Here is a 57,671-nt window from a genome sequence, read left to right on the forward strand (position 1 = left end):
AATCGTGCGAACCTGCTGCATATTCCTGACCTTCATAGGTATAGGTGTCACCTGAACAGACCTGAACGGTATCGCTGTCATCTGGTGTAACTGGGTATGATAAAACATCAATATTATAATTTCCTTCACCAAAACATGTTCCTGATGCTTCTACCTTTACATCATAATTTCCAGATTGTAATCCAGTAATTATAACTGGGTTATCAGATGTTACCAATGGTGTTCCATTGTTTACAGTAATTGTATAAGGTGCAGGAACACCATTACTAATATTTATTGTAATGGTACCATTAGAATCTCCATCGCAAATTGTAGAACCTTGAACATTTGCTGCTATTGGACAAAGGCTATTAGCTAAACTAGCAAAACACTCTGCTAATGTATTAAATCCTTGGTCAATGTACATATCTGCAGTGGCAATAGTTTGTCCAGATGGACTCCCATAAATATCATCATCTGAAATATCTTCCATTAAGCCAGCATTTACACCACCTACTCCCAAAATGAACATGTGTGTTCCTTCACTCTTTATTTGATTTGCTACTTGAACGGCATTGTAAATTTCCGCTTCTTCAGTATCTGAACCATCACCACAAAAATCATAACTGGAACTAATATTATTGGTGTCTGGTGTCCAAGCAGTTGGTACACCATCTGTAAAAACTAGCAATAAGTCTGGAGCAGCTAAAGCGTCTGCCAGCATTAAACCAGCTTGCCAATTAGTTCCTCCTAAATCGCCTTGATCTGGATTATAAGTTTGCCCATTATAGGCTATTCCATCAAAATAGTTATTCATACCGGTTATTACATTTGCAACTGGTGTATAGGAGTTGACAACATAATTAGCCACAGAACCAAACTCAATGACCGCAACATTAACTGGTGTACACTCTAATTCCTGCAGAAAGGCGTTAACACCATTTTCAACATCTTGTTCAGCATTAGCATTACCAATAGAATTGGATTCATCAATTACTAATATAACGTTAATACTACCTTGGCAACTAACCGATAAATCTGGATTAGCCGTTACAGAGTAATTAGGGCAATCATTACAATTGTCTCCCACATCATCGGGACAAAAGGTTTGTGATTGCATTTGTGTTGAGAAAAACAATAAAGCTAAAAACAATAGCATTTTTTTCTCTGAAAGATTTTTGAGGAGTGAAATGGTAAAACGCTTCATAATGGTTGATTTTTGTTAATAAAAACCAAACATAAATGAGTCACAGAATATGCAAAAATGAGGCTGACATATGCTATTAATCAACCTTTTTGCTATTAATTAAGAAAAAATCAATTTTTGAGAATTGATTTCTGTATGCTTAAAGAGAATAACCAAAAATATAATTTTTATTTAAACCACCAAACTTTTGATGTTATATATAGTTGTATTACAGATATTTACAGACGAACGGTAAATACTATTCAATAAATACATTAATTTTATAACATAATAACAATTAAAGGCTTTATTAAATATGCTTTCTGTATTAATAGAAAACCCATTTGTAAAATTATCGGTATTAGACCTAACCAATTATTCTGTGTTAAATAAGATTTCTAAAGAAGAAAACCTTATTTATTATTCTCCTTCAGATATTTCAACTCCAGAAAACCTTAAAGAGTATGTTCAAACAGCTGTTGATGGTTATTATCTTAAAACTACTATACCGTATTTAATATTTGATAAGCAAAAACAAGCATATGCGGGAACAACACGATTTGGATTAATCAATTGGAAAAACAAAACCTTACATATTGGTTGGACGTGGATTGGTAAAGCATTTCAAGGAACAGGTTTAAACAAACATGTTAAATTCTTGATGCTTCAGTATGCCTTTGAGGAATTACAATTTGAAAAAGTAGAATTCAGAATTGATGAACGCAATATTCGTTCTAGAAAAGCCGTAGAAAAACTGGGTGCTACATTAGAGGGTGTTTTACGCAAAGACACCTTAATGCTCGATGGTTTTAGGCGTAGTACCTGTTGCTATGGTATTTTAAAGGATGAGTGGCCAGGTATAAAAGAGTTGAGATTTCAGGGTTTTGATTCATATCACTAATTTATTTACTATATCCTTTACAGGCAAAATGGCATTAGTATGCTCTATACTTGGTCCTGCAACCCAAACCGTTTTGTAGGTTGCTTTCAGCGCGGCTTTTTCTGTAGCCTTCATTCCGATATAAAAGCGTAACATTTTGACCCATTTCTTAAGCTTTCGATTTTTATTTAAGGTTCTTTCTAGCCAAGGTGATTTCGTTCCTATTTTTTTTACATAAGGCGTATTAATCACCGTACATGGCGTACCCGATATTCGCTCGGTTACAACAATATCTTTTGAACCATAATCTACACAAGCCTGTTTATATTCTTGTGTCACTCCTGCTTCTTCTGAAGCTATAAACGGGCTGCCAACCGAAACACCTTCGGCTCCATAACCCAATATCTCTTCAATATCGGCTTTACAGCCAACACCACCTGCTGAAATTATTGGGATTGACACATTTTCTTTTAATAATGAAATAATTTCTTTTGGTGATAAGTTTCCTCGATGTCCACCTGCTTCATTGTTTACAGCAATAACTGCATCTGCTCCTAGCCTTTCTACTTTTTTTGCAAAATGCAAATCGGTTACATCACAAAAGACCTTTATGCCTACTGCATGAGCTTCCCGTATGGTTTCTTCAGGACTACCAAGTGATGTTATTATAAAATCACAACCTTCCTCACACAATACTCGTAATTGCTCTTTATATTTAACATTAGATTTATTTACTATCAAATTAAATCCAAAAGAGCCACCCTCAACCTTTGCTTTTTTAAGCTCTTTAATCGCATCACGCAATTCTGATAAAGTTCTGTAGTTTAATGCAGGAATGCATCCCGCTATTCCAGATTTCATGGCTTCAGTAACCATACTGGTATTTGAAACCAAAAACATAGGCGCTTGAATAATGGGATGATTTATATTAAGCAGTTGAGTAAGTTTTGTTTGCATATTGGATTATGTTTCCTACAAATATAGCTAATTTATTATGCGCGCATAGTATATTGCGTAAATAAATTATAACCTTATAGCAGGTATCATTCTAATAACAAAACATATTCACTTGACAATAAATTTTACACTAAAAAGCCCAGCTAATTAGCTGGGCTTTAACTTTTGATTAATATTAATAAAGTTTATTTTCTAGGCTTAAAAGAAACTATTTTCTTAATCATTACGCCTTTTTTAGTAGTTAATCGTACTAAAAACAGCTGATTATCAGTATTCGTCATGTCTATTGTAGTAACTGCTTCAGTTCCTTTAATATAACTAACATTTTCCACCTTTCTAATCAATGCCCCTTTAATATCAAATATTTCTAAAGTTACATCGGTTTCATAAGGTATATTGTAAGCAATATTCACTTCCTTATCAAAAGGTACTGGATAAGCTTTGAAACTGTTAACAATTCCAGATATTGTTTCGTTTCCTTCCTCACATTCAAAAGCATCCATAAATTCAGTTTCTCCACTATCATCAGAATATATGTCCTCTTTTTCTGGACTGCACATGCAAACTATTTCACAGGTTACTGCATGAGCTATAACATATATACCTTCTGAATTATCTGCCATTTCGTTGTCTATAACAACCGTATAGCTATACACGTTTCCTGAAAATGATGGATTGAATGGATATTGTCCTGGTGCTACTGTTGGTCTTCCGCGATTTTCTGGATACGGATCGCAACCCACATATACATGTGCTTCATTCATTGTGAAGCCCTCAAAAATCTCATAAGTAATTTCTACTTGTGATTCAGTATATGTTACATGAACAACACCTACTAATTCACCTCTATTGGTATCACAATGTGCTGCTCCAGCCCATAAATCCATTTTATACACACCATAATTTGGTAAATAATTAGTCCAACCCCAACGTCTAAAATCAGGAATGAAGCATTGGTCTCCAGAATCTGCTTTTGCAAAAGCAGTTTCACAATTATCAACCAGATCAAACTCTCTGATTATAGTACAGGTTTCTGTACCTAAATTACCACAATCATCATACACCTCAAAGTCATAATAGCCAATTTGCGAACATCCATCTTCAGATAATACAATTCGTGTTGGACCATCAAGCGTTAATGTGCCACCTGCTGAACAGTTGTCAGTCCATTTTGCTGATAATGATGGGAATTCATCATTACACAATGTTGGTAAATCTTCTGGACACGTAATAACTGGATCGATCATATCGTACTCTCGTGATACTCGCGTGGTCTCGGTATCATCATTGCCACAATCATCCGTAATGGTGAACGTATAAAGTCTGTACTGGATACAGCCATCTTCACTCTCGCCATCATCTACACCGCCATCTGACTGGATGCCCTGACCTCCTGCCGAACAGTTGTCTGTCCAATCCGTCGTCAAGAACGCTGGCCAATCATCGTTACAGTTTGCCAATTGGTAATCGGGTACGTCTACGATCTCTGGATCGGTCATATCGTACTCTCTGGCTACCCGCGTGGTCTCGGTATCATCATTGCCACAATCATCCGTAATGGTGAACGTATAAAGTCTGTACTGGATACAGCCATCTTCACTCTCGCCATCATCTACACCGCCATCTGACTGGATGCCCTGACCTCCTGCCGAACAGTTGTCTGTCCAATCCGTCGTCAAGAACGCTGGCCAATCATCGTTACAGTTTGCCAATTGGTAATCGGGTACGTCTACGATCTCTGGATCAACATCATCAGCAGCTACTGTAAATGTGGTTTCACAAAATTCTTCTTGTTCACAATCATCGCTTACAGCATATCTTATTTTTGCTACGCCTCCACCACAAACACTAGGAGCCGTAAAGTTTTCTAATGTTACTTCTTCATCATCTATATAATACGTAAAGGCTTCAATAACAGTACCTCCACCGCCTTCATAAGTAAAGCCAGTTGGGTTTTTCCAATCATTAAACCTAGTATCTATATCATCGGTACAACTAACAGCATCCGTATCTGGACAATCAGGAATTAATGTTTCCGCTGTGTTAATACTATTAACAGTAAACTCTTCACTTTCGGCAGTACAACCTGGGAAACCTGCTAGCATAACTGTTGCAAACACTTTATAAACACCAGGTTCTGTTGCTGCATATGTATTGGAGTTAGGGTCTGTTCCCGGAATCAAGACGCCATCTTTATACCATTCATAGGTATAAGTCCCGGGTGGTTGAGCTGTTGCCGTTAAAATGACTTCAGTCATAAAACAATCTAAATCTCCACCAGCAAGTGTAACCGTATATTCTGGCGTATCACCCAAATCAAATGGTCCTGCCATATCTTTAAGTTCAGCCGTAAAGGAATCTGATGAACGTGTTTTAACAATTACGCTTCCTAATGGTGCTTGACATTCACCGCCTGTACTTCTGGTATCTAAACCTAAAAGTGTTGCGTTAATACCAAACTCTGCCAAAGTTGGAGAAATATATTCATTGGTAAAGCTTCCGCCAGGATCAATAGTTCCCCAAGAAGGTGCTGCTACGTTTGCAGATGTATTTACTTGTGCAAAAATAGCTGCTTCTCCTGTAATATCAGACCTTAAAGAAATTCTTGCATACCCATAAGGGATATTATTATCATTATTACAATTGTAAAATTCAAAATTACCATTTTCGTCTCCAAAGTTAAATGGTCTAAATGCCAATGAATTAAATGCTGTAAATGATGCATTTCCACCAGGAAAATCATCACTATCTATCCAAGCATATAATCTGACGTCTGCTACCGATCCGCCATTGGTATAATTAGCCGATAATATCACATCACCGTGAGTAATCACTGCTCCACTTGCTAAGTCAAATTCATAGGATGTATGACCGCAATCGGTACCGCCTGTAACTATTGTACCATTATTGTTGTTATCAGCCGGAACTTCGTCTTCATCTGGTATATACGTTACCTTTTCTCTAAAATACTCAAAGTCAATGTAACTTGTTCCATTATCACTTCTAGTAGAAGCAGCAGCAAATGCCCATTCATCATCATTATTTGGAAAAACGGCATCTGAATCACGTCTCAAATGAGCATAAATGTCAATAATATCATTCTTTTGAGGTACGTCTCCCTCTTTAATGGTCCACGTTGATGGATCATCAAAATTCTTGTCATCACCGGCACCAAATACATTAGAGTCCATATTACCACCATTGGTATTTTGGTCTCGAATGTACACAGCATCAATCCATGTATCACCATTTACAACAGTGTAAACAGGAACTGACATTCTAAATTCTTTTGAAACATTGGCACCAGAAGCTAATTCAGCTATGTCAGCTGCATTAGTTTCATCGATAACTCCCAGACCAGTTGCGCCTTGAACCCAATCGTCTGTTCCCATTCCAGAATCTGGACTAAATGAAAACAGCCCAGAATAAACATCGGCATCTACACCAAAATTTACGTGTATAGATGACCCTAACGGAACTGATTGCGCTTGAACACTATTGTTTGAATTGAGCATAAAGCCTAAAAACAAACAACAGAACAATAGCATTTTTAAAGGACTTTGCTTTACTCGCCAATCCTTAAATGAAGTAATTTTGTAATTCATCATAACTTACATATTTAATTAATACCCTCGTTGCATAAACAAGTAAGCTATGTGTAAAAAAGAAAAAATGGAGCAATATAGCCTGAATACACTAGCGCGTATTCAATTTAAGTTTGCTACAACCAATATATTGCTATTAAATATTCTATTGAGGAGTCATAAATATAAGCTATTTATTTTTAATTAACAAAAAAAACACACGCAATACACTAAAAAACAATTAATTACACCAACATTAAACATCAAAAAGAAAATTGCTGAAAATAAAAAAAGACCCAAAATATTTTGGGTCTTTTTTTTAAGTGCTTTCAAAAAAGTTTATTACTAAAACCTATTATTTCTTTATAAATTTATAGGCTTTTGACGTGTTATTAATTTCTAATTTAATTAAGTAACTACTAGGTTTTAAATTTGAAACATCAATTTGGTTATTAATAATACTCTTTCCGTCTACCTTTAAAACCCGTTCTCCAAGCACATTATATACTTCAATATTTGAAATTGGTTGATTGGTTTTAAACGAAAGTTCGTTGATAACTGGGTTTGGAAAGATTGAAAAACCACTAAATTCATTATCTACTGTAGATAAAGTGTTCGTGTATTGCACTCTAAAATCATCTAACAAAAGATAATCTTGATTGCTACAATTAAAGTGTCTAAAAATTAATTTAACAGATTTATTGGCATAAGTATTAGGAATATCTATTTCAATATCTGTTGCTGATGCAGCACCACCTTGTGTTAATGTTTGCTGAAACAGCACATTGTCATATGGGCTACCTACTCCAACTTCCTGAATATATACTGTATACGATTCAAGGTAATTAGTAGCACTTGAAGAAGCTACACGTATTGTAAGCTTAATGTCATTAGCTTCATCAGGAATAAAAAAAGCTGGTGTAAAAAGGGCATTATCAGGTGTCAGTGAGCTAGAAGGTGACCCATAAAATCTACCTGATTCAAAACCAAAGGTTTCTCCCCCTGAATAATAAAACCAGTTTGAACCATCTCCGTCTAAATCTTCACCTGACCATCCTGTTAAATCTTCACAATCTGAAGACCAAATAGTTGTTTGGGCTGTAATTGTCCCCATAATTACCATAAACACAGTAAGGTGTAAAAGTAAATTTCGTTTCATAACTTTTGCTATTAATATTGATGGAATAAATGTATTTAAATCAGTTATTTTGTCTTTAAAGTGTATGATTTTTTCGATAAAACGCAAATTATTTGTAAGAATTATAGATTTTTTGTAATCCAAATCCTATATTAATAAAACAAAAACGCAACCATTTTTGATTGCGTTTTTTTCTAAATATTATATAAAAATATTCTTGAGATTCCTCGACTATGTTCGGAATGACAATTTATTTTACTTCTTCGAAGTCTACCTTTCGACTCCGCTCAAGACAGGCTACTTGACTTCTTCGAAGTCTACGTCTTCTACATCACTTCCTTCGTTTGATGCTCCTGCATCACCTTCTGGTTGTGCCTCTGCTCCACCTTGTTGAGCTTCAGCTTGTGCCTTGTACATCTCTTCGCTAGCTACTTTCCATGCTTCATTAATTTTCTCTAAAGCAGGATCAATAACAGCTAAATCTTTTGTTTCGTAAGCTTTCTTTAACTCTTCAAGCGCTTCTTCAATTGGTTTCTTTTTATCATCAGATAATTTATCACCAAATTCTTTTAATTGACTTTCTGTTTGGAAAATCATAGCATCGGCTTGATTCAACTTATCAGCTGTTTCTTTTGCTTTAGCATCAGCTTCTGCATTGGCTTCTGCATCAGCTTTCATTTTTTGTATTTCCTCTTCGGTTAATCCTGAAGATGCTTCAATTCTGATATCTTGTTTTTTACCAGTCGCTTTATCTTCAGCAGACACTTTAATAATACCATTGGCATCAATATCAAATGTTACTTCAATTTGAGGTGTACCTCTTCTTGCCGGTGGAATACCATCTAAATGAAAACGTCCAATAGTTTTATTATCTGCTGCCATTGGCCTTTCACCTTGTAAAACGTGAATCTCTACCGATGGTTGATTATCTGCTGCTGTTGAGAATACCTGACTCTTTTTTGTAGGTATGGTTGTATTGGCTTCAATTAACTTGGTCATTACGTTACCCATTGTCTCAATTCCTAATGACAATGGTGTTACATCTAATAACAATACATCTTTTACATCACCTGTTAATACACCACCCTGAATTCCAGCTCCCAAAGAAACTACCTCATCTGGATTTACACCTTTACTTGGTTTTTTACCGAAGAATTTTTCTACAGCTTCTTGTACTGCAGGAATACGTGTAGAACCACCAACAAGAATAATCTCGTCAATATCACTTTTTGATAAACCTGCTGCTTTTAATGCAGACTCACAAGGCTCAATAGTACGCTTAACCAAATCGTCAATTAATTGTTCAAATTTAGAACGTGTTAAAGTACGCACCAAGTGCTTTGGTCCGCTAGCGGTAGCCGTAACGTAAGGTAAATTGATTTCGGTTTGAGCAGAAGATGACAATTCAATTTTTGCTTTTTCTGCAGCTTCCTTTAAACGCTGTAAAGCCATTGGGTCTTTACGCAAATCCATATCTTCTTCAGCCTTAAACTCATCTGCTAACCAATTGATGATCTTTTCATCTACGTCATCACCTCCTAAATGTGTATCTCCATCTGTTGATAATACCTCAAATACACCATCACCTAATTCTAAAATAGAAACGTCGTGCGTACCACCACCAAAATCAAATACAACAATTTTTTGGTCTGTTCCTTTTTTATCTAAACCATAAGCTAATGCGGCTGCAGTTGGTTCGTTAATAATTCTTCTAACTTTTAATCCTGCAATTTCTCCAGCTTCTTTAGTAGCTTGACGCTGACTATCATTAAAATAAGCAGGAACTGTAATAACTGCTTCGCTTACATCTTGGCCTAAATAATCTTCAGCTGTTTTCTTCATTTTTTGAAGAATCATAGCTGATAATTCTTGAGGTGTATATAAACGACCGTCTATATCAACTCTAGGTGTATCGTTATCACCTTTTACTACTTTATATGGTACACGTTCTGCTTCTTTTTGAGATTCAGAATACTTGTTCCCCATAAAACGCTTAATTGAATAAACAGTTTTTGTTGGATTAGTTACAGCCTGACGCTTCGCTGGATCGCCAACTTTTATTTCACCACCTTCTACGAAAGCGATTACTGAAGGTGTTGTGCGCTTACCTTCTGCATTAGGAATAACAACGGGTTCGTTACCTTCCATTACAGATACGCATGAATTTGTTGTTCCTAAATCGATTCCAATAATTTTACTCATAATACTATGTTACTTTTTATAGATTTTCGTTCTAAACGAAAAAGTTGTGTTCATTTTTAATTCGGTTTGTATAAGTCAATGATTGTGCCATGTCAAAAAATATGACAGCTTGTCACATTTTAATATTAATACGTTAAAACATAAGACATCTCTTCAATTATTCTTATTTTAGATTCAGAAACAAATCGTATTTATCATGAAAAAAATTGCAATCTTATTTATTACTATTTTCAGTCTAGTTATTACATCTTGTGAAGGCCCATCTGGACCTCCTGGTCCGCAAGGTCAAGATGGTGGTCTTATAGTTGCCCCAGCTTTTGAAATTGAAATAGATTTTACTCCAGGAAACAACTACGAATATTTTGAACCCTATGGTTTTGAAATTTATCCTTTTGATATGACCCTAGTTTACATACTGTGGGAAACTGTAAATGGTCAAGATATTTGGCGCTTATTACCGCAAACTGTTGAGTTTAGTGATGGTACGTTAGTATATAACTACGATTTTACTCGAGATGATGTGCGCTTCTTTTTAGATGGCACAACTGATTTTAACACATTAGATCCTTCATGGACGCAAAACCAAGTTTTTAGAGTAGTTGTTGTTCCTGCTGATAATGTTGGCAGACAAAACTATTCTGACATTAATGTGGTTATGGATGCCTACAATATCAAAAGTTTTGAAAAACGCTAATCGGTTTTAAACTTTTCATTTTTTTGTTCTGTCATTAAGAACTAAATGTATATTTGTGGCCAATTTTAACTGATGTTTTATGGAATGTATTTCAGTTTTTGACATGCTCAAAATTGGTGTTGGCCCTTCAAGTTCGCATACATTAGGGCCATGGCGTGCTGCTGAACGATGGATTGAAGAATTGAAAGCTAATAATACCTTTAATAAAGTTGAAAAAATATCGGTTGATTTATATGGTTCTTTATCATTAACAGGAAAAGGCCATGCTACAGATCTTGCCGTAATGCTTGGTTTAAGCGGTGCTGACCCTGAATTGGTTCCTGTTGAATCTATTGATGTTATTATTAAGTCTATTGAGAATTCTAAAACTATTCTTTTTAATAATGAACTCCCATTGGATTTCGACCCTGATAAGGATATTACCTTTAACAAAAACTTTCTGCCCTTTCATTCCAATGGTTTAAAATTTTCTGCGACCGTCAATGGCAGAAAGCGTAGTTCTACATTTTATTCTATTGGTGGTGGATTTGTAGTTAAAGAAGAACGCAAAAATTCCAAGAAGAATAAAACCATTTTTCAAAATACATTTCCCTATCCCATAGCCAAAGGGACAGAGCTGCTACAATTTTGTTCAAATTTAAACATGTCTATTTCTGAAGTTGTGTTGGAAAACGAAAAATCGATTAGACCAATTGAAACTATTGATTTTGAGTTGCAACGTATTTGGAATACCATGCTCGAGTGCATGTATGTTGGTTGCCATTCTGAAGGTGTTTTACCTGGTGGTTTAAATGTAAAACGCCGTGCTTTTGACATGCACCAAAGATTAATCGGAGATATACCGTATAATGACCCTGTAGAATGGATTGCTGCCATACGAAATACCGAAGTTAAGTTTCGTCAAATTATTAAATGGGTGAGCTGTTTTGCTTTGTCTGTAAATGAAGTTAACGCATCACTAGGACGTGTGGTAACAGCTCCAACTAACGGTAGTGCTGGCGTTATTCCTGCAGTTTTAATGTACTACTTGGTAATTGAAAATCACGATGGCAATTTTGAGGATATAAAACGTTTTCTTTTAGTTGCCAGTGAAATAGGAAGTATATTTAAAAAAGGCGCCACTATAAGTGCCGCAATGGGTGGTTGTCAAGCCGAAATTGGTGTGTCATCTGCCATGGCTGCTGGAGCTTTGTGTGAACTTCAAGGCGGTACACCCGAACAGGTTTTAGTAGCTGCCGAAATTGCTATGGAACATCATTTAGGTATGACTTGCGACCCAATAGGTGGATTGGTGCAAATTCCTTGTATAGAACGCAATGCCATGGGTGCCATAAAAGCCATAAACGCCTCAGAATTAGCTTTAGATAGTGATCCACATCACATGAAAGTACCTTTAGACAAGGTTGTCAATACCATGTGGGAGACAGCCAAAGACATGAACTCCAAATATAAAGAAACCTCTGAAGGTGGTTTAGCGGTTGGTGTTAACCTAACAGATTGTTAACTATTTAACCTTTATTGGCTTCGCAATCACTGCGTCTTCTGGAATCTATTAAGTATACTATTTTCCACTGACCGTTATCATGAAATAATTGGAATGAATTTACACCACAATGGCTAAAATTCCCATTGAACCAAAACTCATAAGGTGTCCAAGCACTGGCCATATTTCCATCTACTTTAATAACATAATCCAATAAGCGTTCGTCCCATTTCTGATCTGCAGTACGTTTGGCAATGGCTTGAAGTAAATCATTGGAATCACCAGTTTGTATAATATCTTTACCTTCTTTATTTCTATACGTTGATTGGGTTGGAAATTTCCCCATCATAACCGTTTTCATCAAGACAGTATCGCCTTTATGAAACCCTTCAAAAAATGTATCAATTGCTGCTTGTACATTTTTGGTTTCATCGGTTTGACCAATAGCTGTAGAAGAAATAATAATAGCTACTAAAAGTAATATTCGTGTCATAATTTTAATTTTGTTTCTAATTTAATCTATCGACTTTGAAGTGAATGCCCATTAAAGAAAATTTTAACACTAATCACTTAATTTAGTACTTTTACAGCCACCTTAAAATTATAAGTATGTCAGTTGCAAAAAACGATTACAAAAGAATTACTGTAAAAACATTGGTTGATATGAAGGCTAATGGAGAAAAAATTTCAATGCTCACGGCTTACGACTATACCATGGCAAAAATTGTTGATGGTGCCGGTGTTGATGTTATTCTTGTTGGAGATTCTGCCAGTAATGTAATGGCTGGACATGAAACTACACTACCCATAACCTTAGATCAAATGATTTATCATGCTTCGTCTGTAGTTAGAGCCATAGATCGTGCATTGGTAGTAGTTGATTTACCATTTGGAACGTACCAGAGTGATCCTAAAGAAGCTTTAAGATCAGCCATTCGCATCATGAAAGAATCTGGCGGACATGCTGTTAAACTAGAAGGAGGTAAAGAAATTAAGGACTCTATAAAACGTATTTTAAACGCAGGAATTCCAGTAATGGGTCATTTAGGTTTAACACCGCAATCTATATATAAATTTGGAACCTATACGGTTAGAGCCAAAGAAGAACAAGAAGCCAAACAATTAAAAGAAGATGCCTTAATGTTGGAAAAAGCGGGCTGCTTCGCTATTGTACTAGAAAAAATCCCTGCAAAATTGGCTAAAGAAGTTGCCGAAAGTATTTCTATTCCTGTTATTGGCATAGGAGCTGGAAATGGTGTTGATGGTCAAGTTTTAGTGCTTCATGATATGATTGGAATGACTCATGAATTTAATCCACGTTTTCTTCGTCGATACATGAGTTTATATGAAGACATGACCAATTCAATATCGCAATATGTAGATGATGTAAAATCTATGGATTTCCCAAATGATAACGAGCAGTATTAGTGAATAAAGTACTTTCAAACAAAGATAATCTCCAAGTTCTTTATGAGGACAACCATATTATCATTGTAAACAAGCGTGCAGGCGATATTGTTCAAGGTGACAAAACTGGTGATAAGCCTTTAAGTGAAGTTGTAAAAAATTACTTAAAGGAAAAGTACAACAAACCTGGTAATGTGTATTTAGGAGTCGTACACCGTTTAGACAGGCCTACAACAGGTATTGTTCTATTCTCTAAAACCAGTAAGGCTCTACCTAGATTAAATAAATTATTTTCAGAAAAAAAAGCAAAAAAAACATATTGGGCTTTGGTTAAAAACAAACCGCCGAAAATAAAAGACACACTTGTTCACTGGTTGAAAAAGAATCCCAAAAACAATAAATCTACTGCATATATTAAAGAAACTACGGACAGTAAAAAGGCAATACTTCATTACAATACATTAAAAAAGCTAGATAACTTTTATCTATTAGAAATTGCTTTAGAAACTGGAAGACATCATCAAATACGCTCACAACTATCTAGTATTGGTTGCCCTATAAAAGGTGATTTAAAATATGGTTTTAACAGAAGTAATAAAGATGCTAGCATTAGCCTTCATGCACGACAACTTGAATTTACCCATCCAGTTTCAAAAGAAAACATATTCGTAACCGCTCCTTTACCTGACGATCCGGTTTGGAACGCATGTCTATAGTTTTAATGTTTCAGCTACTCTATAAGGATAGTCAATTATCATAGAGGTTCCTTTTCCAGGAGTCGATTCCAACTTGAAGCTTGCTTTAACCAATTTAGCCCTATTATCCATGTTCAATAAACCGGCCCCATTTTCTATAGTATTAACATCAAAGCCCTTGCCATTATCTTCAGCTTGTATAACAAGTTTGTCTTCTAAATATTGAAGAGCAACTATAAAACTTTCAGCTGAAGCATATTTAACTGTGTTAGATAAAAACTCCTGAAAAATTCTAAACAGTATGATACTATCTTTATTGTTTCGAAGCATAGTGTTATCGCCTTCAACTTTTAATTCTGCTCTAATAAGTTGTAATCTATTCAGCCTTTCAACTTCATTTTTAATAGATTCCAAAAAACCACGATTAGCAATTACGTCGCTATTCAAAGATTTGGACAATGCTCTTACTTCCCGTAAACTATCCTTTACAACATCTTTGGTTTCTGTAAACTGGTTTTTGATGGTATCATCAACCGAAGTCGCCATAATACTTAACTGCATATTAGCAACAGAAAGCAATTGCCCAATATTATCATGTAACTCTTGCCCAATGTTCTTTAAAGTTTCTTCTTGAATTTCTATTTGTGTATTAGAAAGTTCTTCTTCAAAAGCCTGCTGCTGCTGTATTTTATCTCGGATGAGTTTGTTTTTTCTTTTTTGAAAAACTACAAAAAACACTATAATTAAAGCACACAATACTAACAAAACACCAACCATATAAATCAACAAATTACGTTCTGCTGAAGTAGAAACTGGCTTTTGCAGTTCAAAAAAAACTAATAATTGATTAATCATAATCGGGATGTGAAACTATTAGACCAACTGTATAGGTTATATACATAAATGAAATCGCTATTAAATTTATACGGTTTCGTAAATTAACATAATCGGCATCCTCTAAATTAAAATAATGCTCAAAGAATACCAGCGGAGTTTGAATTAACCATAAAATCAATATAGCACAACTGATATAAAACCCTAACGCTTTGTAAAAATTCAGGATTCTATCGCTTTGCAAAACCTCCAAAAAATAGAAAAAAACACATTTCAAAATTATCATTAAGCTGGCTATCTTATTAAATGGTAATGAAGTATTAAAAAACTTTGGGAATGTAAAAACAATTTCTAAAACGGAAATAATTAAAAACATAACTAGTGATATTTTTAATATTCGTTTAGATATTTTACTATTTAAAATTTTCTGAAAGTACCAGGCAAAAAAAACTGTACCACCAATACTCCAGAAAATGGTAAACCACCAATAATTTTTTTCAAGTAAAGTGCCTTCCAAAAAATTCAAAAAACCGTCATCCCTAACATAAGAAGCATATTTTCCCAAAAAGACAATAATCACTATATAAACTAAAAAATATATAAAATATTTAGCATTAGTTCGTCTGTACTTTTTAAAAAGGATTAACCCAGTTATCGCAGCTAAAAGCTCTAGCACAAAATAAACAAATGTGCTGTGTTTAGTTAAGAAGTCAAACAATAGTCCTTAAATTATTGTGGATAATTAGCTGAAGGTGGGTAACCACCTTGTCCATCATTCATGCCATCACCACCGGGAATATCGCCACCAACACGTTTAAAATTCAATAAAGTACTGCTTCCTTCAGATAATGACTCACTACCTGTTGGCACCATAAATACAGTCGTGTAACCAGCTCCTAATTTAGGATCATCAGGATAGGCTGCCATATAAATACGAATACCATCCATATTATAACCTAATGCAGTAGATTGACTATCGGCATACTTTAAATAATTTTCAACATCAACCTTTGAAAACCAAACCGAACGATTATCTCCACCGCTACGAGTTACAATTGAATCGCTAATTAAATTATATCTTGAATTATAAGCTTCATCTAATACTTTGGCTTGTTTTGGAGTAATTAATCCTGATGGTTTTGTTATTGCCATATCGTCTACATGAGGAGACCCTTCGCAATTTGGACAAAAGTAATATGTTGCTAATGCTCCAATAATAAGACCTAAAATAAGTGGTGTAAGTTTTTTCATAATTAGTATGTTTGGTTAATATTTAGTTTTAAAGTTAACAAAAAAATTAGCCTAGCCAACCTTCCCTGTCTAAACTTCTATATTGAATAGCTTCACTTATATGTGAGCCATTTATACAATCAGAGTGTTCCAAGTCAGCAATAGTTCTTGCTACTTTTAAAATACGATCGTATGCACGAGCGGATAAATTCAATCGTTCCATTGCTGTTTTTAATAATTGCATAGAGTCATCATCCAACTTACAGTGCTTTCTTATCTGCTTGGTGTTCATTTGGGCATTATAATGCACTTTATTAGATTCTTTAAAACGCTTGGTTTGAATTTCTCTAGCAGCAGTAACACGTTTTCTTATATCTACTGATGACTCTGCTTTTCTATCATCTGACAGTTTTTCAAAAGGCACAGGAGTAACTTCAATATGAATGTCTATCCTATCTAACAATGGTCCTGAAATCTTACTCAAATAACGTTGCATTTCGGCAGGTGACGAGGTAACAGGTGCATCTGGGTCATTAAAATAACCACCTGGACTCGGATTCATACTAGCAACTAACATAAATGATGACGGATAAGTCACCGTAAATTTGGCTCGAGAGATTGTTACTTCTCTATCTTCTAAAGGTTGACGCATGACTTCTAAAACCTCTCTTTTAAATTCTGGTAATTCGTCAAGAAACAAAACACCATTATGGGATAGGGAAATTTCACCTGGTTGTGGGTAACTACCACCACCTACTAATGCGACATTAGAAATAGTATGATGTGGACTTCTAAAAGGACGTTGCGACATTAATCCTGTATTTTCTTTAACACGCCCAACAACTGAATGTATTTTAGTGGTTTCTAAGGCTTCACTTAATGTCATTGGTGGTAAAATACTTGGCAAACGCTTTGCAAGCATGGTTTTACCAGCACCTGGCGGACCAATTAAAATAATATTATGTCCACCAGCAGCAGCTATTTCCATACAACGCTTAATACCTTCTTGACCTTTTACATCAGAAAAATCAAATTCTGGGAAATTAAGTTGCTTTTCGAATTCTGCTCGTGTATCAATTATGGTTTGTTCTAACTTCTCGCCTTTATCAAAGAAGTTTATGACTTGCTCAATGTTTTCCACACCAAAAACTTCAAGGTCATTTACTATAGCTGCCTCTTTTGCATTTTGAATTGGGAGAATAAACCCCTTAAATCCTTCCTCTCGTGCCTTTATGGCAATAGGTAAAGCACCTTTTATAGGTTGCAAAGAACCATCCAATGACAGCTCTCCCATAATAAGATAATCTTCTAAATGTTCTGCCTGTATTTGATTGGATGCCGCTAAAATTCCAATAGCCAAAGTTAAATCGTATGCACTTCCCTCCTTCCTTAAATCAGCTGGGGACATATTAATGATAATCTTCTTTCCCGGAATTTTATAACCATTGTTTTGCAGTGCTGCAGCTATACGATAGTTACTTTCTTTTATGGCATTATCTGGTAACCCAACAAGGTGATATCCTATGCCCTTATCTACATTTACTTCAACTACTACTGTTGAGGCTTCCACACCAAACACGGCACTAGCAAAAACTTTTTTAAGCATTTGAGAATCTTTCCAATAAATGTAAGAAAAGTATTTGAATTACTAATTATTGACTATTCTTATAACGTAATTTTCCTGTTTCAATTTTAATGGCTGTTTTGGCAAGAACTGTAAAAACCATAGCGCCTAATGCCCAGATACCTAACGTAACACCAATCTCGATTCCAGTTGGTGTATATTCAGCTATTTTACCATAAGGCCCAGGAATAAATCCAGGAACAATTAATCCGAATCCTTTCTCAATCCAAATGGCAACGAATAAGATAAAACAACAGAAATAGAGCACCTTTAGATTGTTTCTTAATTTATGGAATGTTAGTAGTACCGTTGCTAAAATATTTAGTGGAATTGCAGTCCAAATCCAAGGTAAAAGAGCGCCTTTACCATGTAATCCAAAAAACAAATAATAGGCACTTTCACTATGATGGGTTGGAGCATAGAATTCTTTAAACAACTCAGAAAACAACATAATTAAATTAATTTGAGCTGCCACAGTAACCACTAATGCGATTTTCTTTATCGTCTTGTCTTTAATATTAAATTCGGTAAACGTTCTGATAATGGCCAAAACTAATATAATTAATGCAGGTCCAGCAGCAAACGCTGATGCCAAAAAACGCGGTCCTAATAATGCATTATTCCAAAATGGACGTGCTTGTAAACCTTGATACAAGAATGCCGTGACTAAATGTATCGCAACAGCCCAAAAAACAGACAATATAGCTCCGGGAACATAAACTTTAGGATTGGAATCCTTTCCTTGATAATGTCTGAAGAGTATGTAAAACGGAATCGTAATATTTAAAAATAAATAGCCATTTAAAACCAAAACATCCCAAGTTAACATGGAGTTTGGAAAATTAAACACTCCTATTCCAGGAATCATATGCCAAAGTACTGAAGGACCTCCCATATCGGCAACAACAAAGGCTAAACACATAATTAAAGCGGCAACTGCCAATCCTTCACCAATTAAAACAGCTTGTTTAAAATCTATATCTTTTAATACGTATGTTGGCATAACTAACATTACTGCTGCTGCTGCCACACCCACTAAAAAGGTAAAATTGGATATATACAATCCCCAACTTACACGATCTGTCATTCCGGTAACTTGTAAACCTTCATCTAATTGAATAGAATAACAATACATACCCACAAGCATGATAAAGGTTAAAAATGCCATCCAAATATGGTACTTTTTTGAACCGTGAGTAATGGTATCTAAACTGTCCTTAACTAAACTTGAAAAAACTTTAAGTTGTCTCATAAAATCGGTTTTGCCATTCTAAATATTAATCCATGTAGTACCAGAATTTAGGTTCTGTTCCCAAATCTTCTTTTAGCCTAAATACTTTTTTATTCTCTAATACCCAACGAATAGTACTATTAGGGTCTAATAAATTCCCAAATACTCGTGCTCCTGTTGGACAAGCTTCAACACATGCAGGGTTTTTACCAGACCTAGAACGTTGTACACAAAATGTACATTTTTCCATAACCCCCTTTTTCCGCATGCGGTTTCCTAAATAATGTTGGTTATGGTTTACTTCGTTTTCAGGAACTTCCGGCTTACTCCAATTAAATCGACGGCCGTCATAAGGGCAAGCTGCCATACAGTATCTACAACCAACACACCAATCGTAATCAACGACAACCAAACCATCATCTTCACGCCATGTCGCTTGTACAGGACAAACTTCAACACAAGGAGGATTATCACAATGAAAACATTGCGTACCCAAATAAAAGTGTCCTTCCGCTGGAACTTCATGGTAGTAGTTATCATCAGCTTCATCAAACGATAAACCTTTACCATCTTTCATTTCATGAATGCGAATATATTGCATTTGTGAACTCCTATCTTGATTATTTTCCTTAACACAGGCACTTACACAATCCATATAGCCTTGACATTTTGAAATATTAAATGCATAACCAAACAGCACATCGGCTTCTGCGTTTTTTGAAGACATGCTTATGGTTTTTCCAGTACGTAATTGATACGAACGCACCAATCTATCCACCGTTGCTTTCTTCTCATCGTCAGACATCAATTTATAATTACCTTTAAATTGCTCTTCCCAATCTATCTGTGCCTTTTCCTTGGTTTCGTCATCTGTAATCACGCTACATGATGTAGAAACAGCTCCAGCTCCTATTAATAAACTTGCTGTTAACTTTTTAAATGCCGAACGTCTATCCATTTTCACATCGAAAACTTGGTCAAAACCATCTCTGGTTCTTTCTTCTCCAATTGAGGCATTTACTGCTGCATCGAAAAACTCTTTCTCACTCAACTCTTGTTTAGGAGCATTTGAATGGCATCCACCAGACGCGTTTCCACAACCACAAGTATTGGATTCTTTTTTTCTACTGTTTAGGTTTAGAGAAAACCATTTTTTGTTGTTATTGCTCATACCTAATTATTTTCTTTCTTTTATTTTTTGTGTATTAAATCGAGCTGGCCATTTTGTTCCAAACGCAGGATTGTGAGGATTATGGCAATTTACACAGGTTAGTGAAGCCCTTGGTGGTGCCCAACCGCCTATTTCTTTACCATGCGCACCTCCTTTCCAATCTTCAAACTGTTTGGTGTGACATTGGCTGCACAATTGATAACTTGCATTAAAATCGATATGGTTACTAGTCAAACTTTTTAAGTTATCCATGTTTTCTGGATTGTGACAAGTTGTACAATTCATAGTGTTTTCGTTCGCGTGTACAATCTCAATATCCCAGTGTGCCTTTTTCAAATCTGTGTTTTCCATATCTTGCAATGGTTTTGAATGGCATTCTGTACAAGCATAAGACTGAATTTGATTTTTCCTATCTGGTATTAAAAAAGATGTGCCATCTTCTGAAATCTCTATCAGTTCAATATTATCAAAATAAGATTCTGATGAAACCGTTACTCCTTTATATTCTTTACTTTTAGCTTCAATTTTTTCAATTACATTATGATATTCATCTTCTTTATGTTTACATGAGTATATGCTTAACGCTAATACCGTAATTACAATAAATTGGATAGCGACTGTATGTTTATTCATAACTATGTTGCCTTGAAAAATTACCGATATCTCTAATTTCTTTATTATTCAGAACATGACATTGCCTGCAATTAATACGTTCTGGATGCGTAACCCGTATCTCTTTAGGAGCACTCGGGCCAGCATGACAAGACAAGCAATTTTCTCGCATTTGAATTTGATGGGGAATCACAGGTGGACTACCTATCAACGCATTGTTTACACCAACTGCTGGCGCTTCTAGCTCTGGAAAATTAGTGCCTTTGAATAAACTTTGTGTTTTTAATGGCACATGACATTGTCTACAATTCACCATTTCTGGATGTGGTGTCACAGGTGCGTAAGCATTAAACTTCTCTGTGAAACCTCCATTTTCATGACATTGTAAACACGTTTTTCCTCCCATACTTCGTTCCTCTTTTACTGGATGAGGAATACTTGGTGGTGCACCATGATAGGCCCTATTATCATAATACCCATCTAAGCTTCGTTGATGGTTTTCATCAATAGGCATATTGGCATATTCTAAACCTAAATCAGAACGTTCAAAAACACCTGTTTCTGATGGAATCATTGGAGTTGGATTATTGTTTTCAATAGGAATATAGGCTTCTTCTAACCCTTCATAATAACTATAATTCCATACTGCAATAAATGCTGCAAATAGAATTACAAATAATGATATAATACCTAAACGTTTTTTCATAACTAGGCCTTTTCTACCTTAACTGCACACTTCTTATAATCCGGCTCTTTGGAAATCGGACAAAATGAATCTAAAGTAATATCATTAATTAACATATTCTCATCAAAAAAAGGTACAAACACTTGATTTGGTGTTGGCACACCTCTTTCGTTTACAGAGGCTGGAAGTGTAATTTTACCGCGTCTTGTTGTGAGTAATACATTGTCTCCTGTTTTTATTTGTAAGCGTTCTGCATCGCCTGGATTTAATTCCACATAAGCATGAGGCATAGCTTTATGTAACACAGGAATACGTCTAGTCATAGAACCTGTATGCCAATGTTCTACAACACGTCCCGTATTTAACCAGAATGGATACTCATCGTCAGGCTCTTCGGCAGCAGGTTCGTAAGGACGTTGCCAAATAACTGCTTTACCATCTGGTTTTCCGTAAAAATGAAAGTCTTCACCATTACTGCATGCTGGATCGTATTTTGCATTAAATCGCCATTTGGTAGATTTTCCATCTACATAAGGCCATAGCACGCCAGATTCTTCTTTTAAGACTTCCAATGGTGCCATGTTATGCTTTTTATTATCATGGTGTCGACGATACTCATTATAAATCTCTTCAATATGTGTTTCTTCATTATAATAGAACTGTTTTTCAAAACCGAGACGCTTTGCCACTTCTACTAATTGCCATGTATCACTCATAGCTTCACCAGGTGGTTCTACCATTTGCTCAAAATACTGTGTGCGTCGTTCTGAATTGCCATACATACCTTCGCGTTCTATCCACATGGCCGAAGGTAGAATAACATCTGCTATGTCGGTAGTTGGTGTTGGGTATATATCAGATACAACTATAAAACGTCCTTCCTTTTTTGTCGCATCTCGATAGCGTTTTAATTTTGGCATGGTTACCATAGGATTTGTAACTTGTATCCACATAAATCGGATGTCGCCACGATCTAATGCCCGAAACATTTCAACTGTATGGTAAGTTGGTTTTGATGGAATATTTTCTACTGGGACATCCCAAATTTCTGCTGCAAACTTTCGGTGCTCTTCATTCATAACCACTCCATGTGGTAATTTATGGGTAAGCGTTCCTACTTCTCGTACAGTTCCACAAGCCGAAGGTTGTCCTGTTAATGAAAATGGGCTATTACCAGGTGTTGAAATTTTTCCCGTTAACAAATGGATGTTATATACTAAATTATTAATCCAAGTACCACGTGAGTGTTGGTTCATTCCCATACACCAAACGGACATAACTTTTTTATTTGGATCACCATAGAAAGAAGCCATATATTTTATGTCCTTGGCAGACACACCTGATATTTTTTCCACCTTTTCAGGTGTGTAATCTTCCAAGAAATTTTTATAATCTTCAAAACTTATTTTTTCTGGTTTATCGGTAAACGAATAGTTATCCTCTAATCCATATCCCATGTTGGTTAATCCCTTATTAAAATTACAATGCTTTTCAACAAAAGATTGGTTTACCCAACCATTATTAATAATCTCATAACAAATAGCGTTTGCCACAGCTAAATCTGTTTGAGGACGAAATAAAATGGATTTATCTGCAGCCATACTTGTCCGAGTAGTTCGTGTTGCAAAATCAATAATCTTTACTCCTCGTTTTAATCGTTGGTCTAATATTCGTGAAAATAAAACAGGGTGCATTTCTGCCATATTATTTCCCCAAAGGAAAAAGACATCCGCGTGATCAATATCATCATAACATCCCATTGGTTCATCTATCCCAAAGGAAGTCATAAATCCTGTCACTGCACTTGCCATACACAATCTGGCATTAGCTTCAACATTATTAGTACCTATACAACCCTTAAACAATTTAGAAGCCACATATCCATCTGGAATAGTCCATTGTCCAGAACCATAAATAGAGACAGCATCCTTCCCATGGGCATCTATGGTCTCTTTCATTTTAGAGGCAATTAAATCCAAGGCTTCTTTCATGGAGGTCTCAACATAAGTACCGTTCTTTTTCACCAATGGTTTGGTTAAACGATCTGTGCCGTACATAGCCATAACAGAATGGTAACCTTTAACGCAACAAAGCCCTTTATTGACCGATGATTTTGGATCTCCTTTTACGGCAACAGCTTTGCCATCTTCTATCCCAACAAGCACACCGCAACCAACACCACAAAATCTACATGGAGCTTTTTTCCAATCTAGATTTCCATTAGTCGGCAGTCCTCTTTCCTGTTCGTCTGCAAATAAAATTCCTGGAAACATGGTTGCTGCTGCTGTTATGGCAGAAAGCGTTGCCATCTTCTTTATAAAACTTCTTCTGCTAGTAATTGAAGTATACATAGTTTAATGTTTTTGTGGGGTATTAAATCCTGAAACCATTGCCAAAAGCTTTAAACTGGAAATGGCTTCTAGCTGCTCTTTTAATAGGTCTTCTTCTTCTCGACTGTATGTTTCTGTAACTACGACTAGAACATCTCTATTTTCAGCTGGAATGACTTCGCATTGTTTTATGACTGAAATGGCCTTAACTAATTCTGCTTTTTTACCTTCAAACGGATGAGCCAAATAGCTTTTTATAGGCATATCTTTAGTGGATTTTAATGAGGCTTTAATTTAAGAATAAAAAAAATGCAATGCACTATAAATGTTTATTTACAAATATTCTAAATAGTAAACTAACATTCTCTGTTTCTTTTAATTAATAAAATCGCTATATTTGACAACACATAACGAAGATTATGATTTCAGTTAAAAAAGCATTAGTGTCCATCAAAAAATCATGTGAAATCACCATTCATTCAGAGACCATTAACATCAATAATGCAATTAATTGTGTTATATCTTCTGATATTTTATCTCCAATTAATATGCCTCCATTTCGGCAATCTGCAATGGATGGTTATGCTCTAAATATTCATAGTAATTTAAACTATGAGTTAAAAGGCGAAATAAAAGCAGGTGACAACATTAATCCCTTGTTAAAACCTGGAGAAGCGGTTCGCATATTCACTGGTGCACCAGTTCCTGACTCTGCCAATGCTGTTATGATGCAAGAGAAAACGACTATTAAAAATGAAGTATTGTATTTAACTGAATCGGTTAAACCAGACACTAACATTAGACCTCTTGGAGAACAAGTTCTTAAAGGCGATGTAGCACTTAAAAAAGGTGCCAAACTAAATTCAGCTGCAATAGCATATTTAACCTCATTGGGTATTACCGAAGTCAAAGTTTATAAAAAACCAAAAATTGCTATCGTCGTTACAGGTAACGAATTAGCTCAAGCTGGCGAACCATTACAATACGGACAAATCTTTGAGAGTAATGCTGCTATGTTAGAGTCTGCTTTAAAAAAATCTGGTTATGATAATGTTACTATTCATCAAGTTGCAGATAACTATGAAAAAACGCTAAAAACTTTAAAAGAAGTCTTACACTTAAATGATGTTCTTCTTGTTTCTGGTGGGATTTCTGTAGGTGATTATGATTTTGTTGGAAGCGCCTTAAAAGAGCTTGGTGTTACTGAACATTTCTATAAAGTAAAACAGAAACCAGGTAAACCGTTGTTTTTTGGTCAAAAAGATGAAAAATACGTTTTTGCCTTACCCGGAAATCCGGCTGCAGCATTGACTTGTTTTTACATATACGTTTTAACTGCTCTAGAAAGATTAAATGGAAATTCAGATTTTTCATTACACAAAATTAATGCTGTATCGCAGTCTAATTTCATCAAAAAGGGTAATCGTGCACAATTTTTAAAGGCTGTATATAGTAATGACTCTGTTGAAATTTTAGAAGGCCAAAATTCATCCATGCTACACACCTTTGCAATTGCAAATGCTTTGGTGTTTTTAGATGAAGATATAACACAAATTATCAAGGGTGATAAAGTTGAAACTATTCTTTTACCAATACATTAAACATTATGGACTATAAAATAAAAAGTCGAATTTGGATTGAAGCTGATGGAGAAATTTTACTGGGTGAAGGCCGTGTAAGCTTACTAAAAGCAATAGATGAAACGGGTTCGCTTTCTAAAGCTGCGAAATCTATTGGTATGTCTTATAAAAAAGCCTGGTCGTTGATAGATGCTGTAAATAAACGTGCCGAAAAACCAGTTACATCATCCAGTATTGGTGGCAAAGGTGGTGGTGGCGCCGAGCTCACTGAATACGGAAAATCTTTAGTTGAAACTTTTGAAACCATTAATGAAAACTGTTGGAAATTTTTAGACCATCAAATAAAACAGTCAAAACTTAAATGATTTTGGATATAGATTATATCTGGCCTTTTTTATTATTGCTTCCAATAGTTGCCTTTTTATACGCAAGTGTTGGTCATGGTGGAGCAAGTGGGTATTTAGCTTTAATGGCTATGTTTTCCTTTACCCCTGAAACTATGAAACCAACAGCGCTTTTACTTAACTTGTTTGTAGCAGGTATTGCTTTCTTACATTATAATAAAGCTGGTTTTTTTAATAAAAGATTATTTTGGTCATTTGCCATAAGCTCGATTCCATTAGCTTTTGTAGGTGGTATGATTGATATTGAAGCAACCATTTACAAAAGAATTTTAGCAGTGTTGTTGATTTTCACCATTTTAAAAATGTTAAATGTATTTGGAAAAGAAAGTGAAAAAATAAATCACGTAAAACTTTGGCAAGGTTTAATTGTAGGTGCTATAATTGGTTTCTTTTCAGGCCTAATTGGTATTGGTGGCGGCATTATATTAACACCTATAATTTTATTGTTGCATTGGGGAAATATGAAAGAAGCGGCTGCTGTTTCGGCTTTATTTATTTGGGTAAATTCAGCTGCAGGATTAATTGGTCAGTTCTCGAGTGGTGTTGAAATTTCATCGCAGTCTTTTATTCTGGTAGGAATAGTGTTAATCGGTGGGTTTTTAGGCAGTTATTATGGTAGTAAAAAGTTTAACAATAAAATTTTAAGACAGCTTTTAGCTTTTGTTTTGATTATAGCTTCGATAAAATTAATTTTTGTCTAGATGCAGAAAAAAGAAAATATAACCGGAATTATTTTAGCTGGAGGCAAAAGCTCTAGAATGGGTTCAGATAAAAGTTTGCTAACTTATAATAAGGTATCATTTATTCAGCATGTTTTAAATGCTATGAAGCCTTTAGTTGAAGATATTATAATTGTTAGCAACAGTAATACTCATGATAAATTTGGCTATAAACGTGTGGAAGATATTATAAAAGATTCAGGGCCTTTAGCTGGTATTCATTCTGGATTAAGTCAATCACCAACCGATTATAATCTAGTTTTAAGCTGTGATATTCCACTTATTAAGACGGAAATTTTAGAGGTTTTAGTACATTCAGACTACACGAATTACGATGTCGTTCAAATACAAAGTGGAGAGAAAACCATGCCATTAATAGCATTATATCATAAACGCTGTTCTGTTAAATGCAAAGCACTTCTCGACGAAGGAGAACGAAGACTTCGCGTGGCTGTTAAACAATTAAATACTAAATCAATAATTATTAATTCTCAATGGGAAGATTTTGTAAAGAATATAAATACAATAGACGATTTAAAAGAGATAGAATATGCAGTTAAACATTAAATATTTTGGACTAATTGCAGAACTTACCTCATGTGGTGAAGAACAATTAGAATTCCAAGGAACAAAAATCGAGGAAGTGTTAGAAAAGTTGTTTGAAAAATATCCTGATTTAAAAACAAAAGATTTTCAAGTGGCTCAAAATCGTGAAATCGTTTCAAATGATTCTAAAATTACAGGTGGCGATATTGCATTGTTACCACCTTTCTCTGGAGGATGATTTATGAGTAGATATAGCAGACATATCATTTTATCAGAAGTTGGTCAAAAAGGCCAAGACAAACTGAATTCGGCTAAAGTACTCGTTATTGGAGCTGGTGGTTTAGGTTGTCCTGTTCTACAATATATTGTAGCCTCAGGTGTTGGTCAAGTCGGCATTGTAGATTTTGATAAAGTGGATATTAGCAACCTGCAAAGACAAGTGTTGTTTGGAACATCATCAGTAGGAATGAACAAAGCCATTGCAGCCAAAAAACGATTAGAAGATTTAAATGAAACCATAAATATTTATGCCATCCCTGAACAGTTAACAATAAAAAATGTGCTTCAAATATTTAAGGACTATGATATTATTGTAGATGGTACCGATAATTTTAGCACACGCTATTTAATAAACGATGTCGCTTTACAATTAAATAAACCTGTAGTTTATGGCGCTATTTATAAATTTGAAGGGCAAGTTTCTGTTTTTAATTACAACCATGGCCCAAGCTATCGTTGCCTATTCCCTATTCCACCAAAAGAAGGCTCTATTGCTAATTGTTCCGAAGTTGGTGTTTTAGGTGTGTTACCAGGTATTATTGGTACTATGATGGCTAATGAAGTGATTAAAATCGTTTTAAATTTTGATGGTGTATTATCTGGTAAATTATTGTGTTACAATTCTAAAACTTCAGAAGTATCAACATTAAAAATTAAACGTAATCCAGTTGAAATTGATAAAATAAAAAGTCAACCAGATTTATCCTATTTATCAATAGAAGACAATTGTACTGCTGTAAAAGAGATTACCAATGATAAGCTCAACTTCAAAAAAAATATTCAGTTTGTTGATGTAAGGGAGTTTCATGAAGAACCTAAAATTGAATTATCAAACTGCCTTCAAATTCCATTAAGAGAACTTGAAGAAAATATAAACCAAATCGATACATCTCAAACAATTGTAGCTTTTTGTCAGTCTGGAATTAGAAGCAAAAAAGCAGTTGAAATATTATTAAATCAAGGTGTTACCAATTGCTACAGCCTTAAAGGTGGCGTTATGAGTTTATTTGAAAAACAATCGATATGAAAGATAAAAAAATAAAAAACGTATTTAAAGAAGGTGCTATTTCTTCAGAATTTATTGGAGAATCTATCGCGAAACACCAAACAAAGACAAGTATTGGTGCACATAACATTTTTTTAGGTCAAGTTCGTGCAGATGAAATTGATGGCAAAACAGTTTCAGCTATTGAATACACGGCATATGAAGATATGGCAAATGAAAAATTCCATGAAATCAGAGAAGCTACTTTCGAGAAATTCAACTTAACCTGTATGCATATTTATCACAGTTTGGGTAAGGTAAAAGCAGGTGAAATTTGCTTGTTTGTGTTTGTGTCTTCACCTAGACGAAAAGAAGTATTCAAAGCTTTGGAATATGTAGTAGAAGAAATTAAGGCAAAAGCTCCTGTATTTGGAAAAGAAATATTTGAAGATGAAACACATCAATGGAAAGTAAACTCATAAATCGATTCAGAAATCAGAAATTAAATATAAATGGTAGACATCACCCATAAAATAAACACATTAAGAATAGCTACAGCTCAAGCTGTGGTAAAAGTCAGTAAACCTGAAACCATTCAGGCTATCGAAAATGATACAGTTCCAAAGGGTAATGTATTTGCTATGAGTAAAGCTGCTGGTTTACTTGGTGTAAAAAAAACGCCTGACATTTTACCAGATTGTCATCCTTTACCTATTGAATTTACTGGAATTGAATATGAAATTAATGGTTTAGAAATTACCATTTCTTGTACTATTAAAACCATTTATAAAACAGGTGTTGAAGTTGAAGCTATGCATGGTGCATCAGTTGTTGCTTTAAATATGTATGATATGCTGAAGCCTATAGATAAAGGTGTTGAAATCCATCATATAAAACTACTTAACAAAAAAGGTGGCAAATCCGATTTTAAAGATCGATTTAGGAATGAACTTACTGCTGCAGTAGTTGTATGTTCAGATACGATTTCAGCTGGTCAAAAAGAAGATAAAGCCGGAAAAGCTATCATTTATAAGTTAGAAAATTGTAACGTTAACATATCAGATTATACTATTATACCAGATGAAAAAGATGCCATTCAAGAAAAGGTTAAGCAGTACGAAAGCCAAGGCATTAATCTCATTATATTTACAGGAGGTACTGGTTTATCTTCACGAGATGTAACACCAGAAGCTTTAGAAGGATTAATAGAACGTAAAATTCCAGGAATTGAAGAAGCTATTCGCAGTTATGGGCAAAATAGAACACCGTATTCCATGCTATCGCGAAGTGTTGCAGGAACAATAAACAACACTTTAGTATTAGCGCTACCAGGTTCAACAAATGGAGCCAAAGAATCTATGGATGCCATATTTCCAGCTGTATTGCATGTGTTTGGAATTTTAAAAGGTGCTAGACATAATTAATGGATACAAACAAAAACATATTACAAGATACATTTGGTAGAAACCATACCTATTTAAGGATTTCACTCACAGAACTCTGCAATTTACGATGCACCTATTGTATGCCTGCTGAAGGTATTCAATTGTCACCAAAGAGTCATATTATGAGTTATGACGAAGTCTATGAAATTGCCAAAACGTTTGTAGATAATGGTGTGACAAAAATTCGACTAACAGGTGGTGAACCTTTAGTAAGAAGAGATATTGACGTTATACTTAAAAAATTAGCATCACTTCCTGTTGAATTATCAATGACTTCCAATGCTGTAATTATAGACCGTTTTATTGAGATACTAAAGTCATGTAACATTAAAAACATCAATGTAAGTTTAGATTCTTTAAATGCTGAAAAGTTTAAAACCATTACAAGACGAAACGATTTTGATAAGGTCTATGGTAATATTATGCTTTTAATTAAAGAAGGCTTTAATGTGAAGCTTAATGCAGTTTTAATTAAAGGATTCAATGATAATGAAATTATTGATTTCATTGGACTCACTAAAGAACTGCCCATTTCAGTTCGTTTTATAGAGTTTATGCCTTTTGATGGTAACAAATGGGATAAAGCCAAAATGGTATCGTACGCAAAAATTATGGAGATAGTCCATTCAAATTTCAACGAAAAACAAGTTATAAGAATACAAGATGCGCCAAACGATACGTCTAAAAATTATACTATTAAAGATTATAAAGGATCTTTTGCCATTATTAGTTCAGTAACTAATCCGTTTTGCGATAGTTGTAATCGTATTCGTTTAACAGCCAACGGACGCTTGAAAAACTGTCTGTTCTCTTCTTCAGAATCCGATTTATTAACGCCTTTACGCGAAGGAAAATCTATAGAACCCCTAATTCAAAAAGCCATTCAGACAAAATTTAAAGTTCGTGGTGGTATGGATACTTTAGAAAAGTTAGAAAAACCCGATTTACATAATCAAAACCGAAGTATGATTACTATTGGTGGTTAGCAGCATATAATTTTTGATAATCTTCTGTTGTATCGAGGTCAGATAAAAACTCTTTTGCGTTAATGGTGTCAACATGTATTCTGTTTTTTAGAATAATAGATTTAGCACCTTTATCAGTTTGTAATGTCATTAAATCATTAAAATAATTGGCTCCGAAAAGTGCTGGAACTCCTAGTTTATCATGACCATAGTCAGATGCTATAATTTGTTCAGGTGTACCTTTAAAAGCACTTATCATTTCTGTAAAATAATTCTCTGGAATTAAAGGTTGATCAACAAGTGAAGTCAATATAGCCTCTGGTTTATTATCCTTTAAAGCAGCAGAAACACCTTTAGCTATTGAAGCTCCCAGACCTTTGTCCCATTCTTCATTTATAACGATGTCAATTGCTTTATTTCCTAATTTTGTTTTAATCTGATCATAATTCGAACCTAGTACTAAAATTACACGATTGTTAGTGGTTTTCATTACCTTATCAATTACATAATCCAAAAGAAATGTTCCTTTCCACGGAAGCAGTTGTTTAAGTTTTCCCATTCTGGACGAACTACCAGCAGCCAAAATAATATGTGTAATATTTGGCATCCTAAACGAAACTAAATTGTTTTAGAGTGAATTCCTGAACGTTTTTCTTTCAAAGACATAGGCTTTTGGCCTCGCACAACGCTTAATATTTCTGATATAATAGAAATTGCAATTTCTTGAGGTGTTTCAGCTCCAATATTTAACCCAGCAGGTCCATGAATATTATCAATAAATGAACCATCTAAATCAGGACTGTATTCTAAAAATTCAGACAATAATTTCTCACGACGTTTTGAAGGCCCCAACAATCCAATGTAAGCTGGTTTGGTGTCTTTCAATTCTAACAAATACTTGAGGTCATTAGCGTAATTATGAGACATTATAACGATGGCTGTTTCATTATCTATGGAATCCAATTCCAAGGCATCTGGAGAAACTGAAAAAAATGATGTAGTACCAGGAAAATCGGTAATTGTTTTAGACTCTAATGGTCCAGAAATTACAGTGACTTCCCAGCCGTTAAAACTAGCCAATTGACAAAGTGTTACAGCATCATGTTCCGCGCCAAAAATCATGAGTTTAAAACATGGTGGTAATTCTTCGGAAAACATGGGAAGGTCTTTATTGACTTCTGAAAAATTAGACAATTTAAAGGAAGAATCTTCAAATTGAATAAAACTACCTAAACCAGTAATTACACCTTCCTCCTTTTTGTAATTTGAATGAATACTGAAAGGAATTCTCCCTTTTAAAAAATTATTTAAAGTATCAATACATTCTAAACTCGGATGAAAAAGTTCAATTAATATGTAGAGGATACCTTCGCAGCCTAAACGATAACGACCATCATAAGTCATCATTTTTGCTTGACCTGTTTTAAAAACAGATTGTGCCTCGCGTTTAATATCCTTTTCAACACAGCCACCACTCACAGCACCAATCATTTTACCGTTTTCAAGGATAAGCATACGTACGCCTGGTTTTCTATATGATGAACCATCTAATGCTACTACTGTAGCTAAAACGGATTTTAACCCAGATTTATTTGCACGCTTATAAGCTTCAACTATTTGTTTAAATTCAAAAGTCATAATGAAAATGCTATTAAGCTTTTAAGGCTTCTGGCTTAAAATATTTCATAAATGGTTGCTTATAAAGTCTTTGACCTGTAGCAGCATATATCGCATTAGCAACTGCAGCACCAACAGGAGGCAATGTAGGTTCACCTAATCCTGTAGGAGCAATATCACTCTTAATAAAATGCACATCAACATGTGGTGTTTGATTAATTCGAATAAGCTGATAGGAATTAAAATTATTGGATTGCGGTACGCCATCTTTAAAAGTTAATTCGCCATACATCATGTGACCTAAACCATCAATAACACCTCCAACCACCTGATTTTGCGCCCCAAGTGGATTAACCACTACGCCACAATCTACAGCAACCGTGACCTTTTTAACAACAGGATATCCATTTTCCATTTTAATATCTGCAACTTCAGCCACATGTGTGTTATGGCAATAATAAACCGCAAAACCTTGATAAATATCTTCTGGAGTTTTTCCCCAGTTCGATTTGTCAACTACAAGCTCAATTACACCTTCAAGTCGTTCTGGGCTGTATTGAATGCGTTCATCTGTTGTTCCTTTTACATTTTTCAATAAGTCTTTATGTAATTGTATACGGTCAATTTTAAGTTCCTCAGCTAATTCATCAAAAAAACTTTGTTCAGCACTAGCTAAAAAATTAGTGATTGGTGCGCGCCAAGCACCAGCTGTTATATTACTTGTAACTTGTGCTATATCATATTTATAATTCTCAATAGCTCCAGCCGGAAAGAAATTTGACATGGAAGGCCAACTATTTCCATTAATACAAGCTTCCTTTAAATGATAACCTGTTACTCTACTATCTTTTATTGATGCTAAAAACTTATACTTTGTAGGGGGACGATAAATACCAGTTGTCATATCATCTTCACGAGAAGAAATGACTTTCACTGGTTTTCTTATAGCATCAGAAATTTCAGCCGCTTCATATACAAAATCGCCATATAAACGCCTTCCAAAACCACCTCCCATTCGTGTCATATCTACATGAACATCATCTAAATCACGCTCTAATATAGAAGACACAACGTATGCTGCTGCTTCTGGTGTTTGGATTGGACCAACCAAATGTACTTTCTCATCTGTTACATTGGCAAAGAAATTCATTGGTTCTAAACAATTATGAGGCAAAAATGTTGACTCATAAGTGCGCTCTAAAATATTGTCTGCTCTTGAAAACGCTTGTTTTATATTACCATCTTCACGTAATGTATTGAATTCCTCTCCTTCAATCACTTTTGTTAATTCTTGACTATGATATTCTGAACTCTCAAGCTGACTGGTATCTTCCCATGAAGCCTTAAGGGCTCTTTTACCTTTTAATGCCGCCCAAGTAGAATTAGCAATTACCACAACTTTATCACTATCACTTAATTTTACAGTCCAATGGTATGCAGGATTAAATTCTGTTTGGCTTAAATATTTTCTTGCTTTGTCACCTATTGTTATTACATCTATAACTCCATTAACTTGTTTAGTTGCAGAATCATCAAACGATTTTAAAGTTTGACCAAAAGCTGGTGGTCTTAATACACAGGCATACACCATGCCTTCTTCTTTATAGTCTAAACCAAACAACGGTTTTCCAGTAATAATCTCATCAATATCGACGTTGCTTTTACCTTGACCAATAATATTAAAATCTTTAGGGTCTTTTAATGTTACTTTTTCGGGAACTTCCAATAAAGCTGCCTCATTAACAACTTGTCCATAATGCAAAGTCTCTCCATTTGGATTGGAGATTACACCATTTTTTACCGAACATTCAGAAACGTCAATTCCCCATTTAGCTGCGGCTGCATTAACTAACATCTGTTTTGCTGTAGCTCCAGTTTCTCGTAATGGTTTCCAGCCTTGTCTTAAAGACTGACTACCTCCTGCTAGTTGACGTGTAAAGTTTTTAGTGTCTAAAGATGCTTGAACCACATGTACATCTTCCCATGCTACTTCTAATTCTTCTGCAATAAGCATTGGCATAGATGTTTTTACGCCTTGACCAATTTCAGGATTTGGTGCGTAAATGGTTACTTTGCCTTCATCTGAAATTCTTATAAAAGCATTAAAATCATTGTAATTAAGTTGGCTCAAATCTATTAAGTCTTTAGGAGGTGCCACATCATCTTTACAAGCTGTAAATAAATTGAATCCAATAAGCATACCACCACTGGCTAGCGCTGAAGTTCTAATAAACGCTCTTCTACTAAATTGTATTTGGTTTGATTTTTTCATGTGGATGTAATTTATTTAATTTTATTAGCCGCTACTTCAATGGCCTTTTCTATACTGTTGTAAGAGGCACATCTACATAAATTACCTTGCATGGCGCTTCTAATTTCAGATTTATTTGGGTTTGGATTACTTTCTAGAAATGCTGAAGCTGTCATAATTTGTCCAGCTTGACAATAACCACATTGCGGTACATCAATTTCTTTCCAAGCTTCTTGCACAGGATGATCACCATTTTCTGAAAGACCTTCGATAGTCACTATTTCTGAATTTTGTAAGCGTGAAACTGTCGTTACGCAGCTTCTTGTGGCAACACCATCAATATGAACAGTACAAGCACCACATTGTGCAATTCCGCATCCAAATTTGGTCCCAACAAGGTTTATATGGTCTCGTAAAACCCATAGTAGTGGTGTATCAGATTCTACTTCAACGGTATGAAGTTTACCGTTAACTTTAAGATTATATGTTGGCATAAAATATGAGTTTAATTCGTAAGAAATTCAACGTTTGATTTGGAATCTCTTCAAGATACGAAAATTATAAACCCAATATTTTTTTTAACGAATAATTATAATTAGTGAGTTCTATATTAGTTCCTTTTTATATTTGCCTTTACTCTTTCTAATACGAACAGCGACCACTTTATATTCTGGACACATAGCCTCGCTATCATGGACATCTCCCGTAATATTATTAATCATAATATCTGGGAAATGGAACGTTGTACTTAAAATGCCTGGTTTTACCTCATCTGTGATTCGAGCCTTAACATCCACCTTACCACGAGGTGATTCTAAACAGACATAGTCTCCTTCATTAATTAAATGGGTATTGGCATCGTTAGGATGTATCATCAAATAATCGTCTTGAAGGATTTGTTCATTGGCTGTACGTCTGGTCATGGCACCACAATTATAATGCTCTAGTTCTCTATTTGTGGTTAGGATGTATGGATAATCTTTAGCGTGTTCTTTTAATTCAACCGTTTCTTCCCAAGGATTGAATTCAAATTTACCTAAACCTCTCTTGAATTCTGTTTGGTGCAAAATTTGTGTATCTGTTCCATCTGGAGCAACAGGCCATTGCAATCCATTCTTTCCTAATCGCTCCCATTTAATACCTGCAAAGAAAGGCACTATTTGAGATATTTCTTCTAGCATACCATCTGGAGTATAATTTGGTTGTGCATAACCCATTCTATTCATAATATCAACAATTATTTGCCCATCTGGTTTTGAACCTTCAATAGGCTCAACTACTTGACGAACAGCTTGCACACGACGCTCACCATTGGTGAAGGTTCCTGATTTTTCTAGGAATGATGCTCCTGGCAAAATAACATCGGCATATTTGGCCGTTTCTGTCATGAATAATTCTTGTACTATTACTAAATCTGTTGATTGCAATGCCTTAATTACTTTTTGTGTATTAGGATCGGTTTGTACAACATCTTCACCTATTATCCATATAGCTTTTAGTTTACCGTCAAGGGCCGCATCGAACATTTCAGGAATTTTATAACCAATGTGTTTTGGCACATCAACACCGTAAAATTGATTGTACTTTTTGTTAACTTCATCATTAGTGACGTCTAGATATCCAGCTCCTTGATGTGGTTGTACACCCATATCTGCAGAACCTTGAACATTGTTTTGACCACGTAAAGGATTTACTCCTACTCCACGTCTACCAATATTTCCTGTCATTAAGGCCAAGTCAGCTATTTGCATAACTGTAAATGTACCTTGCGAATGTTCGGTAACTCCTAATCCATGAAACGACATAGCATTTGGTGCCGAAGCATAAGCTATTGCAGCCGCTCTAACCTCCTCTCTAGTCACTCCTGAAACTTCTTCAATTTTATCTAAATCTATAGCTAATAATTCCTTCTTAAAATCTTCAAAACCTTCAGTTCTATTTTCAATAAAACTAGTATCAACAAGGTTTTCTGTTATAATGTAGTACATCATCATATTCAAGACAGCAACGTTAGTTCCTGGTCTTAATGCGATGTAATGGTCTGCATATCTGGCTAATTCTGTTCGTCTTGGATCTAAAACAATAGTTACATTATCCGATTTCATGGCGAACTGCTTTAATTTAGCTCCAGTAACAGGATGCGCGTCTGTTGGATTGGCTCCAATAACCATAATACAATTGGTATCTTTTAAATCGTCAATGGAATTAGTTGCAGCCCCTGTGCCAAACGTACGTTGCATACCCAAAGCTGTTGGTGAGTGACATACTCGTGCACAACCATCAATATTATTCGTATTAATAACAGCGCGGAAAAACTTCTGCATTAAATAATTTTCTTCGTTTGTGCAACGTGAAGACGAAATTCCAGCCATGGAATCTGGTCCAAACTCTTCTTTGAAACCAGTTAATTTTTCAGCTATGTAATCGTAAACTTCATCCCACGACACCTTTTCAAATTCACCATTTCGTTTAATCATAGGAGAATTAAGGCGTTCTGGATGATCGTAAAATTTAAATGCATAACGTCCTTTTAAACAGGTATGACCTTGATTGACTTCAGCGTCATAAGGTGCTTGAATACTCAAAATTTCTCCATTATGAGTTGAAACTTCCAAATTACAACCCACACCACAATACGTGCAAATAGTACGAGTCGTGTCAGTAGCCCAAATAGCTTTCGACTGAAATACATCTGAAATTGCAGATGTTGGACATGCTTGTGAACATGCGCCACAACTCACGCAGTCTGAATCCATAAACGAATCATCAAATCCCTTAATAATTTTGGAATCGAAACCACGTCCTGACATGCTTAAAACAAACTCACCTTGAACTTCATCACAAGCGCGAACACAACGGTAACAATTAATACATTTGGATAAATCTGAAGTCATGTAAGGATGACTTAAATCTTTTTCTCTAGATAAATGATTATCACCTTCAGGGTAACGTACTTTTCTAATACCAACTTGTGCTGCAACTGTTTGTAATTCGCAATTACCATTAACTTCACAGGTTAAACAGTCTAAGGGATGATCGGTTAAAACCAATTCAATAATATTTTTGCGAAGTGCTTTTACCGCTTCTGTGCTGGTATAAATATATTGACCTTCAACAACAGGTGAATGACAGGAAGCCATGGTTTTTACTGGTCCATTTTCTTCCAAAGCCACTTCTACACTACAAACACGACAAGACCCAAAAGGATCTAAATTAGGTGCATCACAAAGTGTTGGAACTACATGTTTTTCTTTATAACGACGTATGAAGGACAGCATGGTCTCACCTTCTACGATTTCAAATTCCTGATTATCTATATAGGCTATTTTATTCATAATCGTCTAATTAAAATACGGTTTTAATTCATCTTCAAAATATTGCAAAGCATTTCTAACTGGCAAAGGAATACCACCACCATGAGCACACAACGATCCTTCCTCTAGAGTCGTTAACAAATCTGCAAACAGTTTTTTATCAATTTTATAATCTGTTTTCAAGGCTTTTTCGGCTAGTTCATGACCTCGTTTTGTACCTAATCGACAAGGGAAACACTTACCACAACTTTCATAAGCTGCAAAATCAAATAAATGCTCAATGAATTTCATTATTGGGTAGTCAGTTGGAACAGAAACAACAGAAGCATGACCGAGCAAAAATCCTTCTTTTGAAAAGGATTCAAAATCGAGAGTTAAATCCTTAATTTTTGAAATAGGAACTAATCCACCTAAAGGACCACCAATTTGTAACGCTTTAATATCCGTTTTAAATCCTCCTCCTAGGTCATTAACAACTGTAGATAGAGGTGTACCCATTTCAACTTCGTACATTCCAGGATTATTAAAAAAGCTATCAAGCGATACCAATTTTGTTCCAGATGAACGCTCGGTACCAATGTCTTTCCATGCTTGACCACCGTTTGAAATAATATAATGCAAAGCAGCCAAAGTCTCAACATTATTTACTGTTGTTGGCTTGTTGAACAGTCCTTTTTGTGCTGGAAATGGTGGTCTTACTCGCACTTCAGGACGTTGACCTTCAATGGAATTGATTAATGCAGTTTCCTCTCCACAAATGTATGAGCCTTGAGCTTGAATAATTTTAAACTGAAAATTAAAGCCACTACCTTGAATATTTTCACCTATAAGTCCAGCTTCTTGAATTGCATCGATAGCCTTTTGAACAATTTCTACCGATTCTGGATATTCTGCTCTGATGTATAGAATACCGTAATTAGCGTGTGTAACATAGCCAGAAATTAGCATTCCAAATAACACCGAGTGTGGTTGGTGTTCCAATAAATAACGATCGGAATATGCTCCTGGATCACCTTCGTCTGCATTACAAATTATAAATTTAGTATCGTTTTCTACATTACGGCAAAACTGTAATTTCATTCCCATTGGAAATCCTGCTCCGCCACGACCACGAACATTTGAGGTTTTGATTTCTTCTAAAACATCAGCAGAATCTTGCCTAAGTGCTTCTAAAAATGGCTGATAATAATCATTAACATTGGTAAACGGCTTGGTTAATATTTGTTTCCCACTTGCCTTGACGATATAATTATCTTGATTTAAGTTTGAATCAGAATCTAAAATTTTATCCAGCTTATTTAAAGCATCGCCAGAATAATTTTTTCCATTATAATGAAACGCTGAATTCTCATGACAACGTCCTAAGCAAGTCATGTGGCCTATTTCATCAGCTTCAAAATGATTTTTAAGCGAATCAATAACTTGCTCTTGAGTGCCAGCGCAAACACAAGCCGTACCGTTACAGACATAAGCTTTTTTGTCTTTGTTTTCTGGTTTCAAGAAATCGTAAAAACTTGCCGTTCCAAAAGCATTAGCTTTACCTATAAGAAAGTCATCAGCCAATTTGGCCATAGCTTCTTCACTTGGCGCACCTTCGGGTTTGGCTAAATTGCCCAACTTATCAAACAGGCTTTCATTTACACCTTTTCTTCCTAATAATTCACTTAAATTATCTGACATATATTTTTAACTCACTTTAGTTTTTGTTGTATAATTCTTGGTACGTTCAGGATGCGAATAACATGTGGCACGTTCATCCCTACAAAATGCAAATAAGGTTATACCCAACTCTTTAGCATAATCTACAGCTAACGAAGAAGGCGCAGATACTGCGGCTAAAAAAGGTATTCTAGCTTTAAAACATTTAATAATAATCTCATATGAAATTCGACCACTAACTGTCATGATTTTAGCTTCTTTTAATTGATTGGAATTTATTAGTTTTCCAACTATTTTGTCAACAGCATTATGCCTGCCAATGTCTTCCATAGAGCATAATAATTCACCTTCAATAGTAAAAGCTGCTGCTGCGTGCGTACCTCCAGACTTGTTGAAAGCATGCTGTTTAACTTTCATTTTATCAAAAAGTTGATGGATTATGGAGATATCTATCTTTTTATTGTCGTCTATGGTTTTACCTATAAATGCCAAATCGTTTAATTCGGTTTTTCCACAAATTCCACATGAAGATACCGACAACAAACTTCTGCTATTAGCATAGCCATCCCCTAATTTGTCTTTAGGTATATCTAAATTAACAATGGTAACAACACCGTTATCGTTTTCTTTTTTCAAAATTAATTCAGGACTATAAGCTACATCTGTAATTAAATCTTCAGAATGCAGTAGACCACGTACTAAACTGGCATCATCACCTGGCGTGCGCATAGATACCGTAAAAGGTTCATTATTAATATTAATTTGTAAAGCTTCTTCAACAGTAAGACTATCTATAGTTTTGTCTACAGATACTTTATCAAACTTTTTACCTTCGTATTTGCGTGTAGCCATGCTTATAAACCTATAGTTCGTAAATTATATAAAGTTAACGAAAAAGACATCATGATTGTGTTAAAGCCTTTTTTGAAATTGAGGATTTAGAATAATCCTGAAATATTACCGTCGTTATCTATACTAATTTTCTCTGATGCTGGGTGAGCAGGAAGTCCAGGCATACGCATCATATCTCCAGTAATAGGTATTAAAAATCCAGCACCTCTTGCAATCTCAATTTCTCTAACTGTTATGGTAAAACCTTTTGGTCGTCCTAAAAGCTTGGGGTCATCAGAAAGTGATTTCTGGGTTTTTGCCATACAAATTGGCAATTTTTCAAGACCTAAATTGGCTATAGTTCTTAAGTTTCTCTTGGCTAATGCTGCATACTCAACATCATCAGCTCCATAAATTTTTGTAGCAATGGTATTAATTTTATCTTCTACAGACATATCCCAATTGTATAATGGTTTAAATTGAGAAGAACCTTCTTCAACAATATCAACAACATGTTGTGCCAAATCTAATGCTCCTTTGCCACCTTTTGCCCAAACTTCGGCAACAGCCACTCTAATACTCTGTGATTTAGCAAACTCTTGAATAACGGTTATTTCAGCATCTGTATCAGAAACAAATTTATTAATAGCAATAACAGGTGTAATTCCAAATTGTTTCACATTTTCAATGTGCTTTTCAAGGTTGGGTAAACCATTTTTTAAAGCTTCTACATTTTCTTCGGTAAGATTTTTTAAATCGGCTCCACCATGATATTTAAGTGCTCGAATTGTTGTGGTTAATACTACTGCTTTTGGTGATAAGCCTGCGCTTTGGCATTTAATATCTAAAAACTTTTCAGCACCTAAATCGGCACCGAAACCAGCTTCAGTAACGGTATAATCAGAAAGGGACATTCCCATTCTAGTAGCTATTACAGAATTTGTTCCTTGTGCTATATTAGCAAACGGACCACCATGAATAATAGCGGGATTACCTTCTATGGTTTGAACCAAGTTAGGTTTGATAGCTTCTTTTAAAAGAGCTGCCATAGCACCTTGTACCTTGAGGTCTTTACAATAAATAGGTTCACGGTCTTTAGTGTAACCAATAAATATATTTCCTAATCGTTCCTTTAAATTTTCCAAATCATCTGAAAGACACAGAATGGCCATGATTTCAGAAGCTGCTGTAATGTCAAAACCTGTTTCTCTAGGAACACCAGAAGTTGTTCCTCCTAATCCAATAACAATATTTCGCAGTGAACGATCGTTCATATCCATAACACGTTTCCATGTAACCGTTCTTGGATCTAATCCAACAGAATTGGTTTTACTTTGAATATTATTATCAATTACAGCTGATAATAAATTGTGAGCTTTCTCTATAGCTGAAAAGTCACCAGTAAAATGCAGATTAATGTCTTCCATTGGTAGTACTTGCGAATAACCACCACCTGTTGCCCCTCCTTTAATTCCGAAAACTGGCCCAAGAGATGGTTCTCTTAAAACCACAGTAGTTTGTTTACCTAATTGATTTAACCCTTCAGATAGACCAATAGACATGGTTGTCTTACCTTCTCCAGCAGGTGTTGGCGAAATGGCAGTAACCAAAACAAGATTGCTTTGTTTTACTTTTTCATTATCAATAATTGATTGTGGTAATTTGGCTTTGTACTTTCCGTACATGTCAATATCATCAACATTTAAACCTAATTTTTCGGCAATTTTACTAATATGTTCTAGCTGAATGTCTTTAGCTATTTCTTGATCTGTCATTGGTTAAATAGTTAGTTAAGTTAATTTAAAAACAGTATGAAATATACTGCTTTTTATTCTATTGATGAAATCAATTTCATTACGAATTGGTAAAGAATTGCAAGGCTCGCTTTTCATTGTAATAATACTCACCAAACAAATGAAAACCTACATGACCACCATGCTTTGGCATTTCTAAAAATAGATTTTCATTGTTTTTTGCCTCTTTTACAGGATAACATTCTGGTGATAAAAAAGAATCGTTTAAGGCATTTATAATTAAAGTTTTTGTTTTAATGTTTGATAAAAATTGAAGGCTACTTGATTGCTTATAATAATCGAAAGCGTCTATAAAACCATGTGCTCTTGATGTGTAAACGTGGTCAAAATCTATTAAAGTTTTAATTGACTTTATGTCTTCAATTTTCAGTATATCAGCGTGTTGCTTTTGTTTGGTTTTTAATCTACTAACAAGATGTGCCTTAAACCTATCATGATATGGCTTATTTTTTAGGGTATGCAGTTCTTTACACGAGCCGTGCAAATCACAGGGTACAGAAACAGCAATTCCGGCTTTAACTTCATTTGGAACGTTGTCTCGCTCTCCCAAATATTTTAATAGCATATTGCCACCAAGACTAAACCCTTTTAAATAAATTTCTGAATACTTTTGGGTTTCTAAAATATAATTGACTATTGCCTCTAAATCTTCCGTTGCACCAGAATGATAAGAACGATATTTTAAATTAGGTTCACCACTACAACCTCTAAAATTTACACAAACAGCATCAAAACCGTTTTTGTTGAATAATTTGGCCGTTCCGGTCATGTAAGGTCTTTGGGCATTACCTTCCAGTCCGTGAAGCACTATAATTAACCTAGATGTCGTTTGTTCTTCAGCAAAACTCCAATCCAAATCTAAAAAATCACCATCGGGAAGTGTTATACGTTCACGTTTTTGTATGATGCCATTTACACGTCTTATTAATCCTGAATAGACAGTAGAAACAAAACCGTTTCTAAAAAACATAGGTGTTTTATAGTCTGATTGAACTATCGGCATATTTAAACTTCTAATGGTGTAAATTGAAATACATTACCATCAAACAATCCTTTATCACTCAATTTCAAGGACGGAATAACCAATAAAGCCATAAAGCTTAAGGTCATATACGGAGCTTTCAAAGTACTTCCCAATTGTTTTGCCATACGGTCTAATTCTGCATATCGCTTTCCTATAGTTTCAGCATCTTGGTCACTTATTATACCTGCTACAGGCAATGGAACTATTTCCGTTTGATTATCGGAAACCGCACAGATGCCTCCTTTATGTTCTATAATTATATTAACAGCTTTACAAATAGCCTCATCAGAAACACCAACAGCTATTATGTTATGTGAGTCATGCCCAACCGAACTGGCAATTGCGCCTTCTTTTAAACCAAAATTCTTGATAAAAGCTAATGCTGGAGGTTCGTTGTTATAACGATTAACAACGGTCATTTTTAAAATATCGTTTTCAATATCGGAAATTAAATTTCCGTCTAGTACTAGAGCACTTGCTATAATTTCGTTTGTAATGAGTTGTCCCTCTAGAGCTTCAATAACTCGTATTCTTTCAATAGAAGATTCAATTCTGAAATCTGAAACTTGCTTTTTGTTCGTATTGAAATTATTAAGAATCTCAAAAGGGGTTGACGATATTTTGGATTCACCCTCATCAAAAACCAATTCACCATTAATATAGGTTTGTAGCGTTTTAAAGTTCTTTAAATCTTCAACTACAATACAATCAGCTAGATCACCAACCTTTAGTTGCCCAACATCCAATTTGTAATGTTCAACTGGATTGACACAAGCTGCTTGAAGTACCTTAAAAACATCTATGCCTTTGTCCACTGCCCTTGCACATAATTGATTAATATGACCTAATAATAAATCGTCTGGATGTTTATCATCACTACAAAACATCATATTGCCAGAGTACTCTGGCAACAAATCAATTAAGGCTTCAAAATTTTTAGCTGCACTACCCTCTCGAATCAACACCTTCATACCTTTTTGAAGTTTTTCCAAACCTTCATCGTAGGTAAAGCATTCATGATCTGTGGAGATACCTGCTTGAATATATTTTGTTAGGTCGTTACCACGTAGTCCAGGTGCATGTCCATCAATGGGTTTATTATAATGTTTTGCCCAAGCTATTTTTTTAAAAACTTCCTGGTCACCATAAATAACTCCTGGATAATTCATCATTTCGGCTAGATATTTAATATCTGGATTTGCCATAAGGGTTTTAATGCCGTCTGAATCTATAACTGCACCAGCAGATTCAAAACTGGTAGCAGGAACGCAAGAAGGCGCTCCAAAATTAAATTTAAAAGGGGTTTGTTTACCATTCTTAATCATAAACTCCACGCCTTCAACTCCTAAAACATTGGCTATTTCATGAGGGTCTGAAACCGTAGCTACCGTACCATGCTTTACAGCTATTCTAGCAAACTCACTTGGCACTAACATAGAACTTTCTATGTGAATATGGGCATCTACAAAACCAGGTAGAATAAAGTTTTTGACATTATGTGATTTCTCTTTAATTTCAGAAATCTTACCATTAGCAATAGTAAGCTCGCCAGAGTATATTCTGCGATTAGGAATATCAACTATTTGTCCTAATATCTCCAAAAGCTATTCTTCAAATCGTTCCAAACCTTTAATCAACCATTCGTAGTATTCATCTGCATCAGGTGTGTAAGCTGTTGTACGGTTTAATAATTCCATGTCATGGTTAAGAAGCACATAATATGGTTGCGAGTTGTTCTTAAAATTTAAAGTTTGCAAGGTTGCCCACTTGTCTCCAATAGTTTTTATACTTTTTAAAGTTCCATTGGCTTTCTTAAACTTAAACTGTTCGTCTTCAGGCAACAATTTTCTGTCATCTACATATAATGAGATGATTATGTAGTCTTCATTTAAAATATCGTACACTCTATCTTGACTCCAGACCTGCTCTTCCATTTTACGACAATTCACACAGGCCCAACCTGTAAAATCTAACATAATAGGCTTGTTTTCTGCTTTGGCTGCTTCGATACCCGATTCTAAATCCTTGTAGCAATTTAATCCTAAAGGACATTCTGATTCCTTTTCGTAAAGACTATAGAACATTGGTGGTGGAAAACCACTCAACAACTCTAAATTAGCATATTTGGTGTTTGTTAGACCTGGTAATAAATACACCACAAAGGCAAATACCAAAACTATAAAACTCCATTTACTAAAACTTATTTTCTGGAAAGGACCATCGTGTGGAAATCTAATCTTCCCTAACAAATACAGTAATAAGCCAATTCCTATAATAATCCACAGACCAATAAACACTTCACGTTTCAATAATCCCCAATGCTCTACTAAATCGGCATTAGATAGGAATTTTAAGGCCAATGCTAATTCAATAAATCCTAAAACTACTTTTACGGTATTTAACCATCCTCCCGATTTTGGTAACGAATTCAACCATTTTGGAAACATAGCAAACAAAGTAAAAGGTAAAGCCAAAGCAAGTCCAAATCCACTCATACCAAGTGTTAGTTGCGTTGCGCCACCATCGCTGGACAATGAGCTTCCTAAAAGTGTTCCCAGTATTGGACCCGTACACGAAAACGAGACAATTGCCAAGGTTAAAGCCATAAAAAAGACACCAATCCAACCACCAATTTTATTAGCTTTCGAATCCAGTGCATTACTCCATGATGCTGGTAAGGTTAGCTCGTAATACCCAAAGAACGAAAAAGCAAAAGCAATGAAAATTACAAAGAAAATAATGTTTAGGGTAACATTTGTAGATACGTTGTTTAGAATTTCAGGGTCTAAAGAATCTAACACATGAAATGGCAAACTCAATAAAAAGTAAATTAGAAAAATAAAGAATCCATAAAGCATGGCATTTGCCAATCCCTTTTTACCGTCACCCGAACTTTTAGTAAAAAATGATACCGTAAGCGGAATCATAGGAAACACACAAGGTGTTAACAAGGCAATTAAACCGCCTAAAAAGCCTAACAGAAAAATCATAAAGTTACTTTTTTCCTTAACTTCTTCGGCTTCAAAATTATCCCAACCCGTTACATTTAAGTTTAGGGCTTCAGAAAGCGCTTGACTTTTTTCATCAACAACAACGTCTGTTTTCAAGGTGCTTAAACTACCATCTATTGGCGTATAAAACGTTACGGTATTTGGAGGCAAACACCTGGAATCATCACAAACCATAAAAAACACTTCAGCTGGAATGGTTTTTAAATCCGTGTCGGTTAATTTGATTTTTTGAACAAACCTAGCTTCATTGGAAAAGTACTTGATATTCATATCAAACACAGGGTCGAATATAGCCTTTGTTTCTGGTTCGGTTGTTTTCCCTATTACAGTATAACCAACTTTTTCGTTGAAACTAAACGCTGTTGCTATAGGTCCATCTTCACGTTCTAAATATTGTGAATACAAGTGCCAACCTGGCTCAATACTTGCAATATACTCCACTTCGTATTCGTCGTCTGATAATTTCTTGGCTTTTGAAGTCCACGTAACAGGCTCAAATATTTGCGAATCTTTATTTGAATTATCTTGGACAGCATTTGGCAATTGAATATTAAAAATCTGACTATCAAAAATACATTGTTTATCATCGCATGCTTGAAAATCAACTTCACTAGTAATAGTTGATAATTCAGGATTTAGCACTTCAATTTTTTGAGTAAACGTAGCCGAATAATCAAAAAAGGTTAAATCCATTTCAAAAACCTTATCAAACTTGGTAATACTCTCACTTTCTTCTGCCTCTCCTACAAGTTTAAAATCTTTTCCTAAAACATCTTCATCGTATGTAAACTCGGTTGGAATTGCGCCTCCTTCTGGCAAGTGCTGCGAATATAAATGCCAATGGTCATCAATAATAGCACTATATACTATGTTGTATTCGGTATCGGATATTTTTTCAGCTTCGGCTGTCCATTTTACAGGCTGCAGTTGTGCTGAAAGTGAATTGAAAAATAAAAAAGCGACACATAAGGTAATTAAATGCTTCATTGGGTTAGTTCTATTTTTAATATCGTTTTTGTATTGTTAGTTAGTTTAAATCTGTTATCCATGCGGCTATTTAGAATCCAAATAATTTCATCGTTATTTGAAACTAACAGCAAAGCCTCTTCTTTTTCTGGCAACGACCATTTTTCATCCTTGAAAAACTTACTTAACTTCTTTTTCCCTGTCATTCCAAATGGGTAAAAATAGTCGCCTTTTTTCCATTTTCTTACTGTTAACGGATATTTTAACAAATCTTTATCAACAAAAATTGCAGAAGAATTCATTGAATTCTCGACGTCCACCTCTTGAAGTGATAACTTGCCCAAACTTGTTAAAACTAATACATCGTTATTTGAAACCAAAATAGGCTTAAAAAACTCATCAGCATTTAAAGGCGTTAATATTAAGCATTGTCTATCCTTAATTAATCTGTATAATTCTGATTTCACAAATTTACCAGATTGTGCATCGAGTAAATTATAAACATCATCCCACTCGGTAAAACCAAAATCTTTTAGCAATTCATAGAGATAGGCTTTCGGTTCAGAAAACTTTTTGATTTTTTTAATATCCAATACAATATGCTCACCATCAATTGTAACTACTTTTTTTTGAAATCGCAAAATAGCATCTTCTAATATCGTTTTTGAATCTTGAAGATGGTTTTGGGTTTTATTAAAATTTTGGAGCAACTTTGGATTTAATTCCTTTAAAACTGGAATAACATCGTGCCGCAATTTATTCCGCAAATATTTAGTTGAAGCATTACTACTATCCTCTCGCCATTTTATTTTATGCTGTTGTGCGTAATGTAAAATATCATCTCGCGAAAATGGCATTAATGGCCGAGCAATACTATCATTGAGTTCAGGAATTCCTACTAATCCATCCAAACCCGTCCCACGTGATAAATTAATAAGGAAGGTTTCCAGATTATCATCGGCATGGTGTGCTGTAAGAATATAGTCGTAATGCAATTGCTCGGCTAATTCAGTAAACCATTTGTAGCGCAATTCACGTGCAGCCATTTGAATAGATAACTTACGATCTTTAGCATAGCTTTCCGTATCAAAACTTTCAACAAAAACTTCTACATCCAAATTTTCAGCTAAATTCAAAACAAATTCTTCATCAGCGTCACTTTCAGCTCCCCTTAAGTTAAAATTACAATGGGCCAAACTGATTTTCAGCTTCAACTGATGACATAAATGTGTAAGCCCCACACTATCCAGTCCGCCAGAAATAGCTATTAGAAGTTTTCCTTTTTTTAGAAATGGAAAATTACTTTCTATATGTTCAGTAAACCGATTAAACATGCTCAAAAATAAGCTTTAATTTTCTAAAACCTCTCTCATAGCTCTTGCTTTCACTAAACACTCTTCGTATTCGCTTAATATATCACTTTTAGCTGTAATTGCTCCTCCAACAGAATAACTAACATATTTGTTGGTATCGTTATAGAGTATACTTCTTATAACTACATTAAAATCAAAATCACCTTGGGGCGAAAAATAACCCATTGCTCCCGAGTATAACCCACGTTTCGTTTCTTCAAGCTCTTCAATAATTTTCATAGCTGAAACTTTAGGTGCGCCTGTCATACTACCCATAGGGAATGTAGTTTTTAAAACATCAACAGGGTGCGTTTTACTATCAATTTCAGAAGTTATGGTAGAAATCATCTGATGGACTTGCTTAAACGTGTACACCTTGCACAACTCACTTACTTGAACACTTCCTTTTAATGCTGTTTTTGATAAATCGTTTCGTACCAAATCTACAATCATAATATTTTCTGAACGTTCCTTTTCATCTTGAAACAATACCGCTTTAAGCTTATTGTCCTCTTCTAAATTATCCGAACGCTTTGCCGTGCCCTTTATAGGTTGCGATATTATACTATTTCCTGTTTTTTTTAAATACCGTTCTGGTGAAGCTGACAAAGCATATTTATCATCCAGTTTTAAAAAGGTGGCAAAAGGAGGTTTTGAAATGTTATTAAGTTTCAAATACGTGTCTAGTGGATTAATTTGTGTGTCTTCCGCATAAAACTCTTGACAAAAATTAGCCTCATAAATATCACCTCGATGAATATGTTCCAACATCGTGTTCAACTTCTTAAAATACTCATCACGATGCATCCGCAGTTTTATTTTTACTGAACTTTTTTCATCATGAACACTAGCATTAAAATTTGTAATAGTTTTAAAATCTGTTTCTATTTCATCAGCTACCACATTCAGGTAAGACATGGTTATTTTGTTATCCTTAATTAAAAATAGTTTTTGTGGTTGAAAAAAAAACAAATCTGGGAACTGTAATCCATCAAAATTATTAGACTCCAGATTTTCAGTAGCGTTTTTTAAATCGTACGTTAAGTAGCCAAAAATCCAATCGGTTGTAGCACTTTGATAGTCTTTTAACTTTTCAAAAGTCTCCACATAATCGGTTTGAATACTGGTAAAGGCATCTACCGCCAAAATAGCATCGAAGCTAGAATATTTTTGCTCGTAATGGTTAGAATCCATCCAGACAACTTCCCGAAATTGTTGACTCCATTGCAAAACTTGAATCTTGAATGCTTCAAGATTTTCAACCTGATATGTTTGGCTTTTTCTCACTAATTATTGTTCATCACAAATTACTGAATAATTGTAGGCATTAACAAGCCTAAAACTCTATTATAAAAAATTACCTTTGCACTATGGAACAGAAAACTACTTTTCACGATTTAAAATTAAACACACCATTATACAATGCGTTGGATGATTTAGGTTTTGTAACACCTACTCCTATTCAAGAACAAGCATTTAATGTGGTGGCGTCTGGAAAAGATGTTGTTGGTATAGCACAAACCGGAACTGGAAAGACCTTTGCCTATATGCTGCCTATACTTCGAAATTTAAAATTTTCAAAGCAAGACAATCCGCGTGTTTTGGTATTGGTTCCAACACGAGAGTTGGTTGTTCAAGTTGTTGAAGAAATTGAAAAACTAGCTAAATATATTAATGTTCGTGTCTTGGGTGTTTATGGAGGTGTTAACATCAACACCCAAAAGCAAGCAGTTGCCCAAGGTTTGGATATTATTGTTGCAACACCTGGACGTTTATATGATTTAGCTGTAAGTCGCGTATTACAACTAAAGTCTATTCAGAAATTAGTGATTGATGAAGTTGATGTTATGCTAGATTTAGGTTTTAGACACCAGCTCATCAATATTTTTGATATTCTACCAGAGCGAAGGCAGAACATCATGTTTTCGGCAACCATGACTGAAGATGTTGATGATTTAATTACCGATTTTTTTATTGCTCCAGAACGGGTTTCTATTGCAGTTTCTGGAACACCTTTAGAGAATATTGCTCAAACTAAATATACCGTTCCTAATTTTTACACCAAGCTTAATTTATTGGTTCATTTACTGAAAGATAACGAGACTTATAATAAAGTTTTGGTGTTTGTAGCCTATAAAAAAATGGCTGACCGTTTATTTGATGCGCTTGAAGAACAGTTTCACAATGAAACCTGTGTAATACACTCCAACAAAACGCAAAACTATCGTTTACGCAGCATAGAGCAATTTCAGGAAGGCGAGCATCGCATCTTGGTAGCAACCGATGTTATGGCACGTGGTTTGGATATTGACAACATCTCGCATGTTATTAATTTTGATACGCCAAACTTCCCAGAAAACTATATGCACAGAATTGGTAGAACGGGTCGTGCCGAAAGAAAAGGTAACGCTCTGTTATTCCATACCGAAAAGGAAACTGAAGCTGTAGAGCGTATTGAGTCGTTGATGAACATGACTATTCCAGAAATTCCTTTTCCTGATGAAGTTACTATTTCAACCGAATTGATTGAAGAAGAACGGCCTCAAATAAAGGAACGCAACAATCCGTTAAAACGAAAGCTTGACGACGAAGTTGGTCCAGCCTTTCATGAAAAGAAGGATAAAAATAAAAAGGTTAATCTAGGTGGCTCATACAAACGAGAAATTGCCAAAAAGTATAAAAAGCCTAAAACTAGAGGTGATAAGAATTATAATAAACGGAATAAAAGAAAATAATACTGCTGTCATTCCTACGAAGTCAATAACACTCAAGGTTTTGTCATTCCTGCGTAGGCAGGAATCCAGAGATTTAACAGAGTTAATCAACAAATATTAGGCACTCAACAACACTAACCTCATGTCATTCTTGTGAAGACAACAAGACATTACTTTGTCATTCCTACTTTTCGACTTACGCTCAGGATAAATTCCAGCAGGAATCCATTTTCAGAAAATTACTAATTTAGAAGAATGCATAAAAACATTCACCAATACTACCTATATATACTTTCAAACAAATACAAAGGCACAATATACATTGGCGTTACAAATGATTTAGAGCGACGTGTGTTTGAGCACAAAAACAAACTAGTAGAAGGTTTTACCAAAAAATATGGATTAAACAAATTGATGTATTTTGAGTCCTTTCAATATGTTAACGACGCCATTAAACGTGAAAAGAATATGAAAAAATGGAAGCGCCAATGGAAAATAAATTTAATTGAAGTAGATAATCCTGATTGGGATGATTTATCAAAAGATTGGTCTTATTTAATTGATTGATATAAAAACTGGATTCCTGCCTACGCAGGAATGACAATAAGCGGAATAAACGCAAGTGATTTTTTGGTTTTGTTTATCGGTTCGTGTTTGAGCAGTAACGGAATCACTTGCACATCGGCATATTACAGGGCCTTATATAAAAGCAAAATCGGTTTACATCTGAACGTAATCCGATATTGTTTGTGCACATTAATATGGGTAGTTTTTACTGTTTTTGAATCACTTTTAATTTTCGTTTCATTCTAATGGCTATAAATGTTGGAATTAATGCGATTAACAATCCAATCATTAATCCCTTTAATGTAAATTTCAACGTTTGTGGTGTGTCGATGTCATGACGCTGATTCCAAAACTCAACTATTTTACCTTCTTCATTAAACCTCATTACATTAATTATATAAAAAGGTTCTGCGGCAATAAATCTCCCTAGAATTGTTTTGGTGCTTTCCGTTGTAGCTGTCCAATGTGTAGCAACTAGGTCGCCCTCTGCGACTTGATAATTGATTTGACCTCCAAGTTCTACGTTTTTCCAAAAGAAATCAGCAATATACTTTTGCTCTATAGCAGGTTCAGTGACACCCTTACGGTCTCCTATGTCATGAACAACATATTCACTTGCCACGTATTTGGCATATTTGTCCGTATTATTAGTGAACCAAAGATCCTGATAAAAATTACGAGCAATTCTTTTATTTCTTTCTTCAAGGTTTGTTGTTGAAAGATTGACCTGTTGCGAATGAGCGGTAATGGGAACTACCAAAACTGCATAAATGATAATTAAATGCTTCATGATTTAAAATTTTAATGCAAGCTAAACCATGATAACAAATGAGATTTAATGCTAAAAGCCACTTTAATAGTGCTGTCAGCCAAAAATTAATTTTTACAAGAAGGTAGACGTCCGAAATATTTCTTGTAGGCCTTGGTGAAACTAGATGGATGCGAATAACCCAATAAATAGCTCACTTCAGTAGGGCTTTTAGCATTATGTTGAATTTCCTCCATAGCAAATTCCATGCGTACCCTGTTTCTGTATTCAAAAGGCGGTAAACCAAAAACTTGTTTAAATGCATTCTTGAACTTGGAAGGTCCCATATGCGCCATTTTGGCCAAATCAGAAATGGCAGGGATTTGATTATTGGTAGGGTTCCTGAGAATTGTCGAAATTTTGAATAGGTTTTTAAGGTCTTCTGGGTGCAGTTTTCCCGGGTTTATACCTTTTTTATGACTTTTCAATTTTTTAAAGAACTGCTGTACGAAATCGAGAACGAGTCTATGGCATTTAATTTTATTATCCATGGCAGCTAACGCTAATGAAAGCTTCTTGTCTAAAACAGGATCTAAATCTTCGTAGATTAGACTTTTATCTCGATCAATTAAATCCTTCCAATCCTCAAAGTAAGAACTTAAGAAAGTGTCGCTAAAACGGATAGTGGCTACCTCAGATTCTACATGAGGTGGTATTTGAGTTTCTATTTTAAGGTCTGGCCCATATAGCAAAATACCGATTGGGAGGTGCTTTTGAAAATGAATGACTTTACCGCCAACCTTTTTCTCTTGCTTTATTCTTGATAGGTTGATATGGATAACATACCATTTAGTGTCGATAGGATTAACCGAGGTCATCGAAATAGGAACTTTGAACGGTGCATTGCCAAAATGATGAAATTCAAGCTCTCCAGGAAACTGAATGTACTTGACAACATCACCCTCAATGATCGCAGGATTTGGCTTTAGTCCATTATCTGTCTTTGTGAAGTTAAAGTAACGATCGAATTGTTCTATTATATTTTTTGTGATGTCAAGATAAATCTCCATAGATAGTTAAACGGTTCTAGATTTATTGCTTACAACGACTTGTTATGATATCGTTATAATATAAAACAAGTAAGCGCATTTGGCTAATATCTCATGATAAACGAAGTTCGCTTTTTCCAGCTTTAAAATCCAAGCCTTGTACTCTTAATTATTTAAAAGGTTATTTACTTCGTAAAGATTAAACTCTGGGTTATCTTCAAAGAATTGCTTCAAATGTCTAACATGTCCGCTGCCAAAAATGATTAAAGCTCTATCACCTTCTTTTGTATGTTCAAGAATGTTACGATAAATGAATAAATTTCGCTTGTACCATTCAGCTGCTACTTCTACGCCAATGTTATTAAAATCAAAAGAGCGCATTTTATACGGAAGTCCATCAATTTCCTTTTCAATCTCTTTATAACTAAACAACACATCTGAAGTATCTTTTACAGAAATAGCTACGTTGTTGTAGTAATTGTGATTATTCAAGATTTGCTGCCAATCATTCAGATAAACAAGATTTTCTCTTACTGTATTCTTAATGAAGTTTTTTTGTCGCTTATCCATTTGAATTTTGTAATCTGTATTGTATTCTTGATACGATTTTATTGAAAGCGTGTCTGCAATATAATCTGCATAAGGAGCTAAATATGCTCCATGACGGTCTACTGCTATGATTTCTTTAATCTTTAGTAGTTTAGCTAACTTAAATCCTATTTGATAAACTTCGTTTTGCCCATCTTTAATGTCTTTTAGTGACAAGCGGTTATTTATGTACAGACTAAACAGACTGTCTAGTTTAGCTTGTTGGGAAGGTGAAAATTCTACAAAAATTTTAGTTGGTTTATATTGAACCAACAAATCAACAACCTCCCGAATTTCGGCCTGTCGCCTTTTTGTAAAATAATCATCAATTTCCAGGTTGTAAGTGTCCATTCCAGGGTTATTAAAATGATAGACTCCCAAGATCATCACCTCTTTTGTTGCTAGTGAGGACAACTGTGAGGGTTTAAACTTGTTTTCATTTTGATTACATCCGGCAATAATAGCTGATACAATAAAGAATATGATTAATCGCATTATATTCACATTATGTATTTTATTAGAGTGACAGGCGAAGTTCTTAAAATTAGTTTTCAAAATCAAGTTAATGCTTTTTTTGACCTATAAAGTTAACCAAAAAAATCCCCTGCCCACTGGCAAGGGATTCGCAAATAATCGCATTAGTCTTCAAAACCTTCCTAACAATAACTTATTACCATACATAAGTTCGCTCTGAAAGTCAAATTGATTATCTGCATTACACTATTAATCAAGGTGTAATATCTTTAAATTTTATGTATTACACAACTTTACATTTAACGTTTTTAGAAAAGATTTAAACAATTCCATTAACATCATTTTCAGTTAATTGCATAAAAAAAGCGACCTCTTGATCGCTTTTAATTTTATAGCTAAACGTTTTTACTACCTATTCTCATACTTCTCAATTTTAGCCTTATGGTAGTCATTACCACTAATTTCATAAGCACTTTTAGCATATATTAAGGCTTTTGCGAAGTCCTCTTGCGTTTCATAATAATCTGCCATGGAATCGTAGGCATTGGCACTATTAGGGTAATACGCTATAGCTTTTTCAAAATATAGTTTAGATTTATCCTGCTGTTTCATTTCCATATTCATATATCCACACATATTTAAAAGATCTTCAGGATAAGGTGGCACCACATAGCCAAAGTGCCTTTCCAGTTTCTCTGCACGATGCTCAATAATACGTTGCAATTCAGCTAATTCAGTTTCAGGATTATTTATTGCATCCGTATTTTCCATTTGGTACCACTGAAAAAGTGATATCAAACCATCTTTAATAGACGGTTGTGGAATAGTGCCATGTAAATCATTAGGATAAAATTGCCATTCGTAATTAAGTCCGATTGATTCATTTGTGTTAATAAATTGGGACAATTCAATATTAGAACGTGCAAACAAAGTATAATCAGAAGTATCTTGCATAACGTTATCTATAGTTATATTAGAATCCTGCATGTGCAATTGTCCACCTAAAGACATAAATAAACCCTTTCCGGTGAAATTCTTATTCAGAAAATCTGATTTAGCTTGTTTCATAATTTTTTGATCATCCCAATCTAAACTCGGATCGATACTTATATAATTTGCAAACAAATCTGGTTGATTTAACATGGTATATATAGTAAATAATCCAGCATACGAGTGCCCAATTAACGTTCTGTAATTGGTTACTGGGTATTTGTCTTCTATGTACGGAATGAGCTCTGTTTTTATAAAGGACAAGAAATGTTTTGCCTCACCATTTTCTTCATTATAAGGCATTCCGCGTCTTGATGTGATTTTTGAAGTCGTTAAATCTCTAGTTCTGTTTTCGGCATTAGAAATACCTACAATAATCATTTCTGGCATAAAACCACCACTATAATAATCGTGAACATTAACGACCGTTGGTAACAGTACATCGCCATCTAAAATATAAATAACAGGGTACTTTTCTTTTGAATTTGCATTATAACTATAGGGCAGTTGAACATAAACATCTCTAGATTCATTAAGAATATTAGAATAGACGCTATCTTTTTTTCCTATTTGATACAAATAGTCCGATTGGGCGCAGATAGTGTGTTGTAAAACAAAGCCAATAATTACATATAAAACTGTTCGCATTTTGATATATTTAATTTTGTTGATTAATCTTTTTGTAAGCCTTTTAAAATTAGAATACCAACTCTTGCTATAATAAACGTTAGTAAACCATAAGTTGCTGTAATTAAGGAAACCTTCAGTCCGGCAGCAAATATTGATGGGTCAGGATCACCCATGGCTTCAACCGTATCAAAAGCCGTAATTAGCCCTAAAATAGATGCAAAAAAACCAATTACTAAACCTAACAAACTGCTGTCTATAGCTAGACGGAGCATTTTTTTAGATTGTCCAGCATTTGATTTTAAACTTGTAAAACCTTTTATTAAAAAGACTACAGACAAGATTAAACATATTGTAATTAGAGACATCATTACAGGACCTCCATCTGTAAATGGACTAAATAAAAACGGAAATAGAAAAGTCATAATTTTTGTTTTTTTGTTAATGTATTCAAACTTATGGCGTTTTTGAAAATAAAATTATGGTTTTGCGATAGTTAACCTATTTAGCACTGTAGAAAACAAAAATGCAGAAACCAGACCTAATCTTGTTATCTGTCTATAAAATTAACATTCTAGCGAAAATTCGTTGTATACTTGTAAACAGTCTATCATGATGTTAAAACAATTAATCAAGAAATTAGTTTTTAAAGGAGTATTGCACACGCTGTTTTGGTGCTGTGTGTTGCTGTTTTTTACGTATTTCTTCGATTCAAATACGTCAAATTATCAAGACACTTTACTGTTTTCATTGTTTTTAATGCCCATTACAATGGCAACAACCTATGTTTCCATCTATAAACTCATACCTGACTATTTAGTTAAAAAACGCTATTGGCTTTTTGCAATTTATAGTGTTTACACCTTAATAGTATCTACATATTTAATAGTGGTTTCCGTTTTTTTTAGTCTGATTTACCTAGCTGGTTTTGAATACTCCAATATGAATCCGCTTACTCAAAATATCATTATAGTAGCTTCGGGTGTGTATTTAATTGTGGTAATAGTAAGTGCCTTTAAACTAATGCGAATAAATTTAAGCCACGCTAAAAAAACCAAGGCTCTTGAAACTAAAATTCTGGAAACCCAACTAAAGCTTAAAGAACAAGAACTGAACTATTTAAAAATGCAAATACATCCGCATTTTCTGTTCAACACACTCAATACCATGTATGGCTTTGCCCTTAAAAAAGCCGATGAAACACCAGAGATGATTTTAAAGCTATCAAAT

Annotated in this window: 51 protein-coding genes (1 of these 51 running past the window's edge); 17 read left to right on the forward strand and 34 right to left on the reverse strand. The window is 34.8% G+C overall.

Annotation, left to right across the window (positions count from 1 at the left end; genetic code table 11):
• Positions 1-1,186, reverse strand: a 1,186-nt coding sequence (locus MTX13_RS13655) for a VWA domain-containing protein (protein ID WP_250436865.1), incomplete at its 3' end; no start/stop codon positions are given.
• A 295-nt stretch (positions 1,187-1,481) separates the two neighbouring features.
• On the opposite strand from MTX13_RS13655, the gene MTX13_RS13660 reads away from it, so the two are divergent.
• Positions 1,482-2,066, forward strand: coding sequence for a GNAT family N-acetyltransferase (locus MTX13_RS13660; protein ID WP_250436867.1), 585 nt, complete (start codon positions 1,482-1,484; stop codon positions 2,064-2,066).
• On the opposite strand, the gene MTX13_RS13665 is transcribed toward MTX13_RS13660, so the two are convergent.
• From MTX13_RS13665 to dnaK, 4 genes are all read right to left on the reverse strand, one after another.
• Entirely contained in the window at positions 2,055-3,002 is a 948-nt protein-coding gene (locus MTX13_RS13665) for an NAD(P)H-dependent flavin oxidoreductase (RefSeq protein ID WP_250436885.1), read from the reverse strand. The genes MTX13_RS13660 and MTX13_RS13665 overlap by 12 nt on opposite strands.
• A gap of 185 nt (positions 3,003-3,187) precedes the next feature.
• A complete protein-coding gene (locus MTX13_RS13670) occupies positions 3,188-6,610 on the reverse strand; it encodes a T9SS type A sorting domain-containing protein (RefSeq protein WP_250436887.1) in 3,423 nt (1,140 codons plus the stop codon).
• A 331-nt stretch (positions 6,611-6,941) separates the two neighbouring features.
• Positions 6,942-7,745 carry a T9SS type A sorting domain-containing protein gene (locus MTX13_RS13675; RefSeq protein WP_250436902.1) on the reverse strand — a complete coding sequence of 268 codons (804 nt, stop codon included), beginning with the start codon at positions 7,743-7,745 and terminating at the stop codon, positions 6,942-6,944.
• 276 nt (positions 7,746-8,021) lie between these two features.
• A complete protein-coding gene (gene dnaK, locus MTX13_RS13680; RefSeq protein WP_250436912.1) occupies positions 8,022-9,926 on the reverse strand; it encodes a molecular chaperone DnaK in 1,905 nt (634 codons plus the stop codon).
• Between the two features lie 196 nt (positions 9,927-10,122).
• Between dnaK and MTX13_RS13685 the strand changes: the two genes are divergently transcribed.
• Both MTX13_RS13685 and MTX13_RS13690 read left to right on the forward strand, forming a co-directional pair.
• Positions 10,123-10,620, forward strand: a complete 498-nt coding sequence (locus tag MTX13_RS13685) for a hypothetical protein (RefSeq protein WP_250436914.1) — start codon at positions 10,123-10,125, stop codon at positions 10,618-10,620.
• A gap of 79 nt (positions 10,621-10,699) precedes the next feature.
• On the forward strand, positions 10,700-12,124 hold the full coding sequence (locus MTX13_RS13690; RefSeq protein ID WP_250436916.1) for an L-serine ammonia-lyase: 1,425 nt from the start codon (positions 10,700-10,702) through the stop codon (positions 12,122-12,124).
• Positions 12,125-12,128: 4 nt separating this feature from the next.
• Here MTX13_RS13690 and MTX13_RS13695 read toward each other — a convergent pair whose 3' ends face one another.
• The gene (locus tag MTX13_RS13695; protein ID WP_250436918.1) at positions 12,129-12,596 is read right to left on the reverse strand and encodes a nuclear transport factor 2 family protein; all 468 of its coding nucleotides are present in this window, start codon (positions 12,594-12,596) and stop codon (positions 12,129-12,131) included.
• A 116-nt stretch (positions 12,597-12,712) separates the two neighbouring features.
• Between MTX13_RS13695 and panB the strand changes: the two genes are divergently transcribed.
• Together panB and MTX13_RS13705 are read left to right on the forward strand one after the other, a co-directional pair.
• Complete coding sequence (panB, locus tag MTX13_RS13700) at positions 12,713-13,531, forward strand: 3-methyl-2-oxobutanoate hydroxymethyltransferase (RefSeq protein WP_250436919.1); 819 nt, start codon at positions 12,713-12,715, stop codon at positions 13,529-13,531.
• Positions 13,531-14,226, forward strand: a complete 696-nt coding sequence (locus MTX13_RS13705; protein ID WP_250436921.1) for an RluA family pseudouridine synthase — start codon at positions 13,531-13,533, stop codon at positions 14,224-14,226. The genes panB and MTX13_RS13705 overlap by 1 nt, the downstream gene beginning before the upstream one ends.
• On the opposite strand, the gene MTX13_RS13710 is transcribed toward MTX13_RS13705, so the two are convergent.
• The 10 genes from MTX13_RS13710 to MTX13_RS13755 all read right to left on the reverse strand — a co-directional run bounded on the left by MTX13_RS13710 (position 14,221) and on the right by MTX13_RS13755 (position 24,186).
• Positions 14,221-15,060 carry a sensor histidine kinase gene (locus tag MTX13_RS13710; protein ID WP_250436923.1) on the reverse strand — a complete coding sequence of 280 codons (840 nt, stop codon included), beginning with the start codon at positions 15,058-15,060 and terminating at the stop codon, positions 14,221-14,223. The genes MTX13_RS13705 and MTX13_RS13710 overlap by 6 nt on opposite strands.
• Positions 15,053-15,619: a hypothetical protein gene (locus MTX13_RS13715; RefSeq protein WP_250436925.1), complete on the reverse strand. Its 567-nt coding sequence runs from the start codon at positions 15,617-15,619 to the stop codon at positions 15,053-15,055. The genes MTX13_RS13710 and MTX13_RS13715 overlap by 8 nt, the downstream gene beginning before the upstream one ends.
• A 149-nt stretch (positions 15,620-15,768) precedes the next feature.
• Positions 15,769-16,290, reverse strand: coding sequence for a hypothetical protein (locus tag MTX13_RS13720; protein ID WP_250436927.1), 522 nt, complete (start codon positions 16,288-16,290; stop codon positions 15,769-15,771).
• A gap of 46 nt (positions 16,291-16,336) precedes the next feature.
• On the reverse strand, positions 16,337-17,875 hold the full coding sequence (locus MTX13_RS13725) for a YifB family Mg chelatase-like AAA ATPase (RefSeq protein ID WP_250436928.1): 1,539 nt from the start codon (positions 17,873-17,875) through the stop codon (positions 16,337-16,339).
• A 46-nt stretch (positions 17,876-17,921) separates the two neighbouring features.
• Positions 17,922-19,145: a sulfate reduction electron transfer complex DsrMKJOP subunit DsrP gene (gene dsrP, locus MTX13_RS13730; RefSeq protein ID WP_250436930.1), complete on the reverse strand. Its 1,224-nt coding sequence runs from the start codon at positions 19,143-19,145 to the stop codon at positions 17,922-17,924.
• 25 nt (positions 19,146-19,170) lie between these two features.
• Complete coding sequence (locus MTX13_RS13735) at positions 19,171-20,295, reverse strand: 4Fe-4S dicluster domain-containing protein (RefSeq protein ID WP_250436932.1); 1,125 nt, start codon at positions 20,293-20,295, stop codon at positions 19,171-19,173.
• Positions 20,296-20,301: 6 nt separating this feature from the next.
• Positions 20,302-20,928: a cytochrome c3 family protein gene (locus MTX13_RS13740; protein ID WP_250436934.1), complete on the reverse strand. Its 627-nt coding sequence runs from the start codon at positions 20,926-20,928 to the stop codon at positions 20,302-20,304.
• Positions 20,921-21,613, reverse strand: a complete 693-nt coding sequence (locus MTX13_RS13745; protein WP_250436935.1) for a multiheme c-type cytochrome — start codon at positions 21,611-21,613, stop codon at positions 20,921-20,923. Before MTX13_RS13745 ends, MTX13_RS13740 begins: the two co-directional genes overlap by 8 nt.
• 2 nt (positions 21,614-21,615) lie before the next feature.
• Positions 21,616-23,943 (reverse strand): molybdopterin-dependent oxidoreductase, encoded by a 2,328-nt coding sequence (locus MTX13_RS13750; RefSeq protein WP_250436943.1) that lies wholly within the window; start codon positions 23,941-23,943, stop codon positions 21,616-21,618.
• Between the two features lie 3 nt (positions 23,944-23,946).
• Positions 23,947-24,186 carry a hypothetical protein gene (locus MTX13_RS13755; protein WP_250436945.1) on the reverse strand — a complete coding sequence of 80 codons (240 nt, stop codon included), beginning with the start codon at positions 24,184-24,186 and terminating at the stop codon, positions 23,947-23,949.
• Positions 24,187-24,341: 155 nt separating this feature from the next.
• Here MTX13_RS13755 and MTX13_RS13760 point away from each other — a divergent pair, with 155 nt between their 5' ends.
• The 9 genes from MTX13_RS13760 to moaA are packed head-to-tail and all read left to right on the forward strand — an operon-like array spanning position 24,342 to position 30,866.
• A complete protein-coding gene (locus tag MTX13_RS13760; protein WP_250436946.1) occupies positions 24,342-25,523 on the forward strand; it encodes a molybdopterin molybdotransferase MoeA in 1,182 nt (393 codons plus the stop codon).
• 5 nt (positions 25,524-25,528) lie between these two features.
• Positions 25,529-25,867 (forward strand): winged helix-turn-helix domain-containing protein, encoded by a 339-nt coding sequence (locus MTX13_RS13765; RefSeq protein WP_250436948.1) that lies wholly within the window; start codon positions 25,529-25,531, stop codon positions 25,865-25,867.
• Positions 25,864-26,607, forward strand: coding sequence for a sulfite exporter TauE/SafE family protein (locus MTX13_RS13770; protein WP_250436950.1), 744 nt, complete (start codon positions 25,864-25,866; stop codon positions 26,605-26,607). The genes MTX13_RS13765 and MTX13_RS13770 overlap by 4 nt, the downstream gene beginning before the upstream one ends.
• A complete protein-coding gene (mobA, locus tag MTX13_RS13775) occupies positions 26,608-27,192 on the forward strand; it encodes a molybdenum cofactor guanylyltransferase (protein WP_250436952.1) in 585 nt (194 codons plus the stop codon).
• Positions 27,176-27,409, forward strand: a complete 234-nt coding sequence (locus tag MTX13_RS13780; RefSeq protein ID WP_250436954.1) for a MoaD/ThiS family protein — start codon at positions 27,176-27,178, stop codon at positions 27,407-27,409. Before mobA ends, MTX13_RS13780 begins: the two co-directional genes overlap by 17 nt.
• A gap of 3 nt (positions 27,410-27,412) precedes the next feature.
• Entirely contained in the window at positions 27,413-28,477 is a 1,065-nt protein-coding gene (locus MTX13_RS13785) for a HesA/MoeB/ThiF family protein (protein ID WP_250436956.1), read from the forward strand.
• On the forward strand, positions 28,474-28,917 hold the full coding sequence (locus MTX13_RS13790) for a molybdenum cofactor biosynthesis protein MoaE (protein WP_250436958.1): 444 nt from the start codon (positions 28,474-28,476) through the stop codon (positions 28,915-28,917). The genes MTX13_RS13785 and MTX13_RS13790 overlap by 4 nt, the downstream gene beginning before the upstream one ends.
• Positions 28,918-28,947: 30 nt before the next feature.
• On the forward strand, positions 28,948-29,859 hold the full coding sequence (gene moaCB, locus MTX13_RS13795; protein ID WP_250436960.1) for a bifunctional molybdenum cofactor biosynthesis protein MoaC/MoaB: 912 nt from the start codon (positions 28,948-28,950) through the stop codon (positions 29,857-29,859).
• A complete protein-coding gene (gene moaA / locus MTX13_RS13800; RefSeq protein WP_250436962.1) occupies positions 29,859-30,866 on the forward strand; it encodes a GTP 3',8-cyclase MoaA in 1,008 nt (335 codons plus the stop codon). The genes moaCB and moaA overlap by 1 nt, the downstream gene beginning before the upstream one ends.
• Here the strand turns inward: moaA and MTX13_RS13805 are convergent.
• From MTX13_RS13805 to pabB, 13 genes are all read right to left on the reverse strand, one after another.
• A complete protein-coding gene (locus tag MTX13_RS13805) occupies positions 30,853-31,452 on the reverse strand; it encodes a nucleotidyltransferase family protein (protein ID WP_250436964.1) in 600 nt (199 codons plus the stop codon). The genes moaA and MTX13_RS13805 overlap by 14 nt on opposite strands.
• An 11-nt stretch (positions 31,453-31,463) precedes the next feature.
• The gene (locus tag MTX13_RS13810; RefSeq protein WP_250436966.1) at positions 31,464-32,483 is read right to left on the reverse strand and encodes an XdhC family protein; all 1,020 of its coding nucleotides are present in this window, start codon (positions 32,481-32,483) and stop codon (positions 31,464-31,466) included.
• A gap of 13 nt (positions 32,484-32,496) precedes the next feature.
• Positions 32,497-34,734: a xanthine dehydrogenase family protein molybdopterin-binding subunit gene (locus tag MTX13_RS13815; RefSeq protein ID WP_250436974.1), complete on the reverse strand. Its 2,238-nt coding sequence runs from the start codon at positions 34,732-34,734 to the stop codon at positions 32,497-32,499.
• An 11-nt stretch (positions 34,735-34,745) separates the two neighbouring features.
• The gene (locus MTX13_RS13820) at positions 34,746-35,207 is read right to left on the reverse strand and encodes a (2Fe-2S)-binding protein (RefSeq protein ID WP_250436981.1); all 462 of its coding nucleotides are present in this window, start codon (positions 35,205-35,207) and stop codon (positions 34,746-34,748) included.
• Between the two features lie 111 nt (positions 35,208-35,318).
• The gene (gene fdhF / locus MTX13_RS13825) at positions 35,319-38,048 is read right to left on the reverse strand and encodes a formate dehydrogenase subunit alpha (RefSeq protein ID WP_250436983.1); all 2,730 of its coding nucleotides are present in this window, start codon (positions 38,046-38,048) and stop codon (positions 35,319-35,321) included.
• Between the two features lie 6 nt (positions 38,049-38,054).
• Positions 38,055-39,707: an NADH-ubiquinone oxidoreductase-F iron-sulfur binding region domain-containing protein gene (locus MTX13_RS13830; RefSeq protein ID WP_250436984.1), complete on the reverse strand. Its 1,653-nt coding sequence runs from the start codon at positions 39,705-39,707 to the stop codon at positions 38,055-38,057.
• A gap of 6 nt (positions 39,708-39,713) precedes the next feature.
• The gene (fdhD, locus tag MTX13_RS13835) at positions 39,714-40,538 is read right to left on the reverse strand and encodes a formate dehydrogenase accessory sulfurtransferase FdhD (protein ID WP_250436993.1); all 825 of its coding nucleotides are present in this window, start codon (positions 40,536-40,538) and stop codon (positions 39,714-39,716) included.
• A gap of 86 nt (positions 40,539-40,624) precedes the next feature.
• Positions 40,625-42,292, reverse strand: a complete 1,668-nt coding sequence (locus MTX13_RS13840) for a formate--tetrahydrofolate ligase (protein WP_250437009.1) — start codon at positions 42,290-42,292, stop codon at positions 40,625-40,627.
• A 79-nt stretch (positions 42,293-42,371) separates the two neighbouring features.
• Complete coding sequence (locus MTX13_RS13845; protein WP_250437011.1) at positions 42,372-43,334, reverse strand: YheT family hydrolase; 963 nt, start codon at positions 43,332-43,334, stop codon at positions 42,372-42,374.
• 2 nt (positions 43,335-43,336) lie between these two features.
• A complete protein-coding gene (ade, locus tag MTX13_RS13850) occupies positions 43,337-44,956 on the reverse strand; it encodes an adenine deaminase (protein WP_250437013.1) in 1,620 nt (539 codons plus the stop codon).
• A 3-nt stretch (positions 44,957-44,959) separates the two neighbouring features.
• Complete coding sequence (locus tag MTX13_RS13855) at positions 44,960-47,353, reverse strand: protein-disulfide reductase DsbD family protein (protein WP_250437015.1); 2,394 nt, start codon at positions 47,351-47,353, stop codon at positions 44,960-44,962.
• Entirely contained in the window at positions 47,350-48,666 is a 1,317-nt protein-coding gene (gene tilS / locus MTX13_RS13860) for a tRNA lysidine(34) synthetase TilS (protein ID WP_250437030.1), read from the reverse strand. Before tilS ends, MTX13_RS13855 begins: the two co-directional genes overlap by 4 nt.
• 15 nt (positions 48,667-48,681) lie before the next feature.
• Positions 48,682-49,971, reverse strand: a complete 1,290-nt coding sequence (pabB, locus tag MTX13_RS13865; protein WP_250437032.1) for an aminodeoxychorismate synthase component I — start codon at positions 49,969-49,971, stop codon at positions 48,682-48,684.
• Between the two features lie 83 nt (positions 49,972-50,054).
• Here pabB and MTX13_RS13870 point away from each other — a divergent pair, with 83 nt between their 5' ends.
• Together MTX13_RS13870 and MTX13_RS13875 are read left to right on the forward strand one after the other, a co-directional pair.
• Entirely contained in the window at positions 50,055-51,419 is a 1,365-nt protein-coding gene (locus MTX13_RS13870; protein ID WP_250437034.1) for a DEAD/DEAH box helicase, read from the forward strand.
• Between the two features lie 234 nt (positions 51,420-51,653).
• Positions 51,654-51,965 carry a GIY-YIG nuclease family protein gene (locus MTX13_RS13875; protein ID WP_250437035.1) on the forward strand — a complete coding sequence of 104 codons (312 nt, stop codon included), beginning with the start codon at positions 51,654-51,656 and terminating at the stop codon, positions 51,963-51,965.
• Positions 51,966-52,170: 205 nt separating this feature from the next.
• On the opposite strand, the gene MTX13_RS13880 is transcribed toward MTX13_RS13875, so the two are convergent.
• The 5 genes from MTX13_RS13880 to MTX13_RS13900 all read right to left on the reverse strand — a co-directional run bounded on the left by MTX13_RS13880 (position 52,171) and on the right by MTX13_RS13900 (position 56,866).
• Positions 52,171-52,755 (reverse strand): ester cyclase, encoded by a 585-nt coding sequence (locus MTX13_RS13880; RefSeq protein ID WP_250437037.1) that lies wholly within the window; start codon positions 52,753-52,755, stop codon positions 52,171-52,173.
• Positions 52,756-52,841: 86 nt separating this feature from the next.
• The gene (locus tag MTX13_RS13885) at positions 52,842-53,783 is read right to left on the reverse strand and encodes a helix-turn-helix domain-containing protein (RefSeq protein ID WP_250437038.1); all 942 of its coding nucleotides are present in this window, start codon (positions 53,781-53,783) and stop codon (positions 52,842-52,844) included.
• A 144-nt stretch (positions 53,784-53,927) separates the two neighbouring features.
• On the reverse strand, positions 53,928-54,845 hold the full coding sequence (locus MTX13_RS13890) for a DUF5694 domain-containing protein (RefSeq protein WP_250437041.1): 918 nt from the start codon (positions 54,843-54,845) through the stop codon (positions 53,928-53,930).
• A 387-nt stretch (positions 54,846-55,232) separates the two neighbouring features.
• A complete protein-coding gene (locus tag MTX13_RS13895; RefSeq protein ID WP_250437043.1) occupies positions 55,233-56,462 on the reverse strand; it encodes an alpha/beta hydrolase-fold protein in 1,230 nt (409 codons plus the stop codon).
• 23 nt (positions 56,463-56,485) lie between these two features.
• Positions 56,486-56,866: a MotA/TolQ/ExbB proton channel family protein gene (locus MTX13_RS13900; protein ID WP_250437045.1), complete on the reverse strand. Its 381-nt coding sequence runs from the start codon at positions 56,864-56,866 to the stop codon at positions 56,486-56,488.
• A gap of 187 nt (positions 56,867-57,053) precedes the next feature.
• On the opposite strand from MTX13_RS13900, the gene MTX13_RS13905 reads away from it, so the two are divergent.
• Positions 57,054-57,671, forward strand: the 5' portion of a protein-coding gene (locus MTX13_RS13905; RefSeq protein WP_250437047.1) for a sensor histidine kinase. 438 nt of this gene lie beyond the right edge of the window; only the first 618 of its 1,056 coding nucleotides appear in the window; the start codon lies at positions 57,054-57,056; its stop codon lies beyond the right edge, outside the window.

This window comes from Hanstruepera flava, assembly GCF_023634025.1.
GTDB classification, from domain to species: Bacteria; Bacteroidota; Bacteroidia; order Flavobacteriales; family Flavobacteriaceae; genus Hanstruepera; species Hanstruepera flava.

Bases quoted from the DNA above. Each gene is read 5' to 3' on its own strand.
- MTX13_RS13785 (WP_250436956.1), top strand. From the start codon at position 27,413: ATGAGTAGATATAGCAGACATATCATTTTATCAGAAGTTGGTCAAAAA.
- MTX13_RS13885 (WP_250437038.1), bottom strand. From the start codon at position 53,783: ATGGAGATTTATCTTGACATCACAAAAAATATAATAGAACAATTCGAT.
- moaCB (WP_250436960.1), top strand. From the start codon at position 28,948: ATGGTAGACATCACCCATAAAATAAACACATTAAGAATAGCTACAGCT.
- moaA (WP_250436962.1), top strand. From the start codon at position 29,859: ATGGATACAAACAAAAACATATTACAAGATACATTTGGTAGAAACCAT.
- MTX13_RS13760 (WP_250436946.1), top strand. From the start codon at position 24,342: ATGATTTCAGTTAAAAAAGCATTAGTGTCCATCAAAAAATCATGTGAA.
- MTX13_RS13855 (WP_250437015.1), bottom strand. From the start codon at position 47,353: ATGAAGCATTTAATTACCTTATGTGTCGCTTTTTTATTTTTCAATTCA.
- MTX13_RS13895 (WP_250437043.1), bottom strand. From the start codon at position 56,462: ATGCGAACAGTTTTATATGTAATTATTGGCTTTGTTTTACAACACACT.
- MTX13_RS13725 (WP_250436928.1), bottom strand. From the start codon at position 17,875: ATGCTTAAAAAAGTTTTTGCTAGTGCCGTGTTTGGTGTGGAAGCCTCA.
- MTX13_RS13790 (WP_250436958.1), top strand. From the start codon at position 28,474: ATGAAAGATAAAAAAATAAAAAACGTATTTAAAGAAGGTGCTATTTCT.
- MTX13_RS13870 (WP_250437034.1), top strand. From the start codon at position 50,055: ATGGAACAGAAAACTACTTTTCACGATTTAAAATTAAACACACCATTA.
- MTX13_RS13780 (WP_250436954.1), top strand. From the start codon at position 27,176: ATGCAGTTAAACATTAAATATTTTGGACTAATTGCAGAACTTACCTCA.
- MTX13_RS13830 (WP_250436984.1), bottom strand. From the start codon at position 39,707: ATGTCAGATAATTTAAGTGAATTATTAGGAAGAAAAGGTGTAAATGAA.
- MTX13_RS13820 (WP_250436981.1), bottom strand. From the start codon at position 35,207: ATGCCAACATATAATCTTAAAGTTAACGGTAAACTTCATACCGTTGAA.
- MTX13_RS13740 (WP_250436934.1), bottom strand. From the start codon at position 20,928: ATGAATAAACATACAGTCGCTATCCAATTTATTGTAATTACGGTATTA.
- fdhF (WP_250436983.1), bottom strand. From the start codon at position 38,048: ATGAATAAAATAGCCTATATAGATAATCAGGAATTTGAAATCGTAGAA.
- MTX13_RS13875 (WP_250437035.1), top strand. From the start codon at position 51,654: ATGCATAAAAACATTCACCAATACTACCTATATATACTTTCAAACAAA.
- MTX13_RS13770 (WP_250436950.1), top strand. From the start codon at position 25,864: ATGATTTTGGATATAGATTATATCTGGCCTTTTTTATTATTGCTTCCA.
- MTX13_RS13690 (WP_250436916.1), top strand. From the start codon at position 10,700: ATGGAATGTATTTCAGTTTTTGACATGCTCAAAATTGGTGTTGGCCCT.
- dnaK (WP_250436912.1), bottom strand. From the start codon at position 9,926: ATGAGTAAAATTATTGGAATCGATTTAGGAACAACAAATTCATGCGTA.
- MTX13_RS13710 (WP_250436923.1), bottom strand. From the start codon at position 15,060: ATGATTAATCAATTATTAGTTTTTTTTGAACTGCAAAAGCCAGTTTCT.
- tilS (WP_250437030.1), bottom strand. From the start codon at position 48,666: ATGTTTAATCGGTTTACTGAACATATAGAAAGTAATTTTCCATTTCTA.
- MTX13_RS13805 (WP_250436964.1), bottom strand. From the start codon at position 31,452: ATGCCAAATATTACACATATTATTTTGGCTGCTGGTAGTTCGTCCAGA.
- MTX13_RS13745 (WP_250436935.1), bottom strand. From the start codon at position 21,613: ATGAAAAAACGTTTAGGTATTATATCATTATTTGTAATTCTATTTGCA.
- MTX13_RS13765 (WP_250436948.1), top strand. From the start codon at position 25,529: ATGGACTATAAAATAAAAAGTCGAATTTGGATTGAAGCTGATGGAGAA.
- MTX13_RS13890 (WP_250437041.1), bottom strand. From the start codon at position 54,845: ATGCGATTAATCATATTCTTTATTGTATCAGCTATTATTGCCGGATGT.
- MTX13_RS13735 (WP_250436932.1), bottom strand. From the start codon at position 20,295: ATGAGCAATAACAACAAAAAATGGTTTTCTCTAAACCTAAACAGTAGA.
- mobA (WP_250436952.1), top strand. From the start codon at position 26,608: ATGCAGAAAAAAGAAAATATAACCGGAATTATTTTAGCTGGAGGCAAA.
- MTX13_RS13900 (WP_250437045.1), bottom strand. From the start codon at position 56,866: ATGACTTTTCTATTTCCGTTTTTATTTAGTCCATTTACAGATGGAGGT.
- MTX13_RS13750 (WP_250436943.1), bottom strand. From the start codon at position 23,943: ATGTATACTTCAATTACTAGCAGAAGAAGTTTTATAAAGAAGATGGCA.
- dsrP (WP_250436930.1), bottom strand. From the start codon at position 19,145: ATGAGACAACTTAAAGTTTTTTCAAGTTTAGTTAAGGACAGTTTAGAT.
- MTX13_RS13840 (WP_250437009.1), bottom strand. From the start codon at position 42,292: ATGACAGATCAAGAAATAGCTAAAGACATTCAGCTAGAACATATTAGT.
- MTX13_RS13675 (WP_250436902.1), bottom strand. From the start codon at position 7,745: ATGAAACGAAATTTACTTTTACACCTTACTGTGTTTATGGTAATTATG.
- MTX13_RS13720 (WP_250436927.1), bottom strand. From the start codon at position 16,290: ATGAAAAAACTTACACCACTTATTTTAGGTCTTATTATTGGAGCATTA.
- MTX13_RS13755 (WP_250436945.1), bottom strand. From the start codon at position 24,186: ATGCCTATAAAAAGCTATTTGGCTCATCCGTTTGAAGGTAAAAAAGCA.
- panB (WP_250436919.1), top strand. From the start codon at position 12,713: ATGTCAGTTGCAAAAAACGATTACAAAAGAATTACTGTAAAAACATTG.
- MTX13_RS13660 (WP_250436867.1), top strand. From the start codon at position 1,482: ATGCTTTCTGTATTAATAGAAAACCCATTTGTAAAATTATCGGTATTA.
- MTX13_RS13670 (WP_250436887.1), bottom strand. From the start codon at position 6,610: ATGATGAATTACAAAATTACTTCATTTAAGGATTGGCGAGTAAAGCAA.
- MTX13_RS13685 (WP_250436914.1), top strand. From the start codon at position 10,123: ATGAAAAAAATTGCAATCTTATTTATTACTATTTTCAGTCTAGTTATT.
- MTX13_RS13880 (WP_250437037.1), bottom strand. From the start codon at position 52,755: ATGAAGCATTTAATTATCATTTATGCAGTTTTGGTAGTTCCCATTACC.
- MTX13_RS13845 (WP_250437011.1), bottom strand. From the start codon at position 43,334: ATGCCGATAGTTCAATCAGACTATAAAACACCTATGTTTTTTAGAAAC.
- MTX13_RS13695 (WP_250436918.1), bottom strand. From the start codon at position 12,596: ATGACACGAATATTACTTTTAGTAGCTATTATTATTTCTTCTACAGCT.
- fdhD (WP_250436993.1), bottom strand. From the start codon at position 40,538: ATGGCTACACGCAAATACGAAGGTAAAAAGTTTGATAAAGTATCTGTA.
- MTX13_RS13815 (WP_250436974.1), bottom strand. From the start codon at position 34,734: ATGAAAAAATCAAACCAAATACAATTTAGTAGAAGAGCGTTTATTAGA.
- MTX13_RS13665 (WP_250436885.1), bottom strand. From the start codon at position 3,002: ATGCAAACAAAACTTACTCAACTGCTTAATATAAATCATCCCATTATT.
- MTX13_RS13810 (WP_250436966.1), bottom strand. From the start codon at position 32,483: ATGACTTTTGAATTTAAACAAATAGTTGAAGCTTATAAGCGTGCAAAT.